General features: G+C 62.3%; 55 protein-coding genes (2 of these 55 running past the window's edge). 32 read left to right on the top strand and 23 right to left on the bottom strand.

Translation table 11 applies throughout. The annotated features are described in order from the left end of the window. Window positions 1–640 carry the 5' end (the start) of a DEAD/DEAH box helicase gene (locus FEU76_RS00555; protein ID WP_144979502.1) on the bottom strand. The gene continues 1,178 nt to the left of window position 1, outside the view, so only the first 640 of its 1,818 coding nucleotides appear in the window; it begins with the start codon at window positions 638–640; its stop codon lies beyond the left edge, outside the window. A gap of 30 nt (window positions 641–670) precedes the next feature. After that, complete coding sequence (gene purL, locus FEU76_RS00550; protein ID WP_144979499.1) at window positions 671–4,597, bottom strand: phosphoribosylformylglycinamidine synthase; 3,927 nt, start codon at window positions 4,595–4,597, stop codon at window positions 671–673. Between the two features lie 175 nt (window positions 4,598–4,772). Between purL and mltF the strand changes: the two genes are divergently transcribed. After that, entirely contained in the window at window positions 4,773–6,239 is a 1,467-nt protein-coding gene (mltF, locus tag FEU76_RS00545) for a membrane-bound lytic murein transglycosylase MltF (RefSeq protein WP_039181633.1), read from the top strand. 14 nt (window positions 6,240–6,253) lie between these two features. Here mltF and tadA read toward each other — a convergent pair whose 3' ends face one another. Next, a complete protein-coding gene (gene tadA, locus FEU76_RS00540; RefSeq protein ID WP_222114775.1) occupies window positions 6,254–6,706 on the bottom strand; it encodes a tRNA adenosine(34) deaminase TadA in 453 nt (150 codons plus the stop codon). A gap of 109 nt (window positions 6,707–6,815) precedes the next feature. On the opposite strand from tadA, the gene FEU76_RS00535 reads away from it, so the two are divergent. Continuing rightward, window positions 6,816–7,637 carry an acyl-CoA thioesterase gene (locus FEU76_RS00535; protein WP_144979496.1) on the top strand — a complete coding sequence of 274 codons (822 nt, stop codon included), beginning with the start codon at window positions 6,816–6,818 and terminating at the stop codon, window positions 7,635–7,637. A gap of 111 nt (window positions 7,638–7,748) precedes the next feature. Here FEU76_RS00535 and FEU76_RS00530 read toward each other — a convergent pair whose 3' ends face one another. Both FEU76_RS00530 and rpmE read right to left on the bottom strand, forming a co-directional pair. Further along, window positions 7,749–9,020, bottom strand: coding sequence for a malic enzyme-like NAD(P)-binding protein (locus FEU76_RS00530; RefSeq protein WP_039181639.1), 1,272 nt, complete (start codon window positions 9,018–9,020; stop codon window positions 7,749–7,751). Between the two features lie 437 nt (window positions 9,021–9,457). Continuing rightward, a complete protein-coding gene (gene rpmE / locus FEU76_RS00525; protein ID WP_016916139.1) occupies window positions 9,458–9,673 on the bottom strand; it encodes a 50S ribosomal protein L31 in 216 nt (71 codons plus the stop codon). Window positions 9,674–9,817: 144 nt separating this feature from the next. On the opposite strand from rpmE, the gene FEU76_RS00520 reads away from it, so the two are divergent. The 13 genes from FEU76_RS00520 to tatC all read left to right on the top strand — a co-directional run bounded on the left by FEU76_RS00520 (window position 9,818) and on the right by tatC (window position 22,357). After that, complete coding sequence (locus tag FEU76_RS00520) at window positions 9,818–12,073, top strand: primosomal protein N' (RefSeq protein ID WP_229800651.1); 2,256 nt, start codon at window positions 9,818–9,820, stop codon at window positions 12,071–12,073. A 144-nt stretch (window positions 12,074–12,217) separates the two neighbouring features. Then, complete coding sequence (argS, locus tag FEU76_RS00515) at window positions 12,218–13,903, top strand: arginine--tRNA ligase (protein WP_039181646.1); 1,686 nt, start codon at window positions 12,218–12,220, stop codon at window positions 13,901–13,903. A gap of 3 nt (window positions 13,904–13,906) precedes the next feature. After that, a complete protein-coding gene (locus FEU76_RS00510; protein WP_039181649.1) occupies window positions 13,907–14,689 on the top strand; it encodes an SPOR domain-containing protein in 783 nt (260 codons plus the stop codon). Between the two features lie 169 nt (window positions 14,690–14,858). Beyond that, entirely contained in the window at window positions 14,859–15,392 is a 534-nt protein-coding gene (gene hslV / locus FEU76_RS00505) for an ATP-dependent protease subunit HslV (RefSeq protein WP_039181652.1), read from the top strand. A 9-nt stretch (window positions 15,393–15,401) separates the two neighbouring features. Continuing rightward, a complete protein-coding gene (gene hslU, locus FEU76_RS00500) occupies window positions 15,402–16,724 on the top strand; it encodes an ATP-dependent protease ATPase subunit HslU (RefSeq protein ID WP_039181655.1) in 1,323 nt (440 codons plus the stop codon). Window positions 16,725–16,810: 86 nt separating this feature from the next. Next, window positions 16,811–17,239: a gamma-butyrobetaine hydroxylase-like domain-containing protein gene (locus tag FEU76_RS00495; RefSeq protein WP_144980267.1), complete on the top strand. Its 429-nt coding sequence runs from the start codon at window positions 16,811–16,813 to the stop codon at window positions 17,237–17,239. Window positions 17,240–17,360: 121 nt separating this feature from the next. Further along, window positions 17,361–18,116: a bifunctional demethylmenaquinone methyltransferase/2-methoxy-6-polyprenyl-1,4-benzoquinol methylase UbiE gene (gene ubiE, locus FEU76_RS00490; protein WP_096921472.1), complete on the top strand. Its 756-nt coding sequence runs from the start codon at window positions 17,361–17,363 to the stop codon at window positions 18,114–18,116. Window positions 18,117–18,153: 37 nt separating this feature from the next. After that, complete coding sequence (locus tag FEU76_RS00485; protein WP_144979494.1) at window positions 18,154–18,816, top strand: ubiquinone biosynthesis accessory factor UbiJ; 663 nt, start codon at window positions 18,154–18,156, stop codon at window positions 18,814–18,816. Continuing rightward, window positions 18,813–20,435 carry a ubiquinone biosynthesis regulatory protein kinase UbiB gene (gene ubiB / locus FEU76_RS00480; protein ID WP_096921474.1) on the top strand — a complete coding sequence of 541 codons (1,623 nt, stop codon included), beginning with the start codon at window positions 18,813–18,815 and terminating at the stop codon, window positions 20,433–20,435. Before FEU76_RS00485 ends, ubiB begins: the two co-directional genes overlap by 4 nt. Window positions 20,436–20,489: 54 nt before the next feature. Continuing rightward, window positions 20,490–20,843: a phosphoribosyl-ATP diphosphatase gene (locus FEU76_RS00475; RefSeq protein WP_016916129.1), complete on the top strand. Its 354-nt coding sequence runs from the start codon at window positions 20,490–20,492 to the stop codon at window positions 20,841–20,843. Between the two features lie 24 nt (window positions 20,844–20,867). Beyond that, a complete protein-coding gene (gene tatA, locus FEU76_RS00470; RefSeq protein WP_039181664.1) occupies window positions 20,868–21,149 on the top strand; it encodes a Sec-independent protein translocase subunit TatA in 282 nt (93 codons plus the stop codon). Between the two features lie 3 nt (window positions 21,150–21,152). Then, window positions 21,153–21,569: a Sec-independent protein translocase protein TatB gene (tatB, locus tag FEU76_RS00465; RefSeq protein WP_039181667.1), complete on the top strand. Its 417-nt coding sequence runs from the start codon at window positions 21,153–21,155 to the stop codon at window positions 21,567–21,569. Further along, window positions 21,566–22,357: a twin-arginine translocase subunit TatC gene (gene tatC, locus FEU76_RS00460; protein WP_144979492.1), complete on the top strand. Its 792-nt coding sequence runs from the start codon at window positions 21,566–21,568 to the stop codon at window positions 22,355–22,357. The genes tatB and tatC overlap by 4 nt, the downstream gene beginning before the upstream one ends. Window positions 22,358–22,445: 88 nt before the next feature. Here the strand turns inward: tatC and elbB are convergent, their stop codons facing one another. Further along, entirely contained in the window at window positions 22,446–23,105 is a 660-nt protein-coding gene (gene elbB / locus FEU76_RS00455) for an isoprenoid biosynthesis glyoxalase ElbB (RefSeq protein WP_144979490.1), read from the bottom strand. A gap of 185 nt (window positions 23,106–23,290) precedes the next feature. On the opposite strand from elbB, the gene hemB reads away from it, so the two are divergent. The 3 genes from hemB to FEU76_RS00440 all read left to right on the top strand — a co-directional run bounded on the left by hemB (window position 23,291) and on the right by FEU76_RS00440 (window position 27,698). Next, a complete protein-coding gene (gene hemB, locus FEU76_RS00450) occupies window positions 23,291–24,298 on the top strand; it encodes a porphobilinogen synthase (RefSeq protein WP_016916124.1) in 1,008 nt (335 codons plus the stop codon). A gap of 115 nt (window positions 24,299–24,413) precedes the next feature. Beyond that, the gene (ppk1, locus tag FEU76_RS00445; RefSeq protein ID WP_096921477.1) at window positions 24,414–26,624 is read left to right on the top strand and encodes a polyphosphate kinase 1; all 2,211 of its coding nucleotides are present in this window, start codon (window positions 24,414–24,416) and stop codon (window positions 26,622–26,624) included. A gap of 144 nt (window positions 26,625–26,768) precedes the next feature. Beyond that, window positions 26,769–27,698, top strand: a complete 930-nt coding sequence (locus FEU76_RS00440) for a LysR family transcriptional regulator (RefSeq protein WP_144979488.1) — start codon at window positions 26,769–26,771, stop codon at window positions 27,696–27,698. Here the strand turns inward: FEU76_RS00440 and FEU76_RS00435 are convergent. Both FEU76_RS00435 and FEU76_RS00430 read right to left on the bottom strand, forming a co-directional pair. Then, the gene (locus FEU76_RS00435) at window positions 27,670–29,292 is read right to left on the bottom strand and encodes an ATP-binding protein (RefSeq protein ID WP_096921479.1); all 1,623 of its coding nucleotides are present in this window, start codon (window positions 29,290–29,292) and stop codon (window positions 27,670–27,672) included. The two genes, FEU76_RS00440 and FEU76_RS00435, sit on opposite strands and share 29 nt — an antisense overlap. 17 nt (window positions 29,293–29,309) lie before the next feature. Next, on the bottom strand, window positions 29,310–30,068 hold the full coding sequence (locus FEU76_RS00430; RefSeq protein WP_016916119.1) for a winged helix-turn-helix domain-containing protein: 759 nt from the start codon (window positions 30,066–30,068) through the stop codon (window positions 29,310–29,312). A 227-nt stretch (window positions 30,069–30,295) separates the two neighbouring features. On the opposite strand from FEU76_RS00430, the gene FEU76_RS18665 reads away from it, so the two are divergent. After that, window positions 30,296–30,427: a hypothetical protein gene (locus FEU76_RS18665; RefSeq protein WP_016916118.1), complete on the top strand. Its 132-nt coding sequence runs from the start codon at window positions 30,296–30,298 to the stop codon at window positions 30,425–30,427. A 95-nt stretch (window positions 30,428–30,522) separates the two neighbouring features. Here the strand turns inward: FEU76_RS18665 and FEU76_RS00425 are convergent, their stop codons facing one another. The 3 genes from FEU76_RS00425 to FEU76_RS00415 all read right to left on the bottom strand — a co-directional run bounded on the left by FEU76_RS00425 (window position 30,523) and on the right by FEU76_RS00415 (window position 32,631). Continuing rightward, on the bottom strand, window positions 30,523–30,702 hold the full coding sequence (locus FEU76_RS00425) for a PLDc N-terminal domain-containing protein (protein ID WP_039181690.1): 180 nt from the start codon (window positions 30,700–30,702) through the stop codon (window positions 30,523–30,525). A 71-nt stretch (window positions 30,703–30,773) separates the two neighbouring features. After that, the gene (locus FEU76_RS00420; protein WP_096921480.1) at window positions 30,774–31,289 is read right to left on the bottom strand and encodes a retropepsin-like aspartic protease family protein; all 516 of its coding nucleotides are present in this window, start codon (window positions 31,287–31,289) and stop codon (window positions 30,774–30,776) included. A 16-nt stretch (window positions 31,290–31,305) separates the two neighbouring features. Further along, the gene (locus tag FEU76_RS00415; protein ID WP_240525246.1) at window positions 31,306–32,631 is read right to left on the bottom strand and encodes an MFS transporter; all 1,326 of its coding nucleotides are present in this window, start codon (window positions 32,629–32,631) and stop codon (window positions 31,306–31,308) included. 162 nt (window positions 32,632–32,793) lie between these two features. Here FEU76_RS00415 and FEU76_RS00410 point away from each other — a divergent pair, with 162 nt between their 5' ends. From FEU76_RS00410 to FEU76_RS00400, 3 genes are read left to right on the top strand one after another with little or no spacing between them, the layout of a single operon-like run. After that, window positions 32,794–33,582, top strand: coding sequence for a substrate-binding periplasmic protein (locus FEU76_RS00410; RefSeq protein WP_260851282.1), 789 nt, complete (start codon window positions 32,794–32,796; stop codon window positions 33,580–33,582). A gap of 34 nt (window positions 33,583–33,616) precedes the next feature. Further along, on the top strand, window positions 33,617–34,312 hold the full coding sequence (locus FEU76_RS00405; protein WP_240525248.1) for a substrate-binding periplasmic protein: 696 nt from the start codon (window positions 33,617–33,619) through the stop codon (window positions 34,310–34,312). Window positions 34,313–34,332: 20 nt separating this feature from the next. After that, a complete protein-coding gene (locus FEU76_RS00400) occupies window positions 34,333–35,574 on the top strand; it encodes a GGDEF domain-containing protein (protein WP_227407593.1) in 1,242 nt (413 codons plus the stop codon). 38 nt (window positions 35,575–35,612) lie between these two features. On the opposite strand, the gene FEU76_RS18520 is transcribed toward FEU76_RS00400, so the two are convergent. Continuing rightward, window positions 35,613–35,759, bottom strand: a complete 147-nt coding sequence (locus FEU76_RS18520; RefSeq protein ID WP_200885479.1) for a hypothetical protein — start codon at window positions 35,757–35,759, stop codon at window positions 35,613–35,615. Window positions 35,760–35,806: 47 nt separating this feature from the next. After that, window positions 35,807–37,429 carry a BCCT family transporter gene (locus tag FEU76_RS00395; RefSeq protein ID WP_144979484.1) on the bottom strand — a complete coding sequence of 541 codons (1,623 nt, stop codon included), beginning with the start codon at window positions 37,427–37,429 and terminating at the stop codon, window positions 35,807–35,809. 205 nt (window positions 37,430–37,634) lie between these two features. On the opposite strand from FEU76_RS00395, the gene FEU76_RS00390 reads away from it, so the two are divergent. Continuing rightward, a complete protein-coding gene (locus FEU76_RS00390; protein WP_096921484.1) occupies window positions 37,635–38,018 on the top strand; it encodes a hypothetical protein in 384 nt (127 codons plus the stop codon). Window positions 38,019–38,055: 37 nt separating this feature from the next. Here FEU76_RS00390 and FEU76_RS00385 read toward each other — a convergent pair whose 3' ends face one another. The 6 genes from FEU76_RS00385 to trmB all read right to left on the bottom strand — a co-directional run bounded on the left by FEU76_RS00385 (window position 38,056) and on the right by trmB (window position 45,035). Next, window positions 38,056–38,949 carry an AEC family transporter gene (locus FEU76_RS00385; RefSeq protein ID WP_096921485.1) on the bottom strand — a complete coding sequence of 298 codons (894 nt, stop codon included), beginning with the start codon at window positions 38,947–38,949 and terminating at the stop codon, window positions 38,056–38,058. A 130-nt stretch (window positions 38,950–39,079) separates the two neighbouring features. Next, a complete protein-coding gene (glnE, locus tag FEU76_RS00380) occupies window positions 39,080–42,046 on the bottom strand; it encodes a bifunctional [glutamate--ammonia ligase]-adenylyl-L-tyrosine phosphorylase/[glutamate--ammonia-ligase] adenylyltransferase (RefSeq protein WP_144980261.1) in 2,967 nt (988 codons plus the stop codon). 110 nt (window positions 42,047–42,156) lie between these two features. Next, window positions 42,157–42,528, bottom strand: coding sequence for a diacylglycerol kinase (locus tag FEU76_RS00375; RefSeq protein WP_016916107.1), 372 nt, complete (start codon window positions 42,526–42,528; stop codon window positions 42,157–42,159). Window positions 42,529–42,553: 25 nt separating this feature from the next. Continuing rightward, complete coding sequence (dacB, locus tag FEU76_RS00370; protein ID WP_144979482.1) at window positions 42,554–44,032, bottom strand: D-alanyl-D-alanine carboxypeptidase/D-alanyl-D-alanine endopeptidase; 1,479 nt, start codon at window positions 44,030–44,032, stop codon at window positions 42,554–42,556. A gap of 11 nt (window positions 44,033–44,043) precedes the next feature. Then, a complete protein-coding gene (locus FEU76_RS00365; protein WP_039182888.1) occupies window positions 44,044–44,373 on the bottom strand; it encodes a DMT family transporter in 330 nt (109 codons plus the stop codon). After that, window positions 44,370–45,035: a tRNA (guanine(46)-N(7))-methyltransferase TrmB gene (trmB, locus tag FEU76_RS00360; RefSeq protein WP_144979480.1), complete on the bottom strand. Its 666-nt coding sequence runs from the start codon at window positions 45,033–45,035 to the stop codon at window positions 44,370–44,372. The genes FEU76_RS00365 and trmB overlap by 4 nt, the downstream gene beginning before the upstream one ends. A gap of 219 nt (window positions 45,036–45,254) precedes the next feature. Between trmB and FEU76_RS00355 the strand changes: the two genes are divergently transcribed. The 7 genes from FEU76_RS00355 (at window position 45,255) to FEU76_RS00325 (ending at window position 52,364) form a co-directional block, all read left to right on the top strand. Next, window positions 45,255–47,138: a beta-ketoacyl synthase gene (locus tag FEU76_RS00355; RefSeq protein WP_144980258.1), complete on the top strand. Its 1,884-nt coding sequence runs from the start codon at window positions 45,255–45,257 to the stop codon at window positions 47,136–47,138. Then, entirely contained in the window at window positions 47,135–47,629 is a 495-nt protein-coding gene (coaD, locus tag FEU76_RS00350) for a pantetheine-phosphate adenylyltransferase (RefSeq protein ID WP_039182878.1), read from the top strand. The genes FEU76_RS00355 and coaD overlap by 4 nt, the downstream gene beginning before the upstream one ends. 72 nt (window positions 47,630–47,701) lie before the next feature. Next, window positions 47,702–47,950 carry a YfhL family 4Fe-4S dicluster ferredoxin gene (locus FEU76_RS00345; protein WP_039182874.1) on the top strand — a complete coding sequence of 83 codons (249 nt, stop codon included), beginning with the start codon at window positions 47,702–47,704 and terminating at the stop codon, window positions 47,948–47,950. Between the two features lie 3 nt (window positions 47,951–47,953). Continuing rightward, window positions 47,954–49,258 (top strand): MATE family efflux transporter, encoded by a 1,305-nt coding sequence (locus FEU76_RS00340; protein WP_096921491.1) that lies wholly within the window; start codon window positions 47,954–47,956, stop codon window positions 49,256–49,258. 152 nt (window positions 49,259–49,410) lie between these two features. Then, window positions 49,411–50,721, top strand: coding sequence for a short-chain fatty acid transporter (locus FEU76_RS00335; RefSeq protein WP_039182868.1), 1,311 nt, complete (start codon window positions 49,411–49,413; stop codon window positions 50,719–50,721). Window positions 50,722–50,807: 86 nt separating this feature from the next. Continuing rightward, window positions 50,808–51,326 carry an acyl-CoA thioesterase gene (locus tag FEU76_RS00330; RefSeq protein WP_039182865.1) on the top strand — a complete coding sequence of 173 codons (519 nt, stop codon included), beginning with the start codon at window positions 50,808–50,810 and terminating at the stop codon, window positions 51,324–51,326. A gap of 33 nt (window positions 51,327–51,359) precedes the next feature. Beyond that, on the top strand, window positions 51,360–52,364 hold the full coding sequence (locus tag FEU76_RS00325) for an ion transporter (protein ID WP_144979478.1): 1,005 nt from the start codon (window positions 51,360–51,362) through the stop codon (window positions 52,362–52,364). Between the two features lie 24 nt (window positions 52,365–52,388). On the opposite strand, the gene FEU76_RS00320 is transcribed toward FEU76_RS00325, so the two are convergent. Then, on the bottom strand, window positions 52,389–53,777 hold the full coding sequence (locus tag FEU76_RS00320; protein ID WP_144979476.1) for an aminotransferase-like domain-containing protein: 1,389 nt from the start codon (window positions 53,775–53,777) through the stop codon (window positions 52,389–52,391). Window positions 53,778–53,872: 95 nt separating this feature from the next. On the opposite strand from FEU76_RS00320, the gene FEU76_RS00315 reads away from it, so the two are divergent. Continuing rightward, window positions 53,873–54,478 (top strand): LysE family translocator, encoded by a 606-nt coding sequence (locus FEU76_RS00315; protein WP_039182856.1) that lies wholly within the window; start codon window positions 53,873–53,875, stop codon window positions 54,476–54,478. Here the strand turns inward: FEU76_RS00315 and FEU76_RS00310 are convergent. Together FEU76_RS00310 and FEU76_RS00305 are read right to left on the bottom strand one after the other, a co-directional pair. Beyond that, entirely contained in the window at window positions 54,475–54,825 is a 351-nt protein-coding gene (locus FEU76_RS00310) for an I78 family peptidase inhibitor (RefSeq protein ID WP_144979474.1), read from the bottom strand. The two genes, FEU76_RS00315 and FEU76_RS00310, sit on opposite strands and share 4 nt — an antisense overlap. A 94-nt stretch (window positions 54,826–54,919) precedes the next feature. Beyond that, window positions 54,920–55,051 carry an entericidin A/B family lipoprotein gene (locus FEU76_RS00305; protein WP_039182850.1) on the bottom strand — a complete coding sequence of 44 codons (132 nt, stop codon included), beginning with the start codon at window positions 55,049–55,051 and terminating at the stop codon, window positions 54,920–54,922. Between the two features lie 153 nt (window positions 55,052–55,204). Between FEU76_RS00305 and FEU76_RS00300 the strand changes: the two genes are divergently transcribed. Then, window positions 55,205–55,624 (top strand): HIT domain-containing protein, encoded by a 420-nt coding sequence (locus FEU76_RS00300; protein ID WP_144979472.1) that lies wholly within the window; start codon window positions 55,205–55,207, stop codon window positions 55,622–55,624. Window positions 55,625–55,630: 6 nt separating this feature from the next. Here FEU76_RS00300 and FEU76_RS00295 read toward each other — a convergent pair whose 3' ends face one another. Next, window positions 55,631–56,353 carry the 3' portion of a nickel/cobalt transporter gene (locus tag FEU76_RS00295; protein WP_144979470.1) on the bottom strand. It continues 309 nt past the right edge of the window, so only the last 723 of its 1,032 coding nucleotides appear in the window; its start codon lies off the right edge, out of view; the stop codon is at window positions 55,631–55,633.

Here is a 56,353-nt window from a genome sequence, read left to right as displayed (position 1 = left end):
CCAGAAAACCCTGCTTGACCATCAGGCGCAGCGGCTGTTCGAACACGCAGTCGGTGAAGAAACTCTCTTCTCCCCCGCGCACCATGCCGTGGTAGTGGCGGTGATAGATAAACCCCTGGCCCAGCCGAAAGGGCGTGGCGGTGAGGCCGAGAATCTTCAGCTGCGGGTTTTGCCGCTGCAGGTGGTCGATCACCTGGCGGTAGCTGGAATCCTCCTCCAACGACACCCGATGGCACTCGTCGATCACCAGCAGCGTGAAGCTGGCGTCGTTGAACTGCGCCAGGTTGCGCACCACCGACTGCACCGAGCCAAACACCACCTGCCGACTGGCCTCCTTGCGCTTCAACCCGGCGCTGAAGATATCCGCTACCAGGCCATAGGCCTGGTACTTGGCGTGGTTCTGCTCCACCAGCTCGCGAACGTGGGCCAGTACCAGCACCCGCCCACGGGCCAGCCTCGCCAGCTCGGCAATCACCAGCGACTTGCCGCTGCCCGTGGGCAGCACGACCACCGCCGGGTCGCTGGTGGCGCGAAAGTGGTGAACTACCCGCTTGACCGCTTCCTGCTGGTAGGCGCGCAGCTGCGGCGGCGCATCAGGCGAGAAAGGCGGCCCGGAGGCCGCCTTTTCAGGGTATGTCATGGCACACCAGCGTCATGATGCGCCTGCCCATCAACCCAGCCATACCCGCGCATTGCGGAACAGCCGCAGCCAGGCGCCGTCCTCGGTCCACTCTGCCGGACGCCAGGAGTTGGTCACTGCCCGCGTCACCCGCTCCGGGTGAGGCATCATGATGGTCACACGACCATCCGGCGTGGTCAGCCCCGTGATCCCCGACGGGGAACCATTGGGGTTGGCCGGATAGCGAGTGGTGACCTGACCGTAATTGTCGATGTAGCGCAGGGCAATTTGGCTGCTCGACTGCATGCTGCGCAGGTGCGCCGTATCGCGGAACTCGGCACGCCCTTCGCCGTGGGCCACGGCGATGGGCAGCGTCGAGCCTTCCATGCCGGCCAGCAGAATCGAGGGGCTTTTCTCTACCCGCACCATGGCCACGCGGGCTTCGAACTGTTCGGATTCGTTGCGCACGAAGCTGGGCCAGTTTTCGGCGCCCGGGATCAGCGTCTTGAGCTGCGACAGCATCTGGCAGCCATTGCACACCCCCAGCGAGAAGCTGTCATCCCGGGTGAAGAACGCCGCAAACTGCTCGCGGGCGCGCTCGTTGAACAGCACCGACTTGGCCCAGCCGCCGCCTGCCCCCAGCACGTCGCCGTAGGAGAAGCCCCCACAAGCCACCAGGCCCTGGAAGGTATCCAGCGAGACACGGCCTTCCAGGATGTCGCTCATGTGCACATCCACCGCATCGAACCCGGCCTTGTGGAAGGCCCAGGCCATTTCCACTTGGCCATTGACCCCCTGCTCACGCAGGACGGCCACCGCTGGCTTGGCAGTGTTGACGTAAGGCGCGGTGATGTCGTCATTGACATCGAAGGTCGGCGCCGCGCTGAGACCGGGGTCACGCACGTCGAGCAGGTTGTCGAATTCGTTCTTGGCGCATTCGGGGTTATCGCGCAGCGCCTGCAACCGGTAGCTGGTCTCGGCCCAGGTGCGCTGGGTCAGCTGACGGGTGGTTTCCAGCAGCGGCTCTTCGAACAGCGTCACGCGTACCTGATCGTCGTAACGCGGGCGGGCAATCACCCCGCAGGTTTCGATACCGGCCTTGGCGAACTGGGTCAGCACTTCTTCGGTGTGCTGGCGATTGACCTGGATCACCGCCCCCAGCTCTTCTGCAAACAGCGCATTGAAGGCTTCCACCGGCTCGTCGATCAGCCAGTCGAGCTTGATTTCGAGACCGGCATGACCTGCAAAGGCCATCTCCAGCAGCGTCACCAGCAGGCCGCCGTCGCTACGATCGTGGTAGGCCAGCAGCTTGCCATCCCGGTTCAGGCCCTGAATGACCTCGAAGAACGCTTTCAGGTCTTCCGGGTCGTCCACGTCGGGGCATTCGTCGCCCACCTGGCCATACACCTGGGCCAGTGCCGAGCCGCCCAGCCGGTTCTGGCCGTTGCCCAGGTCGATCAGGATCAGGTCCGACTCATCCTGCTCCAGGTTGATCTGCGGGGTCAGCGTGGCCAGCGCATCGGTGACCGGCGCAAAGCCAGTGACCACCAGCGACAGCGGCGAGGTGATGCTCTTCTCTTCGGCATTATCGCCCTCCTGCCAGGCGGTACGCATCGACATGGAGTCCTTGCCCACCGGCACGGCAATCCCCAGCGCCGGGCACAGCTCCATACCGACCGCATGCACGGCGTCGTACAGCGCCTGGTTTTCGCCGGGGTGGTCGGCGGCGCTCATCCAGTTGGCGGAGAGCTTGATGTCCGAGAGCTTGGCGATCGGCGCGGCGGCCAGGTTGGTAATCGCCTCTGCCACCGCCAAACGGGCGCTGGCGGCCGGGTCGATCAGCGCCACCGGCGGGCGCTCGCCCATGGCCATGGCTTCACCGGCATGGGTATCGAAGCTAGCGGTGGTCACTGCCACGTCGGCGACCGGCACCTGCCAGGGGCCGACCATCTGATCACGGGCCACCTGGCCTGTGATCGAACGGTCGCCGATGGTGATCAAAAAGCTTTTCGAGGCCACCGTGGGCAGGCGCAGCACCCGGTCCATGGCTTCGCGCAGGTCCAGGTTGTCGAGCATCACGCCGGAAAGCTCGGGCGTCTGGCGCTCGAACGAACGGGTCATCTTCGGCGGCTTGCCGAACAGCACGCTCATGGGCAAATCGACGGGTTTGGTTTCGAAGTGGCCATCGCGCACTTCCAGATGGTGCTCTGCCTGAGCTTCGCCCACCACCGCATAGGGGCAGCGCTCGCGTTTGCACAGCGCATCGAAGGTATCGAGGTCTTCCGGGGCCACGGCCAGCACGTAACGCTCCTGGGCTTCGTTGCACCAGATTTCCAGCGGGCTCATGCCCGGCTCGGCGTTGGGCACGGCGCGCAGGTCGAACAGGCCGCCACGGTTACCGTCCTTGACCAGCTCCGGCAACGCATTGGAGAGGCCACCGGCACCCACGTCGTGGATGAAGCGAATGGGGTTTTTCTCACCCATTGCCCAGCAGCGGTCGATCACTTCCTGGGCACGGCGCTCGATTTCCGGGTTTTCCCGCTGCACCGAGGCGAAATCCAGATCGGCGCTCGATTCCCCCGATGCCATGCTGGACGCGGCACCGCCGCCCAGACCGATCAGCATCGCCGGGCCGCCCATCACGATCAGCTTGCCGCCCACCGGAATCTCGCCCTTCTGGACGTGCTGGGCACGAATGTTGCCGTACCCACCGGCAATCATGATCGGCTTGTGGTAACCGCGACGCTCGATGCCATTGGCACTGAGGGCATCCTGCTCGTAGGTGCGGAAGTAGCCGGTCAGGTTGGGGCGGCCGAACTCGTTATTGAAAGCCGCGCCACCAATCGGGCCTTCCAGCATGATGTTGAGCGCCGACTGCATGCGCTCGGGTTTGCCGTAATCGAAGGCCTCCCAGGGCTGCACGAACTCGGGGATACGCAGGTTTGAAACGGTGAAACCCGCCAGGCCCGCCTTCGGCTTGCCGCCGATACCGGTGGCGCCTTCGTCGCGAATCTCGCCGCCGGAGCCGGTGGCCGCCCCCGGGAAAGGCGCAATCGCCGTGGGGTGGTTGTGGGTTTCCACCTTCATCAGGATATGGATGGGCTCCTGATGAGCATCGTAGTGAGCGCGTTCACCCTCTGCACCGGTCAGCGGTGTGGGGAAGAAGCGACCGCCGTGGCTGCCCTTGATCACCGCCGCGTTGTCACTGTAGGCCGACAGCACGTTGTCCGGTGAGGTCGCAAAGGTGTTCTTGATCATTTTGAACAGCGAATGGCTCTGGGCTTCGCCGTCGATGATCCAGTCCGCATTGAAAATCTTGTGGCGGCAGTGCTCCGAGTTCGCCTGGGCAAACATCATCAGCTCCACGTCGCTGGGGTTGCGCCCCAGCTCGACGAAGGCCGCCACCAGATAGTCGATCTCGTCGTCTGCCAGCGCCAGGCCCAGCTCCCGATTGGCGACTTCCAGCGCGGCACGCCCGCCCTCCAGAATATCCACGCTGCCCAGCGGTGCCGGTGAGTGGTGGGCAAACAGCTGGCTGGCCGCCGCCGTGTCGGCCAGCACGTTTTCGGTCATGCGGTCGTGGAGCAGTGCGCCGATGGCGTCCCACTGCTCTGCCGTGGCCGTGCCACGCAATGCAACACGGTAGTCGACGCCGCGCTCGATGCGATGGATCTGGCTCAGCCCGCAGTTATGGGCGATGTCCGTGGCTTTGGAAGACCAGGGCGACTGGGTGCCCAGGCGCGGCACCACCAGAAAACGCAGGGCTTGTTCGAGGGGTTCCTGGGCGGCTTGGCTGCCGTAATCGAGCAGCTTGGCCAGCCGTTCCTGGGAGGCGGTATCGAGCTCTTCGTGGTGGTCAATGAAGTGGACGTAGTGGGCGGACAGCGCTTCCACCTCTGGAACACATTCACGCAACACCGTTAGCAGCCGTTCATGACGGAAGGCAGAAAGGGCGGGCGCGCCTCGAAGTTCGAGCATATCTGGGAGCCTCTAAAGCAGGAAGAGTCGAGCAGGAAATCACCGGGCCGCTAAGCGACCGACACACGGACTGCGCACTATGATACTGGAAAGCGGCGGCCACACGAAATCAACAAGGTGACACGGCGATAAAGGCTGGGTATCGTGGCAGCTCGTTCCACGCCGACAAGACACCATGCCGACATTGATTTGCCGACATTTTAGCGCCTTTTATCGGGCATATTTCGCGATGATCGCGACTTTGTTGCTGGTTTTGATCCCGCGCCCATCGACCTTTCCCGACGGCGAACACCTCACCCGCGTGCTGGCCAAAGACTTCATCACCGTACATACCCGCAATACGCCCACCACCTACTACGAAGGCCGCCAGGGGCCAACCGGGTTCGAATACGAACTGATGCACCGCTTTGCGGACTCCCTCGGGGTCAGCCTCAATCTGAATGCCAGCCACCATCCGGACGGCGTCTTGCCTGCCGTGCGCGAACAGGGTGACCTGGGGGCAGCCGCGCTGCCGCTGATGGCCGACACCCCAGGCATTCACTACACGCGCCCGATCATCGAGATGCAGCCACTGGTGGTCTATCGGCGCGGCCTGTATGGCATCAACGCACCCGAAGACCTCGTCGGCTTGTCCATCGGCACGCTGAGCGAAGCGGGCACCAGCGATGCTCTGAAAGCCCTGCAAAGCGACTATCCCAGCCTGAGCTGGAAGGAGTCCAACGAACTGGAAGTGGCCGAGCTGATGGCCCGAGTCGAGAACGGCACCCTGGATGCGGCCATCATCTTCGACCACCAGTTCCGCCTGAACCGGCTGTTCTTTCCCAATGTCGAACGCGGTTTCTATCTGGGCGAGCCCCTCTCGCTGGTCTGGGCGCTGCCCAGCGGCCGAGGGCTGGGTCTACTCGACGCGGCCAACCAGTTCCTGCAGGAGCTGCATGAGAACGGCACCCTGGACCGCCTGATCAGCCGCTATTTTGGCCATGACGATTACTTGGAGTACGTGGGCACGCGCACGTTTCTGGACCACCTGGATGAACGCCTGCCCCGCTACACCGAGCTCTTCAAGCAGGCCGCCCGAGACACGGGGTTCGACTGGAAACTGCTGGCCGCCGTGGGCTACCAGGAATCCCACTGGGACCCTAACGCCGTCTCCCCCACGGGGGTGCGGGGCCTGATGATGCTGACCAACCCTACGGCCAGCGAGATGGGCGTTTCGGACCGCACCGATGCCGCCCAGAGCATCGACGGCGGAGCCCGCTATCTGCGCAGCATCAAGGACCGCTTACCGGACAGCATCACCGGCGAAGACCGCCTCTATATGGCCATGGCGGCTTACAACGTGGGGCTTGGCCACCTTTATGATGCCCGCAACATTGCCGAACGACGCGGCGGCGACCCCAACCTGTGGCAGGACGTGCGTGCCGCGCTACCGCTGCTGCAGCAGCGCGAATGGCACAGCCAGACGCGCCACGGGTACGCCCGTGGCGGGGAGCCGGTGATCTACGTGCGCAACATTCGCCGCTACTACGAAATGATCGAATACGTGGAGCGCAGTCGACAGCAGTTTTTCCAACTGGAGCAGACACCGGCCAGTGAAGAGCCGCTGCTGCTGTTCGAGATCGTGCCGCCGCTCACCCCGTGATACCGGGGACGGCGCTAGCGCTTGTCGGCAAAGAACTGCTTGAGCAGCTTGCTGGCTTGCGCCGCCAGCACCCCGCCGGTGACGTCGATATGGTGATTGAACCAAGGCTGGGCGAGCAGATTGGCCTTTGACTCCACCATTCCCGCCCGTGGCTCGGCGGCAGCGTACACCAGCCGCTGAATACGGGCATGCACCATGGTGCCGGTGCACATCATGCAGGGCTCCAGGGTCACGTAGAGCGTACAGCCCTCCAGACGGTAGTTGCCCAGCCGCTGCCCAGCATCGCGCAGCGCACGCACTTCCGCATGGCCACTGGGGTCGCAGCTGGACAGCGGCGCATTGTGGCCCGCCCCGACGATCTCCCCCTCGGCGTCCACTACCACCGCTCCCACCGGCACCTCTCCGGCGGCCATCGCCAGATGCGCCTGGTCCAGCGCACGGTGCATGTAAAATTCATCGCTGCGTATCAAGACAAACTCCGTTAAGGTAGCGAAACGATCGTTTCAATGGCGTGATCGCCAAACGCTGAGGGCGGCCTCCTCAGTGATCAAGCAGACAGCACCAAGGATACCGAGAATGAACGATGCGCTGAAGTCACTGGTTAGCTTGCTGGAGCTGGAACCCCTGGAAGAGACGCTGTTTCGTGGCCAAAGCCAGGACCTCGGGTTTCCCCAGCTGTACGGAGGACAGGTACTTGGCCAGGCGCTGGCCGCCGCCGCCCGCACCGTCCCCGAGGAGCGTCGCCCTCACTCCCAGCACGGCTACTTTCTGCGCCCCGGCGACCCCCATCGCCCGGTGGTTTACCAGGTCGATACCATTCGCGACGGCGGCAGTTTCACCACCCGCCGGGTCACCGCCATTCAAAAGGGACGGCCCATCTTCTTCTGCAGCGCCTCGTTTCAAAGCCCTGAAGAGAGCATCAGCCATCAGCGCACCATGCCTGACGTGCCCACGCCCGAAGCGCTGCTGGAGAGCGGTGACGCCAAACATGCCCGTTTCCCAGGCCACCCCATCGAGTTCCTGCACCTGAAGAACAATCCGGACAGCGCCTCGCCTGCCGGGCAGTGCCTATGGTTCCGGTTCGCGGGCGGCCCGCTGCCCGACGCCCCCGCGCTGCATCGCCATCTGCTCTCCTACGCGTCGGACTTCAACCTGCTGACCACCGGGTTGATCCCTCACGGCATCAAGTACACGGACCCGAAGCTGCGCATCGCCAGCCTCGACCACGCGCTGTGGCTGCACGAAGATACGCGGCTGGACGAGTGGCTGCTGTACGCCATCGACTCTCCCTGGAGCGGCAGTGCCAGAGGACTGGCGCGCGGCCATATCTATCGCCGCGATGGGCAGCTGATTGCCTCGACGGCACAAGAGGGGCTGGTGCGCTACCCGCTCACCTGACGCCCGGCACCTACATGAACACGAACACGAACACCACACACGACAACGCCCGCAGAAAGCGGGCGTTGATGTCATGACGTCTCGAACAGCAAATCTCGTGTCGAGCGGCGCTCAACTGCCGTAGACATCGTTGATGGTCTTGAGCGGATAGTGCGCCGGGTAGGGCTTGCGGGCAACCCCGGAGTCCACCGCCGCCTGGGCCACCGCCGAGGAGACACGCTCCAGCAGGCGAATATCGACCGGTGTGGGGATGATGTACTCACGACCAAAGCTCATCTCGGTACGCTCGTAGGCGTTCAGCACTTCCTGGGGCACCGGCTCGCGGGCCAGATCCTTCAGCGCATGCACGGCGGCCAGCTTCATCGCTTCATTGATGCGCGTGGCGCGTACGTCCAGAGCACCACGGAAGATGAACGGGAAGCCCAGCACGTTGTTGACCTGGTTCGGGAAATCCGAGCGGCCGGTGGCCATGATGACGTCCGGGCGCGCCGCCCGAGCCACATCCGGATGAATTTCCGGGTCCGGGTTGGTGCAGGCAAAAATGACCGGATCCGCCGCCATCTTCTTCACCTGCTCGGCAGACAGCAGCCCGGGGCCAGACAGGCCGATAAACACGTCGGCACCATCGATGGCATCGTCCAGGGTACGCATGTCGGTATCACGGGCAAACTCGGCCTTGTACTCGTTGATGCCATCGCGGTCGGTGTGGATCACACCGCGACGGTCGAGCATGACCAGATGCTCTTTCTTGGCACCACAGGAGATCAGCAGGCGCATGCAGGCAATCGCCGCCGCACCCGCGCCCATGCAGACGATCTTCACGTCTTCGATGCGCTTGCCAGCGATTTCCAGGGCATTCAGCATCCCGGCAGCGGTGACGATGGCCGTACCGTGCTGGTCGTCATGAAACACGGGAATGCTGCAGCGCTCGATCAGCGCCTTTTCGATTTCGAAACACTCGGGGGCCTTGATGTCTTCCAGGTTGATACCGCCCCAGGTATCGGCGATGCGTGCCACGGTATCAATGAACGCCTGCGGATTCTCGGCATCCACTTCGATGTCCACCGAGTTGATGCCCGCGAAGCACTTGAACAGCACGCCCTTGCCTTCCATCACCGGCTTGCTGGCCAGCGGCCCCAGATTACCCAGGCCCAGAATGGCACTGCCGTCTGAAATGACCGCTACCAGATTTCCCTTGCCGGTATAACGGTAGGCATTTTCCGCTTCGCGAGCGATTTCGCGAACCGGTTCAGCCACCCCCGGGCTATACGCCAGGGCCAGATCCCGCGCCGTCGCGGTGGGCTTGGTCAGCTCAACGGAGAGCTTACCGGGGATCGGTTTAGCGTGATAATCCAGAGCTGCCTGCTTGTTTGCATCCGTCATGGTCAAGGTCCAATCAGCCTAAAGTAGAAAAGTCATATCAGAATATAGAAAAAACCCAAGCGTCTCAAGCAGCTAGTCAACCAGCCTATGAAACGTGCGTTTTAGCGGCTTTTCCCATCCATTCGGAACTTTTCAGCTTCATTTGCTGCAACTTATGCATAGCACCCTGACCCATAACGGTTTCGTTATGGATGCACTGCAGCATAAGCTGGAAATAGATTCCAAAACGACGCACGGACTTATCCACACCCGCCTCGCAATAGCGGCTGTGGACAACGTCGCGACAGTAGTCTCAGGACCTTGGCTTCATCACAGAGCGTTCAGATGCCGGTGCCGCCAGGGAGCGGCAAAATAAGGCAGGGACAAAAAACCCACGCCGTAGCGTGGGTTTTGCACAGGGCACATGGCGTGCCTGCGATGGGCTGAATCCGTCGGGATCAGCCGCGCTTGACTGCAGCGCCAAAACGCTTGTTGAAGCGTTCTACGCGGCCACCAGTGCTCGCCTGCTTCTGCTTGCCCGTGTAGAAGGGGTGGCAGTTGGAGCATACGTCCAGAGAGAAGTCCTGACCAGAAGTAGAACCAACCTGGAAGCTGGCACCGCAAGAGCAGTTGGCGGTGACCGTGTTGTAATTCGGGTGGATACCTTGTTTCATCTTGAGCCTCATGAGCTATATGCCGCCACCTGATCCGCTGCCAGGCACCGCATACGGGTGTGAAAAACTGCTAACCGGTTAACCGCTCGATCCGATAGATTGAGAGCGGCCGCGCATTCTAGCAAACTAAACGCCGGAGGCCAATTGTCTGATTCTGTTTCTTCCCCGCCCGTCACGGCAGAGCGTACTCCGGGCGCTTTTCAGGTGCTGAAAGTGGCCCTGCCATCGCCGCTGCGCCGCCTGTTCGACTACCTGCCAGCACCCCGCGCGCCCGCCTGCGGCTGGCTGCCGGGGCTGCGGGTGCGGGTACCGTTTGGCCGCCGCGACGTGGTGGGGGTCGTCGTATCTCTGGCTTCCGGCAGCGAACTGCCCCGCGCCCAGCTGCGCGCGGTCAGTGAAGCGCTGGACGACGCGCCGCTCCCCGAAGACTGGCAGTGGCTGTGCCAGTTCACCGCCCGCTATTACCAGCACAGCCTGGGCGACACCATGCAGCACGCCATGCCCGCACGCCTGCGCCAGGGCCACCCCATGGCGGGCCGCACGCAAACCCTGTGGCATGCGCGTCAGGGCGATGACACGCCGCTACAGCGCGCGCCGCGGCAGGCCGAGCTCTACCGCCTGTTGCGCCAGCACCCCCACGGGCTGGCAGGGCGGGCCATCAGTGCCCACGGGTTCACCCGTGAACAGCTCCAGGCGCTGCAAAAAAAGGGCCTGGCCGAACCCCAGGAGATCACCCTGACGGCGGGGCAGCCCGTCTCCGGCAGCTTGCTGGCAACGCCGTCATTACCCCTCAACCGTGAGCAGGCCACGGCCCTGGCGGCGCTGCACGAAAAGCTGGACGGCTACCACCCATGCCTGCTGGAAGGCGTGACCGGCAGCGGCAAGACCGAAGTCTACCTGCAGTTGATCGAGGCGCTGGCCGCCAAGGGCAAGCAATCGCTGGTGCTGGTACCCGAAATCGGCCTGACGCCGCAAACCCTGGCGCGCTTCAAGAGCCGCTTCCGGGTGCCCGTGGTGGCCCTGCATTCGGGCCTCACCGACCCGGAGCGCCTGGACGTCTGGGAAGCCGCCGCCAGCGGGCGCGCCATGGTCATCATCGGCACCCGCTCGGCCATTTTCACACCGCTGGCCAACCCTGGCGCGATCATCGTCGACGAGGAGCACGACGGCTCTTACAAGCAGCACGACGGGCTTCGTTACCACGCCAGGGATCTCGCCGTGGCCCGGGCACACCATCACCAGATCCCATTGCTGCTGGGCAGCGCCACCCCTTCGCTGGAAAGCCTTCAGCAAGCGCTCTCGGGCGTCTATCGGCACCTGCGCCTGACCCAGCGCCCCAGCCGCCACCCGCCCGCCAAGCTGGAACTCCTGGACATGCGCCATCAGCGTCGCCAGGGAGGCCTGCTGCCCGGCGCGCTGCAAGCCATCCGCCAGACGCTGAAAGCCGGCAAGCAGGCGCTGGTCTTCATCAACCGGCGCGGCTTCGCCCCTAGCCTGGCGTGCCACAGCTGTGGCTGGCTGGCAGAATGCCATCAGTGCGATGCCCGCATGACGCTGCACAGGCAGCCCCCTCTGCTGGCCTGCCACCACTGCGACAGCCGACGCGCCCTGCCCGATGCCTGCCCAGAGTGCGGCAGCGGCGACCTGCGCGCGCTGGGGAGCGGCACCGAACGTACCGAAGAGACCCTGCAGGGGCTCTTTCCTGACACCGTCGTGCACCGCATCGACCGCGACAGCACCCGCAAGAAAGAGAGCTTCGAGCAGGTGCTCAAGGAGATCCATCGCGGTGAACCCTGCCTGCTGGTGGGCACGCAAATGCTGGCCAAGGGACACCACTTGCCCCACGTCACCCTGGTCGTGGTGGTCAATGCCGATGGCGGCCTTTATGCCGCCGACTTCCGCGCGCTGGAGCATAGCGCCCAGCTGCTGGAGCAGGTGGCTGGCCGAGCCGGGCGGGCCGCTCATCCAGGCCGCGTGCTGGTGCAGACCCTGCACCCCGACGACCCCCATCTGGGCCAGCTGGCCGAACATGGCTATGGCGCCCTGGCCCGCAACCTGCTGGAAGAACGAAGGCTGGCACAGCTTCCCCCGTTCTGTTTCATGGCGCTACTGCGCGTCGAAAGCCCCCAGGAGCCTGCTGCCATGGCGCTGGCTCAGCAGGCTGCACAGGCCTTGCGCCAGTGGCTCACGGATGCCAACCTGCCGGTACGCTGCCTGGGGCCAGTGCCTGCCCCCATGGAGCGCCGCCAGAATCGCTACCATCTGCATGTCATGATCACGGCCCAGAAACGCAGCCACCGACACACGGCGGCCCACTGGCTGGTACAGTGGCTGGAAGCTCATCGTGATGCGCGCAAGGTGCGCTGGTCCGTGGACATCGACCCGCAAACACTGGCCTAACCATGACAACGCCCGCGACGCCCAGCCTGCCCCGGCCTGGAATACGGCTTTGAAACTGCGCGCCAATTGCCGATAATGGCCGTTTTGACGCTGCACCATTTGGGCGCTTGCACACGCCGCCACCGAAGACACCCGGATATTGACATGAAAGACACGATTATTGCTTTGCTCGAAGGCGCCGTTGATGCGCTCAAGCACCAAGGCGTGCTGCCCAACGATGTACAGCCGGTCATCAAGGTCGACCCCACCAAGGACAAAGCCCACGGCGACTACGCCACCAACCTGGCCCTGATGCTGGCCAAACCCGCCAGCATGAAGCCCCGAGAGCTGGCCGACGCCCTGGTAGCCGCCCTGCCCGCCAGCGACGCCATCCAGAAAACCGACATCGCAGGCCCCGGCTTCATCAACTTCTTTGCCGCCGCCGATGCCGCCGCCCAGATCGTTGCCCAGGTACTGGATAGCGGCGACGCCTTTGGTCGCAGCCTGATCGGCAAGGGCGAAAAAGTGCAGGTGGAGTTCGTCTCGGCCAACCCCACGGGCCCGCTGCACGTGGGCCACGGTCGCGGCGCCGCGATTGGCGACTGCCTCTGCCGCCTGCTGGAAGCCAGCGGCTATGACGTCACTCGGGAGTTCTACTACAACGACGCGGGCGCGCAAATCAACAACCTAGCGCTCTCCGTCCAGGCCCGTGCCAAGGGGCTGGGCCCCGAGGACGAGAGCTGGCCTGCCGATGGCTATCGCGGTGAATACATCGTCGATGTGGCCAACGATTACATGGCTGGCAAGACGGTCACCGCCGACGACCGCAAGGTGACGGCCAAGGCCGATGCCGACGACCTGGAAGCCATTCAGGCGTTCGCCGTGGCCTGGCTGCGCCGCGAACAGGATCTGGACCTCAAGGCCTTCGGCGTCGAATTCGACGTCTACTTCCTTGAATCATCCCTCTACGAGGACGGCAAGGTCGAGGCCACTGTCGAGTCCCTGGTCGCCAACGGCCACACCTACGAGCAGGATGGCGCGCTGTGGCTGCGCACCACCGACTTCGGCGACGACAAGGACCGCGTCATGCGCAAGCGTGAAGGCGGCTACACCTACTTCCTGCCCGACGTGGCCTACCACCTGAACAAGTGGCAGCGCGGCTTCAAGACCGTGATCAACGAGCAGGGCGCCGACCACCACTCTACCGTTACCCGCGTACGTGCGGGCTTGCAGGCACTCGGCGTGGGCATTCCGCAGGGCTGGCCGGACTACGTGCTGCACCAGATGGTCATGGTGACCCGCTCGGGCGTGGAAGTGAAACTGTCCAAGCGTGCAGGCAGCTACGTCACCATACGCGACCTGATCGACGAAGTCGGCCGCGATGCCACCCGCTTCTTCCTGGCCGCGCGCCGCGCCGACTCGCAGTTGACCTTCGATATCGACCTGGCGCGCTCCCAGTCCAACGACAACCCGGTGTACTACATCCAGTACGCCCATGCTCGGGTATGCAGCATGCTGCGCAAGGCCGAAGAGGCAGGCCAGCCCTTCGACCACGGCGTGGCAATGGCCAACCTGGCGCTGCTGGACAGCGATCAGGAAAAAGCCGTGCTCAACCGCCTGGCCCGCTACCCGGAAGTGGTCGAACATGCGACCCGCAATCGCGAGCCCCAGCAGGTGGCCCAGTATCTACTGGATCTGGCGGGCGACTTCCACACCTGCTACAACGCCGTCAAGGTCATGGTCGAAGACGACACGCTGCGCAACACCCGCCTGGCGCTCGGTCTGGCCACGCGTCAGGTGCTTCGCAACGGGCTGGATCTGATGGGGGTCAGTGCCCCAGAGGAGATGTAATTCATGGCCAGCCCGCGTAACAAGCCGTCCCGTCGAGGCGCCACCTCGCAGCGTAAATCTGCTCGCCGCTCCGGCGACGGGTGGCGTATTCCCGGCTGGCTGTGGGGGGTGGCCGGGGTGGCCGCTGGCTTCTTCCTGGCGCAGCATCAGCACGGCACCGCCCCGTGGCAGGAGCAGAGCAGCACGCCCCAGGCCACGGTGCTGCCCAAGCCCTCCAGCGATGAGCGCGGAGACGCCCAGGGCACTGGGCAGGCAGCCTCGGCAGAGCCTGCCATGCCCACCTTCGAGTTCTACACGCTGCTTCCCGAAACCGAAGTCATCGCTCCGGGCGGCGCCATTCCGGCCAATATCACTCGGCCGGAAATCGCCGAGACTGCCGCAGAGGCCGCCAGCGACGCAGCAGCCTCGGACGACACGTCGCCAGGCGACATCGGCAGCAGCGCCAACGACCCGATTGCTCAGGTCATTGCCGCCAACACGCGGCCCAACGAACAGGCCGCCGTGGCAGCTACCCAGCCGCCTGCCGCCGCCAGCACAAGTTCCAGCACGCCGAACCGCTACGTGCTGCAGGCCGCCTCGTTTCGCGACCTCAGCGACGCCGAGCAGCTGCGCGGCCGGCTGCGCAACCTGAGCTTGCTGGCTCAGATCAGCGAAGTGCAGGCCAATGGCGACACCTGGCACCGTGTACAGGTAGGTCCTTACGAGGATACCCGAGAGCTGAACCGCGCCCAGGACCTGATGAGCACCCAAGGGATCGAACCCCTGCTGATACAGCTGCAGAACTGAGCTATCCCCCTGACCGCGCCTGAAGGCGCGGTTTTATCACCTGGCTTTCTCGAGCGGGCGGTTGATTTTTCATCAGCCGCCCGCATTTTGTTGGGAATCGCTTTTTTTACGGTCACCCGACGTGGCCGATCAGTCATCGGGAGCGCGTCTCCCCCAAGGAGTTATCTCCATGACCACCATTGTCTCCGTTCGCCGCGGTAACCAGGTCGCCCTCGCTGGCGACGGCCAAGTGTCGCTGGGCAACACCGTGATGAAAGGCAACGCCAGCAAAGTTCGCCGCCTCTATCGCGGCAAGGTACTGGCCGGTTTTGCCGGCGGCACTGCGGATGCCTTTACCCTGTTCGAACGTTTCGAAGCCCAGCTGGAGAAGTATCAGGGCCATCTCACCAAGGCGGCCGTGGAGCTTGCCAAGGATTGGCGCACCGACCGCGCCCTGCGCCGCCTGGAAGCACTGCTGGCCGTGGCCGACCACAGTGCCTCGCTGATCATCACCGGCAACGGTGACGTGGTCGAACCCGAACGCGGCATCATCGCCATCGGCTCGGGGGGCAACTTCGCCCAGGCCAGCGCTCGCGCGCTGCTCGAGAACACCGATCTCTCCGCCCGTGAAATCACCGAAAAATCCCTGCAAATCGCGGGTGACATCTGCGTATTCACTAACCATCACGTCACGCTCGAAGAGCTGAACATCGACGACCGTTGAGGCCCCGTTATGACTCAGATGACACCCCGTGAAATCGTCCATGCGCTGGACCAGTACATCATCGGCCAGCAGGATGCCAAACGCGCCGTCGCCATTGCGCTGCGCAACCGCTGGCGGCGCATGCAGCTCGACGATGACCTGCGCCCGGAGGTCACCCCCAAGAACATTCTGATGATCGGCCCCACCGGCGTGGGTAAAACCGAAATCGCTCGCCGCCTGGCCAAACTGGCCCGTGCGCCCTTCATCAAGGTCGAAGCCACCAAGTTCACGGAAGTGGGCTACGTGGGTCGCGACGTGGAGTCGATCATCCGCGACCTGATGGAAGCCGCCATCAAGATGGTGCGCGAGCATGCCAAGGAAGAAGTCGGCCACCGCGCCGAGGATGCCGCCGAAGACCGCGTTCTCGATGCGCTGCTGCCGCCGCCCCGAGGCCAGGAAGAGCAGCCCCGGGACGATAGCAGCACGCGCCAGCTGTTCCGCAAGAAACTGCGCGAAGGCCAGCTGGACGACAAGGAAATCGACATCGAAATCACCGCCCAGAGCCAGGGCATCGACATCATGACGCCGCCGGGCATGGAGGAGATGACCAGCCAGCTGCAGAGCCTGTTCTCCAACATGGGCCAGCACAAACGTGAAAAGCGTCGCGTCACCGTCAAGGAAGCTTTGGTGCTGCTGCGTGACGAGGAAGCGGGCAAGCTGGTCAACGAAGAGGAGATCAAGGCACGCGCCGTCGAGGCCGTCGAACAGCACGGTATCGTCTTCCTGGATGAGATCGACAAGGTGGCCAAGGGCAGCGGCCAGTCCAGCGGTGGAGAAGTGTCACGCGAGGGCGTTCAGCGCGACCTGCTGCCGCTGATCGAAGGCTCCACGGTGTCGACCAAATATGGCATGGTGAAGACCGACCATATCCTGTTCATCGCCTCCGGTGCTTTCCACCTGGCGCGGCCTTCCGACCTGATCCCCGAGCTACAGGGTCGTTTGCCCATTCGCGTGGAGCTGGACGCTCTCACTCCCGGAGACTTCAAGCGCATCCTCACCGAGCCTTCCGCCTCGCTGACCAAGCAGTATCAGGCGCTGCTGGGCACCGAAGGGCTGGACGTGGAGTTCACTCCCGACGGCATCGAGCGCATCGCGGAGATCTCCTGGCAGGTCAACGAAGGCACCGAGAACATCGGCGCGCGCCGCCTGCACACGGTCATGGAGCGGCTGCTGGAAGAAGCCTCGTTCAAAGGCGGCGATATGGATAGCCCGCTGGTGATCGATGCAGATTACGTCAACGCGCAGCTGGGAGAACTGGCGGTAGACGAAGATCTCTCCCGCTATATTCTGTAACGTCTGCCGCACCCCGACACCTGGCCACCCCGGCCAGGTGTCACTCGTGCCTGAGCGACGTAACGCCAACCATGAGTGCCCCGACCATGAACGCCTCCAACCCCCACACGTCTACCCACACTCCCTCTACCACCGACGCCCCGGTCCCCACCCGAGTGCACTACCACAAGCAGGCCCGCGAGCTGGAACTCGGCTACGCCTCGGGCGACACCTACCGGCTGCCCGTGGAGCTGCTGCGCGTCTACTCCCCTTCTGCCGAAGTGCGTGGCCACGGTGGCGACACGGCGGTCCTGCAAGTGGGCAAGAAAGACGTCGGCCTGCAGAACATCACCCAGGCGGGCAACTACGCTCTCAAGCTGCACTTCGACGATGGCCACGACAGCGGCCTCTACAGCTGGAACTACCTGCACGACCTCGCGACGCATCAACACGCCTACTGGAACAACTACCTCGAGCGGCTGGAAGCAGCAGGCGCCTCCCGCGAGCCTGCGGGCATTCAATTCAAGCAGCTGTGACGCCGCGCCCCAGGTGAAGCGCAGACAAAGCAGGCTCGAGAAGGCTACAATGTTGCCAATCAATGATTGCGATGACCTTATGGTCGACTACTACCGCCTCGAACTCGGGAGCTGAAGCCCCATGAGCCCCACGGAAAAACGCACCACCCATTTTGGCTACCAGGAAGTCCCGGTCGACGAAAAAGCCTCACGCGTCGCCGACGTCTTCCACTCGGTCGCCGCTCGCTACGACGTCATGAACGACCTGATGTCCATGGGCATCCACCGTGTGTGGAAGCGCCTCACCATCGAGCGTGCTGGCGTTCGCCCCGGCCATCATGTGCTGGACATCGCTGGCGGCACGGGGGACCTGACCCTCAAGTTCTCGCGTCTGGTCGGCCCCCGCGGCAAGGTCGTTCTGGCCGACATCAACGCCTCCATGCTCAAGGTAGGCCGCGACAAGCTGATGGACAACGGCGTCGGTGGCAACGTCGAGTACGTCCAGGCCAATGCCGAGTGCCTGCCCTTCCCGGACAACAGTTTCGACTGCATCACCATCGCCTTTGGCCTGCGCAACGTGACCGACAAGGACGCCGCGCTGCGCTCCATGGCAAGGGTACTCAAGCCCGGCGGCCGCCTGCTGGTGCTGGAGTTTTCCAAGCCCAACAACCCGCTGCTCTCCAAAGCCTACGATGAGTACTCGTTCCGGCTGTTGCCCAAAATGGGCGAACTGGTCGCCGGCGACGGCGAAAGCTACCGCTACCTGGCCGAATCGATCCGCATGCACCCCGACCAGGAAACCCTGAAGGGCATGATGGAAACCGCCGGGCTCGATCGAGTGGAGTACACCAACCTGACCGGCGGCATCGTCGCCCTGCACCGCGGCATCAAGCTATGACGCCTCGCACGCTGACCCACCGGACGACGAGGCCCGCATGCTAGTCACCCCGACCCTGCTGCTGGCCGGTTGTGAACGAACGCTGAACGCACTGCTTGCCCGTGACCCTGCTGCCCCTGGGCGGCTGGCCGCACTGGCGGGCAGCCGTCTGCTGGTGCGTCTGGAAAAGCCACAGCTGGCGCTGCTGCTTTGCTATCACAATGCCGGACTGGACCTGCAGCACGGCGACGACGTCGATGAAAGCGACGTGGATGCGGTGGTCGAACTGACCCCGGAAACCCTCTCGGAGTGGCTCAGCGGCGCCTCCGTGGAGCGGCTGATGTTCGAGGGCAAGCTGGCCATTCGGGGGCATGTCCACTTATTGGAAGCTACCCGAGAGCTGCTGCTGGACCTGGAGGTCGACTGGGAAGGTGAGCTGGCACACTGGCTGGGCGACATGCCTGCCCATTCGCTGGCCGAAGGGCTGCGCCGCGCGGCACGCTGGGGGCTACGCGCCAAGGACGAGCTACTGCAGGATGTGTCGGAGTATGTCTTCGAAGAGGCACGCCTGCTGCCAGGCCGCCAGCAGCGCGACGTGCTGCGCGACCACCTCACCGAGCTGGAAATTGCCACCGACCGCCTGGATGCCAGACTGCAGCGCCTGAATCGGCGTCTCACGCAGTTGGCCAAGGCCAATGCGTCCGAGGAGCCGAGCGAATGAGCCTGCGGCTGTTCAAGATCGTCTGGGTAGTGACTCGGCATCGCCTGGATACCCTCGTACCTGCCGAGCGCATGCCGCTCTGGCTGCGGCTACTGACTCGCTTTTCGCCCCTCCAACTGGTGCCGGTGGGCAGCCGCAGTCGCGGCGAGCGCCTGCGACTGGCGCTGGAGGCACTGGGCCCGATCTTCATCAAATTCGGCCAAATGCTCTCGACCCGCCGCGACCTGCTGCCGGAAGACATTGCCGACGAGCTGAAACGCCTGCAGGATCAGGTGCCGCCCTTTGCTGGCGAGCTGGCAGCGGCCCGGGTGGAGAAAGAGCTGGGCATGACCCTGGTGGAGGCCTTTGCGGCCTTCGACCGCGTGCCCCTCGCCTCGGCCTCCATTGCCCAGGTGCATGCCGCCACCCTGCACGGTGGCGAAGAGGTAGTGGTCAAGATCATTCGCCCCGGCATCGACCGAATCATGCGTCAGGACATGGGGCTGATGTACCAGGTGGCGAAGCTGCTGGCCAAAGTGCCCGAAGCCAGACGCCTGCGCCCGGTAGAAGTCATTCGCGACTATGAAGCCACCCTGTTCGACGAGCTGGACCTCTACAAGGAGGCGGCCAACACCTCCCAGCTCAAGCGTAACTTCAAGGACTCGCCGCTCCTCTTCGTGCCCACCATCTACTGGCCCTACACGCGGCGACACGTGATGGTGCAGGAGCGCATTCGCGGCGTACCGGTGGCCGACCTGGAGACCTTGCGGGCCCGCGGCACCAATCTGAAAAAGCTCGCCGAGCGCGGCGTGGAGCTGTTCTTCACCCAGGTATTCCGGGACAACTTCTTCCACGCGGACATGCATCCCGGCAATATCTTCGTCAACTGTGACGACCCGGACGACCCCCAGTACATCGCCATCGACTGCGGTATCGTGGGCAGCCTCACCCGGGAAGACCAGGATTACCTGGCGCGCAACCTGCTGGCCTTTTTCCATCAGGACTATTACGAGGTGGCCTCCCTGCACATCGAGTCGGGATGGGTGGGCGAGAACACCCGTGCCAACGAATTTGCCGCGGCCATTCGTACCGTGTGCGAACCGATTCTGGAAAAGCCTCTGAAGGATATTTCCTTTGGGCAGGTGCTGCTGGGGCTGTTTCAAACGGCGCGACGCTTCAACATGGAAGTTCAGCCGCAGCTGGTGCTGCTGCAGAAAACCCTGCTCAACATCGAAGGGCTGGGGCGTCAGCTCTACCCGGAGCTGGACCTGTGGAGCACCGCCAAGCCCTACCTGGAGAAGTGGATGAGAGAGCGCGCGGGTATCGGCGGGCTCTGGGCATCGCTCAAGCGCCAGGCGCCGGAGCTTTCGCATCAGCTGCCAGAGCTGCCGGTGCTGGCACATCAGGCGCTCAGCCGCATGGAACATGAACACCGCCAGCGGCATCAGCAGGTCACCGCGCTCAGCCAGATGCGCCACCAGTTGAAACAACAGGGCAAACGCCAGCATCGGCTGCGTATCGGCCTGGCACTAGTGGCCATCGCGCTTGCCTGGCAGCCGCTGAGCAGTTGGGCCGCCACCCAGGATTGGCCGATTCTGGCAGCTGCCGGGGTCGGGTTGCTGCTGCTGATCTGGCAGTGAGCCTTTCCAGCGCGTGCCGGATGACACTCTATTGCGATGAATAACGAGAACACCATGACAGATGCCAACCAAGCTCCCGTACTGGACGCTCTGGCCGACGTTTTGAAACAGCGTCGCCATGCGCAACCAGAAGAATCTTATGTTGCCTCCTTGCATCATAAGGGTTTGAACAAGATACTCGAGAAAGTGGGCGAAGAGGCCACCGAAACGCTGCTGGCCGCCAAGGATGCCGAGCACGGCGATGAGCAGGCCCGTCAAGCGTTGATCGCCGAAACGGCCGACCTGTGGTTTCATAGCCTGGTCATGCTGTCGCATCTGGACCTGGACCATCAGCCCGTGCTGGACGAGCTTGCGCGACGGTTTGGAATCTCTGGTCACGACGAAAAAGCGTCCCGATCACAACGTTAACCCTGCATCCATGAGGAAACGCATATGTTAGGTGGTATCAGTATTTGGCAGCTGCTGATTGTTCTGGGCATCATCATCCTGATTTTCGGCACCAAGAAACTGCGTAACGTGGGCACCGACCTGGGCGGCGCGGTCAAGGGCTTCAAGAAAGCCATGCACGAGGAAGAGAAGGACGGCGACAAGCCCTCTGACCAGCCTCAGGCCAAGGTCGCCCATGAAGAGAACGGCAACACCTATGACGTTCAAGCTGAGCAGAAGCCAGCGGCAGACGTTCACTCTGGCGACCGCAACGAAGAGCGCAAATAACCCATGCTGGATATCGGCTTTCTTGAACTCATGCTCATCGGCGTCGTGGCACTGCTGGTGCTGGGCCCGGAACGCCTGCCCAAGGCGGCGCGCACGGCGGGTCTATGGATCGGCAAGATCAAGCGCACGGTATCCGGTATGCAGCGTGAAATCAGTGCCCAACTGGAAGCCGAAGAGCTGCGGCAAAAGCTGAATGAGCAGCAGAAAAAGCTCGATGACAGCCTGAAAAAAGCCAAGCAGGATGTCGAGAGCATTGCTGACGCCCCTTCAGCCTCGTCTGCCCAGCCTTCCGCCCAGGCAGACACCGAACAGCGGGTGGCCAGGGCCAGCGCACGACTGGATGACGCTTTGCAGACCGTGCGTGAAGACCTGCCGAGCGACACCGATACGGCCGATCAAAAGGATAGACCCCACTCATGAGCATGTCTGGCAACTCCCAGCCACCGCAAAACGACCAGGGCCAGGCGCCTCTCATCGAGCATCTGATCGAGCTGCGTTCGCGCTTGATGAAGGCGGTTGTGGTGATCCTGGTGATTTTCCTGGGGCTCTATGCCTTTGCCAACGATATCTACACCTTCGTGGCCGAGCCGCTGATGGCACTGCTGCCCGAAGGCTCCCAGATGATTGCCACCGAGGTCGCCTCGCCCTTCCTGGCCCCCTTCAAGCTGACGCTGGTGGTGGCGGTCTTCATTGCCATTCCTTTCGTGCTGCACCAGGCCTGGGCCTTCGTGGCGCCGGGGCTTTACGATAACGAGAAAGCGCTGGCCATTCCGATTCTCGTTTCCAGCGTGGCGCTGTTTTATGCCGGGGCAGCGTTTGCCTATTACGTGGTGTTTCCGCTGCTGTTCGAGTTTTTTACCCAAACGGGGCCGGAAAATGTCGCGGTGATGACCGACATCAACCAGTATCTGAATTTCGTGCTCAAGCTGTTCTTTGCGTTTGGCGTGGCCTTTGAAATACCCATCGCCACGTTCCTGCTGATTCTCTCCGGCGCGACGACCGTGGAAAGCCTGTCGAAAAAGCGCCCGTATATCATTCTGGGGTGCTTTGTCGTCGGTATGCTGCTGACGCCACCCGATGTGATTTCTCAGAGCCTGCTGGCGATTCCCATGTACTTGTTGTACGAAGTGGGGTTGCTGTTTGGCCGTCTGGTGCGCAAGCCCAGAAACGCCAAGCAAGCGCAGGCCGAGGAAGAGCAGACCGACTAGCCGTAGTGAATGCTGACGGCCATTAAAAAGCCTCTGTCATCCCACGATGACAGAGGCTTTTTCCCTACGGGCGGGCTTGCCAGCCAGCCTAGCCCATCATTTCATCGATACGGTCCACCAGCTTGAAGATGCCCGTGGCGGCTTCACTGATATGCGTTGCCAGCATATAGGCAGGCGTGGTGACCACGCGATGTTCGAGATCCACGACGATCTCTTCTACGCCGCAGCTACGGTGCAGCCCCCCCATGGCGCTGATCGCACCCGCCACACCGGGGTCATGCCCTACCGTCACGGCAATGCCATCCCCCAGCAGCCGTGGCACCATGACCGGGGCAATGCACATCAAGCCAATCGGTTTGGCGTCTTCCTTGAACCCTGCCAGCGCCTCCTTGACGCTTTCCAGCACCTGCATCTCGTCGCCTTGCATGGCAAAGTCGGACAGGTTCTTGGCAACGCCAAAGCCGCCAGGCACGATCACCGCATCGAAGTCATCGGACACCAGCTCGGTGATCGGACTGATCTCGCCACGCGCCAGACGGGCCGACTCCTGCAGCACATTGCGTCGCTCACCCTCCACCGGCGTCTGATCCAGGTGGTTGATGACATGGTGCTGCTCTACATCGGGTGCAAAGCAGCGATACCCGATGCCCAACTGATCTAGACGCAGCAGTGTCAGGGTCGTTTCGTAGATTTCCGAACCGTCGAACACGCCACAGCCGGCTAATACCACCGCTACCTGCTTGGTCATACCTCTCTCCTTGTCGAAGCCATGCGAATGGCTGAGTGACTCACTTTAGTCAGTCTGCCCTGCGGCCACAAGGCGGCTTTCGCTGCATGGCATGACTGATATACTCAACCCACGCCCAGAGAGTTGACCGCGCTGTTGGCCAATGCTCGTGGGGCACCCTTTTCGAGACTGCCTGGAGAGAGCCGTTGAACACCTCAAGCCCGCGCCACTTCCCCGCCACCCGAATGCGCCGCATGCGCCGGGACGACTTCTCACGCCGCTTGATGCAGGAGTCGACCCTGACGCCCAACGACCTGATTCTGCCGGTGTTCGTGCTGGAAGGCGAAAATCAGCGTGAAGCGGTGGCCTCCATGCCCGGCGTGGAGCGTCTGTCCATCGACCTGCTGATCGAGCAAGCCAAGGAGGCCCATGCCCTGGGCATACCGGCCCTGGCACTGTTTCCGGTGATCGGCGCCGAGCAAAAAAGCGAGCTGGCCGAAGAGGCCTACAACGCCAGTGGCCTGGTACAGCGCACCGTGCGTGCCCTCAAGGAAGCCGTGCCAGAGCTTGGCATCATCACCGATGTGGCCCTGGACCCCTACACCAGCCACGGTCAGGACGGCATTCTCGATGCTCAAGGCTACGTGCAAAACGACCGTACGGTGGACACGCTGCTCAAGCAGGCTCTTTCTCATGCGGAAGCCGGCGCCGACGTCGTGGCCCCCTCCGACATGATGGATGGCCGGATTGGTGCGATTCGCCAGGTACTGGAGCAGGAGCAGCTGCACAACGTGCGCATCATGGCGTACAGCGCCAAGTACGCGTCGAACTACTACGGCCCCTTCCGGGATGCCGTCGGCTCCGCCGCCAACCTGGGCAAGGCCGACAAACGCACCTATCAGATGGACCCCGCCAACAGCGACGAAGCACTGCACGAAGTGGCGCTGGACATCGCCGAAGGCGCCGACATGGTGATGGTCAAGCCAGGCATGCCTTACCTTGACGTGGTGCGGCGTGTCAAAAGCGAGCTGCAGGTGCCGACCTTCGCCTATCAGGTGAGCGGTGAGTACGCCATGCACCGCGCGGCTTTCGACAACGGCTGGCTGGCCGCAGAGCCGGTGATTCTCGAATCGCTGATGTGTTTCAAACGGGCAGGTGCCGACGGCATATTGACCTACTTCGCGTTGGAAGCGGCGCGTCTTTTGCAGCGCTGACGCCATCAAGATGACAAATCGGTGACACCTGTTTGTCATCTTCCCCCTGCATACTTGACGCAATTCGCGTTATAACAAGCAGCATGGGCAAGCGCCATTACCGCAGGGGGCCAGCATGGAAGACAATTCAGCCGATTCCAACACCGATGTCAGCAGTGCAGTGCCCGGTAACGAGACTTTCGTTAGCGACAGTACCGAGGTACTGCCTTTACGGGTCAACCGTACACCGACAGGAGTACAGGCCCGTGAAGTACTCCCGGAAGCCAACCTGGATGACCCACAGCTCTACTTCAATCGAGAGCTTTCGCACCTGCAGTTCAATATTCGCGTGCTGGAGCAGGCGCTGGACGATGCGCACCCGCTGCTGAACCGCCTTATGTTCCTGCTGATCTTCTCGTCCAACATGGACGAATTCTTCGAAATCAGGGTCGCAGGGCTCAAACATCAAATGGCGCTGGGCGATGACACCACCGCGGCAGATGGCCGTTTGCCCAAAGCCGTGCTGGCAGAAATCTCAACCATTGCCCATCAGCAAATCGCCCGCCAGTACACGATTCTCAACGACACCCTGCTGCCCGCCTTGGAGGCTCAGGGGCTGCGCTTTCGTCGTCGCGACCAGTGGAACGAGGCGCAAAAGGCCTGGGCGCGTGAGTTTTTCGATAACGAGATCATGCCGGTCATCAGTCCCATCGGCCTGGACCCCTCGCATCCGTTCCCGCGACTTGTCAATAAAAGCCTCAACTTCATCGTCGAGCTGGAGGGCAAAGATGCCTTTGGCCGGGCTGGCGGCATGGCGATTCTGCCCGCACCGCGCTCGCTGCCTCGCTTGATGGCCTTGCCCAAGGAGCTGTGTGCAGAGGGCTACACCGAATACGTCTTTTTGTCTTCGCTCATCCATGCCCATGCCGAGGAGCTGTTCCCTGGCATGCGCGTGCGCGGCTGCTACCAGTTCCGCCTGACCCGCAATGCGGACATGAGCGTCGACCCCGAAGAGGTCTCCGACCTGGCATCGGCGTTACGCGGAGAGCTGCTGGCACGCCGCTATGGCAGCGGCGTACGCCTGGAGGTCGCCGATAACTGCCCGGACGACCTCATCAACTTCCTGCTGCGCCAGTTCGAGCTGGACAACGACGACCTGTATCGTGTGCAGGGCCCGGTGAACCTGACCCGCATGCTGGCCGTGCTGGGCGACGTGGACCGACCCGAGCTGCTCTATCGCCCGTTTACCCCCAGCGTGCCCAAGGGCTTGAAGGGCGGCAGCCTGTTCAGCGCCATTGCCAAAAGCGACATTCTGCTGCACCACCCCTTCCAGGCCTTCTCCCCCATCGAAGACCTGCTGCGCGAAGCCGCACGCGACCCGGACGTACTGGCGATCAAGCAGACGCTCTACCGCACCGGGGCCGACTCCTCCATCGTCAGCGCGCTGGTAGAAGCCGCCAGCCAGGGCAAAGAGGTCACCGTGGTCATCGAGCTACGGGCACGCTTCGACGAAGCAGACAACCTGCAGCTCGCCTCGCGCCTGCAGGAAGCCGGGGCCATCGTCATCTACGGCATCATGGCCTACAAGACCCACGCCAAAATGCTGCATATCGTCCGCCGTGAGCGCGGCGAGCTGCGTCACTATGCGCACCTGGGCACGGGCAACTACCACGCCAAGACCGCCAAGCTGTATACCGACTACAGCCTGCTGACCGCCAACAAGGCGCTGTGTGCCGACGTGCACAAGGTCTTCCAGCAGCTCTCGGGCATGGGCCGCGCGCGCAAGATCGATACGCTGCTGCACGCACCGTTCACGCTGCACGAGCGGCTGGTGGAAATGATCGACCGGGAAGCCCAGGTCGCCCGCAAGGGCAAACGTGGCCATATCATCATCAAGTGCAACTCGCTGACCGAGCCCAAGCTGATCAAGGCGCTTTACCGAGCCTCTCAGGCGGGCGTGGAGTGCGACCTGATCATTCGCGGCATGTGCTGCCTGAAACCCGGCGTGCCGGGCGTGTCGGACAACATTCGCGTGCGCTCGATCATTGGCCGCTTTCTGGAACATACCCGAGTCTTTCACTTCCATAACGACGGCAAACCGGAAATCTGGTGCTCCAGCGCCGACTTCATGTCGCGCAACATGTTCCACCGCGTGGAAACCTGCTTCCCGTTGCTGGACAAGAAGCTCGCCACCCGGGTGCGCAAGGACCTGGAGACCTACCTAGTCGATAACTGCCAGAGCTGGCTACTGCAGAGCGATGGCAGCTACCAGCTCCAGGACCCTGGCCACGGCGATGCCATCAGCGCCCAGGAAACGCTGCTCTACGCTTACGCCACGAAGAGCTGACGACGCCCAAGCACCCTGAGTGGCCGCCACCGTTGGAAACTCAGGGGGCGTCTGGATAGGGGAATGTTCGAGGGTATGCGACACTGTCATATGTGACGCTGAATAACAGCCAAGCTGTTTCATTACCTATGACAGATACTCACCATGATTGAGCTACGCCATTTGCGCACGCTGCTGGCACTGAGGGAAACGGGGTCGCTGGTGGAAGCCGCCGAGCGCGTGCACCTCACCCAGTCGGCGCTTTCCCACCAGTTGAAAGACCTGGAAGGCCGTATCGATAGCGCGCTGTTCGTGCGCAAGACGCGCCCCGTGGAATTTACCCGCGCCGGTTTGCGCCTGTTGGCGCTGGCCGATGACATTTTGCCCGAAGTACGCAAGGCCGAGCGAGACCTGGCGCGCTTGGCAGGCACCGAGCAGGGACGCCTGCACATGGCCATCGAATGCCACAGCTGCTTTCAGTGGCTGATGCCCACCGTAGACTATTTTCGTGATCACTGGCCGGAGGTGGAAATCGACATTCCCAGCGGCCACCATTTCGACCCGCTACCTGCCCTGGCCCGCGAACAGCTGGACCTGGTCATCACCGCCGATCCTCAGCCGCTGGAAGGGGTGCACTACGAGCCATTGTTTCGTTACGAGGGGTTGTTGGCCGTAGCCCGACAGCATCGCCTGGCGGGCAGTGCCTATGTTCTGCCCGCCGCTCTGGCCGAAGAGACGTTGATCACCTACCCGGTGGAGCAGTCACGACTGGACGTCTTCACCCAATTTCTGACGCCCGCCAATGTGCGCCCCAAGGAGATTCGTACGGCCGAATTGACCATCATGATGATGCAGCTGGTGGCCAGCGGCCGTGGGGTTTGCGCGCTGCCCAACTGGGCCTTGACCGAGTATCTGGAGCGCCACTACGTCAGTGCCATCAAGCTGGGCGAACAGGGTATCTGGAGCACGCTGTACGCGGCCATTCGTGAAGAGACCATGGAGGCGCCGTGGATGCAGGACTTTTTACGCACGGCTCAGGAGACTTCCTTTGCGGTACTCTCCGGGATCAGGCCGGCGAATCGCGACGAGGAATGAGCAGGGTAAAGCGGGCGCCGCCCAGCGCTGGGCTGCTGTCCACGGTGACGCTGCCGCCATGGCCACTCATGATTTTCTGCACGATGGACAACCCCAGGCCATACCCGCCCGAGCTGCGGGCTCGGCTATCGTCCAGCCGGGCAAACGGCTTGAAGATATCGGCACGAGCTTCCGGCGGTATGCCCGGCCCATCGTCTTCCACGTCGATGCGCACGAGGTGGGGTTCATCCCAGAGCCGAATGATCACCTGTGATTTGCTGTAACGACAGGCATTGCCGACCAGATTCTGTAGCGCCCGTTGAAGATAGCGAGGCTCGGCCAGCAGTTCGATGTCTGGGCCAGGGTCGAGCTCAAGCGTGAGGCCTGCGTGCAGCGGGGCCAGGGTATCGATGACCCGGTTGGCCATGGCACGGCAGTCGACCAGACTCATTTCAAGCTCGGCACCGTGCAGGGTGTCTCCCCCCAACCGGGCATAGGTCAGAATCTCATCGACCAGTTCGTCCAGCTCGGCGATATCGGCATCGATACCCTGCAGCTGCCTCTGAATGGCTGGCTGGTCGGTCATGTCTTCCACCATCTGCACAGCAAAGCGGATACGCGCCACCGGGGTACGCAGCTCATGGGAGACCGCGCGGATCATCTCCTGCTGGCCACGGAGCAAGCTCTGCACCTGATTGGCCATACCGTTGAAAGCCATGCCGACACGGCCGAGAAAATCACCGCTTTCCACTTTTACACGGGTTTCCAGGCGGCCACTGGCGATGCGGGTTGCCGCCAGCTCCAGTCGCGCCATGCGTGATTCGATACTGCGCATGATCAGATAAACGATCAGGCTGAGCACGGCCATCAGGCCGACCAGCAAGGGGAGGTGCAAGTTGAGCGGCAGCGTATCGCCCCGCGTGACGGGGCCTGCCTGTAGCCACTGGGGCGTGTCACCCGGCGGGACGGGGAGCTGGTAGACCAGCGTGATGGCGAGCTTGTCGGACATCAGCCGAGTGATGACACCCCCCAGTGTCATCTGAAAGCGCTGTTCGGCGGTCAGGTCTTCTGGTGGTGCGCTCAGCAGCGTCAATGGCCAGCTACCAGAACGCAAGTGCCCCAGCGCCTGGGTACGCTCTGAGGGTGGCATATCTGCCAGCCACTCGCCCAGCGCTACCAAGGTCCCCTGCCACTGGCGCTCGCCCCAAGCGGCAAAATTCGCCTCCAGCACCCATGCCTCGTGCTGGCGTGACGAACCTGGCAGGCGCTGGCGCAGCTGCCAGGGGGGCTCCTCCACCAGCACGTTGCCTCGCTCGATACGTGTGCGCTCGAAGTAGCCCAGCGGCGTATCCGCCATGCGACGCAGCGCCAACTGCATGCCAAGCCGTTCGGCAAGCTCACCCAATAGCGCTTCCCGCTCGTCCTCTGCCACGCTGGCCAGGCGCTGAGTCATCATCGACATGGGCAACGCAGCCAGCTGTTCTCGGTAATCTTCCCGACGCACTTGCTCGATGAACGAGCGTCCCCCCAGTGCAATCAGGAACACCACGCACAGCGCCAGCCCGAGCAGCAGATAAAAACGTAAGAACGAGCCGTGACTCAGCACTCGCCGCATTGGGCGACCTCTCCTGGTTAGCTGTCCTTGACGAACAGATAGCCCTTGCTACGCACCGTCTTGATCCGGTGAGGCTGATTGGGGTCATCGCCAATCTTGGGTCGGATACGGGAGACCCGCACGTCGATCGAGCGATCCTGACCATCGTACTTGATGCCGCGCAGGTCGCTGAAAATCTCTTCACGCGTCAGTACCCGCCCAGCATTACGTGCCAACAACCACAAGAGGTCGAACTCGGCGCTGGTCAGATCGATCCGATCACCTGCCAGCCAGGCCTCGCGGGTGGCATTGTCGATTTCCAGGTTCTCGAACTTCAGGCGCATTTCACCATCGGGAGCAGGGCCGTCGGCACGTCGCAACAGGGCACGCATACGGGCCAGCAGCACCCTCGGCTGTACCGGCTTCGGTACGTAGTCATCGGCGCCCATTTCCAGCCCCAGCACCTGATCCAGGTCGTCGGTGCGCGCGGTGAGCATCATGATCGGCCCGGCGAAATTGGGCCGCACGCGGCGGCAGATGGCCAGGCCATCCTCACCGGGCAGCATGAGATCCAGAATCACCAGATCCGGCTGCAGCGTCAGGATACGATCTACCCCCTTGGCACCATCCGCCTCGATCGTCACTTGAAAGCCGTTGGCTTCCAGGTAGTCACGGGTGAGCTCCGCCAAGCGCTGATCATCTTCAATAATCAGCACATGATCCTGGTCGGGGTAGTCGGGCGTTACCGCCTCCTGCGACCCAAGTGCTTGAAATTGCTGTTCCAAGTGATCCACCATCCTTTTCCTTCACTCCGCTTAGGCAGTTTGTGTTGTCACCCGCACACCCCCTCTGCAACCGCAGGTTGTGACCGCTTTCAGGATACCCTAAAACCGAGGTAACGCCTGCCCTTTGATCAACGTTCAGTACCCATCTCCCTGACGTTTCCGTGGGTGGCTTGATTCTTCCACCATCAAGCGCTAATGTGAAGGCGCAACTGTCGACAATGTGGCAGGAGGATATCGCCATGGAAAATGGCAAGGCAAAAAGTGTGATCAAGCGTGTTTATGTACCCACCCAAGTGCGCGATCTGCCCAACGGTGAGAAGTTGAAAATCCCGGGGCATTACAAGGCCCCACCCAGCGATAGTAACAGCTGACTCGAGCGCGTCCATCGCATTGATCGCAAAAAGGCAGGCCCATTGGGCCTGCCTTTTTCAATACTTGCCTTCAGTCGTACTAGCCGTCGAGCACGCTACCCTTTGGGCCCCAGCAGGAACCAGGCTATCAGGCCCACCAGCGGGAACATCAGCAGCACGATAATCCATAGCAACTTGGCAAGACCGCCTGCCGAACTCTTGGCGACCTTGACGATGGCCCACACGACAATGACGAGCCAAATCAAACCTAACAAACCGCCGACTTCAATACCCATGATCTCTCCTTGGTGGGTTGCATCCGTGAGCATTTAGCTAAGCACATGTTAGGCAAGCGCACAAGTTTGGTTCAAGGTTCTGGCACACGCAGAATCATTTCCCCACCACGAATCTCGATGGCCAGATGATTCAGAAAACTCATGCCCAACAGGACGGTATCTCGCTCCATGCCTGGGCTGATGGAGCCCTGCACGTTACTCATGCGAATGCCGCCCAGCACCACTTCATCCAACTGGGTCAGGCTGCCTTCGACCCGGCCATTGGCGGTATTGAACCAGGCGCGCCGCCCCGGCTCCAGGCCCAACTGCGATGCCAGCTCCCCAGGCACGGCCACATAGGTCGCGCCGGTATCCAGCAAGAACGTGACGCTTTCGCCGTTGATCTCACCAGGCGCTTCGAAATGTCCGGCACGGTTGCGCTTGAGCGTGACAGGGCCATTCTCCGGCGACGTATTCATGATCTGGGCATTGGGGTAAAGCATCTGCTCGAGCCCCCCCTGTATCCACCAGGTGCCCACGGCGATCAGCAGCACCCAGAACAGCAGCATCATGACGATACCGCCTCGCTGCGACTTGGCTGTCGTCATGCTTTACCTCGCGACATCAGGAGCTTTTCCAGGCCGTCGCAGCATCGCGACCCCGGCGCTCATTCACGAACATACAAATCAGCATAGCCGTTATGAACAGCACCACACACAGGAGAATGGAAGCCTGCAGGCCTATCAAAGCCTGCAACACACCCAGCATGACGATCCCCATGACGCCTGCCAGCTTGTTGGCCAGGCCCCAGAAGCCAAAGAACTCGGCGGATTTGGGCAACGGGGAAAAGACCCCCACCAGGGCGCGGCTGGCGGACTGACTGGAGCCCAGGCTCAAGCCCGCCAGGCAGCCTACCCACAGGAAGAGATGCTGCGCCTGCCACTCCAGCCCGAAACGGCCATTCAACCAGGCCGTGAGTTCCGGCGTGGCCCATATGGCGACGATGGCGGCTACCCATAGCCCAAGGGTCATCTGATAAGTGCGTTTGGCACCCAGGCGATCCTGCAAAAAGCCAAAACCGATGGCCCCGGTGGCCGCAGTCACCTGGACGATGATGAACATGATGTTGCGTATGCTCTCATCCCAGCCAATGACCTGTGCACCGTAAATGAAGGCAAAGGCGATGATGATGTAAACACCGGCCATGGAGAACAGCAGCGACACCAGAAAAATGCTCAAATCCTTGAAGTAACGCAGCTCATGAAAGGTGCCCATGATCCGCTGCCGAGCAATCTGACGGTAAGGGACGCCAGCGGGCTGCGGTATGCCACGCTCTTTCAGCCACAGGAACGTAGGGATTGCCGCCAACAGGAAGAACCCGGCTGCGAAGGGTCCCACCCAGCGGATTCGCTCGAAATTATCCGCCGTCGCCTCCCCCAGCACCATCAGCGTGAAACCTGCAGCCACCAGTCCTCCCACATAGCCTAACGCCCAGCCAAACCCGGAAATTCTCCCCAATGCATCCGGTGGGCCCAGCTCGGGAAGAAAGGCAGCAATGAACGACTCCCCCATGGAGTAGGCATAGTTCGACAGCACGATCAGCAATAACCCCAGCACCACGTAGCCCGGCGCCACGAAATAGAGCATGGCGGTGGTCAGCACCGTGGCCAGATAGCTGAAGAACAGAAAGCGTTTTTTCTCGGCACGGTAATCCATGATCGCGCCACACAAGGGAGCACTAACCACTACCATCAGATAACTGATCGCCAGCGCAAGGCTCCAAAGAAAGTTGGCCAGCCGATAGCCATCATTGCGGTCACCCACAATGACGGTGGTAAACAGCTCGCCAAAAACCACGGTAATAATTAATAACGTGTAGGCTTGATTGGCAAAATCGAACATTGCCCAGCCGAAAATTTCCCGGCGGGAAGCGTAAGGCGTTTTAGCCATTGGAGCAGCACTGGGCAGCATAAAAGTACTCGCGTGGAAAGAAGCTCAAGATTAGCAGCACCAAATGCAATACCGCCATAAAAGCGTTAACAGAATAGAGGTGACAGCGCTATCAAGTTACTCTAACTTTGCTGGATTATATAATGACAGGGACACACCAGGATGGGACTCGGCAAGTTGATCAACAAGCGAGGGGGAGCTGTACTCTCAGTGTGGCTGGGCAGTTGCCTTGCTTCATTGTCTGCGTTTGCCGATGCGCCACCTGCCTCGCTTGCCGGGTTGACGTTCATTACCGAAGAGTACCCCCCCTATAACTATCTCCAGGCAGGCGAGATAAAGGGCACTTCGGTGGACCTGCTCGAGGCCATGCTGGCGCACACCTGCACCCCTCTCAAGCGTGACACCATCCGTTATTTTCCTTGGGTAAGAGGCTACGAAATTGCCTTGAACCGCCCCAATACCGTGCTCTTCTCCACCACTCGCACCCCTTCCCGAGAGCCACGTTTTCACTGGGTTGGCCCCATTGCCCGAGACCGAGTGGTGCTGCTGGCGGCAGAAGGCGCCCTGCACCCTGTCACTTCCCTGGAAGACGCCATACAGCAGGGCCTGAGCGTGGCCGTCATCCGTGAAGACATTGGCGCCCAGGCGTTGATCGAGGCGGGTTACCCGGAACGATTGATTCGCCCCGCCATCGACAATCGCAGCGCACTGCACATGTTGCTGCACCAACGGGTCGACCTATGGGCGTACAGCGAGGATGTGGCTCGCTGGATCGCCGAACAGGAAGGCTATCGTGCCGAGGTAGTGACTTCTTTATATACACTCAGCGAATCTTATCTATACTTTGCCCTGAACACTGACACCGACCCGCAGTTGGTAACGCAGTTGCAGCAGGCGCTGGAGCGGGTGAACGCTTACTCGGCAGTCACACAGGCATACCATGATGGCTAGACAGCGTTGGCGACGACTCCTCTGGAGAAGCAGCATGGTGATGCTGGGGCTGTGCGGTTGGCTGAGCTCCCCTGCGTTTGCCCACTTGCCACCACTGACCATCAATACGGAAGAGTACCCTCCGTTCAATTATCACAACGATCAGGGCGTCGTGGTCGGCTCGGCGACTCAGCAACTCCGTAATGCGCTCATGCACGCCGGTATCGATGCCGAGTTCCGCCTGCTGCCCTGGGCACGCGCCTATACCGAAGCCCAGTTGCGTGACCATCACTGCGTGTATTCCACCACGCGCACCGCCGCACGCGAGCAGCAGTTCCTCTGGGTGGGGCCATTGGTCATCAACGAGTGGTCGGCTTTCAGTCTGGCCACGCCGCCGGTACCGCTGGACGCCACTCAGTTGGCGGACCTGCAAGGCAAACGGGTGGGCAGCTTCCGGGAAGACGCTGTCGGCGATTACGTGGAGAGCCTGGGTGTGCCCGTGCTACGAGCCCCGAGTGAACGTGAAAACATGGCGCGCCTGGGCGCAGGACTGCTGGACGTGATCGTCACCGGGCGTGCCACGGCCGAGTACCTGGCCAACGCTCAGAATCTGGCAGTACAGCACCTGTTTACCTTTTATTATGCCCCGCTGTACCTGGCTTGCCACCCTAGCGTGGGTGTTGAAACCACCCGCCTGCTGCAACGCCATCTGGACACGCCCCCAGCGCCGACACAGGAGCCAGCGCCGTGAGCGTTGACAAGAGACCCTTCATGAGTGGCCGACTCACTCTCAAGCAGGCGCTGCTGACCCTGATGATTGCGCTGGTGATCAGCCTCATTGCAGGCAGCCTGGAGCTGGTGGGCCATGCCAGCACGATGCGTGAAGAGGTCAAACAGCGTACCTCGCAACAGCTGGCCATCGTCAACGGAGCAGCTGCCGAGGCCGCGTTTCAGCTCAACCCGGACTTGGCACACCAGATTGCCTATGGGCTCTTCAATGGCAACGACATTGCCCAGGTGGCCGTGCGTGACGACTTCGGCCGCGCGCTGGCAGCCTTTGACATGCAAGACCCCCGGCCCGACAGCTGGCTGGGCAAGCGGCTGTTCGGCGATATCATTCATCATGCGATGCCGCTGAGTTACTACATGGGCAGCGGAGCGCCGGAAGCCATCGTCGGTGAAATCGTCCTCTCGCTGGATGACAGCTATCTGGCCAGCCAGTTTCTGGAACGCGGCTACTCCGTCGTGGGAAGAAGCATGATCGAAGCGTTTCTATTGAGCAGCCTGGTCATTGTCTTCTTTCACTTCTTCATCACGCGCCCGCTGCTCAAGGTACATGCGGCCATCATCCATACCGACCCCACTCGCCCCGGCCAGTGGCCAAAACCCACCCTGGCCTGGCACCGCAACGATGAGCTGGGGCACCTGGTAGAGAGCCTCGACCATTTGCTGCGTGAATTCCAGTCAGGGCTGGAGCAGCGCGACCATCTTCACCAGTTGTCACAGTACGATGGCCTCACCGGCGTCGCCAACCGCCGCCATTTCGACATGTTTCTGGCCAAGCAGTGGCAGCGCTGTGCGCGCCAGCACCAGCCCTTGTCTGTCATATTCATCGATATCGACAACTTCAAGGAGTTCAACGACCACTACGGTCATGCCATGGGCGACGATACCTTGCGCGCCGTGGCCGAAGCGCTCAACGGCTGCATAAACCCGCACCGGGACCTGTTGGCCCGTTACGGCGGGGAAGAGTTCGTCTGTGTACTACCAGGCCTGGGGGCCGAAGAGGCCATGCAGATCGCCGGCTGTCTGCGTCAAGCAATCCTGGACTTGGCGATCCCCCATGCCTACTCCACCACGCATTCGCACTTGACCGCCAGCATGGGCATCGCCACGACCACCCCCGACCACCCCTTGGGTCATGACGACCTGCTGAGCAGCGCCGACCAGCAGCTCTATCATGCCAAGCGTCGCGGACGAAACCGCATCGAAACGCAAAAACGCCCGGCTTAGCCGGGCGTTTTTGCAATGGCACCACACCGCTGGGCTCGTCACAGCAGCCAGTGCGCCAGTACGGCGGAAAGCCCCACCAACATCGCAGTCACCACTGCCACCGTCACGATGCGATCCAGCCAGCGGTCGAAGGCCATCCCCTTGGGCTGCCTTCGCGTGGCTCCGTGACGTCCCTGTCTGGCCATCAGCACGCCTGCTCCATTGATGCTTCCTCTATGATTGACGCTGTTGACTAGCTGTTGATACGCCGATTCACCACATTGGGCGCACGACGCAGCCGCTCCTCTTCACCCAGCAGTTCGGCCTCGAAGGCATCTGCCCCCACCGGGGTTTCCCCGTGACGCCGATACAGCTGAGTCAGCATGGCTTTGCGGTCGGCACGCAGCTCGCGCACCAGGACGACTACCATCATATACAAAATGAACGTAAACGGTAGCGCCGACAGCACCGCTGCCGACTGCAGCCCGGAGAGCCCGCCGGCCACGATCAGCGTCAGACAAATCGCCGCGATCAGCACGCCCCAGATAATCCGCTTGTACAACGGCGGATTGATGGAACCATTATCGGTCATTTGCGCCACGATATACGACGCCGAGTCTGCCGAGGTCACCAGAAAAATGAAGATCAGCATCATGGCAATGACCGACAGCACACCGGAAAACGGCATCAGGGCAAACATCTCGAACAGCGCCACCGTGATATTCGCTTCCGTGGCCGCCGCCAGGCCCACATCCCCGTTGAGTTCCATGTTCAACGCAGCGCCGCCAAATACGCCGATCCACAGGCAAGCCAGCAAAGGCGGGACGAACAGCACGCCAAACACGTACTCCTTGATCGTACGCCCACGGGAAACCCGAGCCACGAAGGTGCCGACGAAAGGAGACCAGGCAATCACCCAGGCCCAGTAGAAGATCGTCCAGTTGCTGGCCCATTCGTTGTCGCTGTAGGGAGAGATACGCAGGCTCATGCCAATGAAATTCTGCAGATAATCCCCGATCCCCAGCGTGATGGTTTCCAGAATGGCGACCGTCGGCCCGGTAACCAGCACATAGACCATCAAGCCGATGCACAGCACCATGTTGAGATTGGATAGCCGCTTGATGCCTTTATCCAGCCCTGACCAGGTAGAAGCCATGTAGGCACAGAACATCACCAGCAGGATCACGAACTGCCACCAGCCGTTCTCAGGCAAGCCAAAAACGGCGTTCAAGCCACCGTTCATCTGCAGTACGCCCAACCCCAGCGAGGTCGCGACCCCCATGACCGTGGCGACGACCGCAAACACATCCAGCCAGGACGCGTAGGGGCGCACTCGTGGATGTTTTGCGGTAACCGAAGAGAGAACCGACGACACCAACCCCGCCTGGCCTTTGCGAAACTGAAAGTAGGCAATGATCAGTCCCACGACCGAAAATGCCGCCCACTGGTGGATGCCCCAATTGAAATAGCTGTACTGAATGGCGTAACGGGCAGCGGCTTCGCTTTCTGCAGGAACGTCGCCGTAAGGGGGTTCGATGTAATGCGACATGGGTTCGGCCATTCCGTAGAACACCAGGCCTACCCCAAAACCGGCCGCCAGCAGCATGCTGATCCATGAAAAAAAGCTATAGCTGGGTGTACTGTCCTGCGGGCCAAGACGTACTTTGCCGTATTTGCTCAAGGCAAGTCCGACCAGAAAAACCACAAAGCCAAACACCGAAAACAGATAAAACCAGCCAAACAGTTCCGTAATGGTTGTCAGTGCCGTTTCGGCGGCATTGCCAAAGGCCTCTGGAAAGGCTGCACCAATAATGACCAAGCCGAAAATAATGATCGCTGATGCGACAAATACCGACTTACCTCCATGGTTCGTCATATCACCACCCTGGTTAATGAACTTGGTAAACACTTTTGTGCGCTCGCATAAATCCTAACACTCAATGTGGGAAGTCGCATGTCAGGCGCTTCACACCGCACAATTAGCGTTTACTCATTTACGAATCAGCCAAATGCAGATTGCAAGAGTGAACTTGCCTACCGGGGTATGTTCCAATAAAGGCAAACGAACGATGGAGGCATATATGCCACAGATGAATCGCGATCAACGTAATGCTGCCTGGCAAGCTGCGCACCAGTGGCGCGCCCGAGCTGCTCAGTCACGCCCCACTGGCGTCATGGGCAGCGTCAAGCTGCTGCTGACCTGGCTTGCCTTCGGGGCGCTGATGATCGTCGGCATGGTACTGGGCCTGATATTTTTGCTGATCGGCTGGGCCATGATGCCCTTCGTGCGCCACAAGATGAAAAAGCGCATGGAACAGATGCGTGCCGAGCAGGCTCAGGATATCGGTGGTGGCTATGCCTCTCAACGTCATGCCTCTTCCCAAAACCAGACATCTCATGGCCATCGCCCACACCAGGACGTTCTGGAAGGCAGCTATGAAGTGAAGGACGAGCCGCGCCACTGAGTCGGCACGCCATCTGGTAAGCACTTCATTCTCTTCATTAGGGTGGTGCTTGTATCCAGGCAAAGGCCGCTGCCAGCGCCAGCGGCATGACCACCAGACTGCCCAGATTACCGATCAGTACCAGCGAAGCCACCTTATGTGGTTCCAGCTTGTACTGTTCCGCGACCAGATAGTTGAGCACTGCCGGGGGCAGCACTGCAAATACCAGCAGCACGGCGGTCTGCAGCGAGTTCAACGGCAGTAGCCACATCAAGGGCAAGGCAACCACCAGCCCCGACAGCGGGCACAGCACGGCACCCAGCAACCCTGTGCGCCAGTCGCTGAAATCGATCTCCAGCAGCCGTACCCCCAAGGCAAACAGCATCAACGGGATACAGATACCTCCCAACATGTGCATGGCTTCCAACAGCCAACTGGGCAGTGCCACTCCCCCCACATTGACCAGCAGCCCTGCCACACTGGCAGCCACGATGGGCATGCGCAGCATCCGCCACAGGGACGTGCGCGGGTCCAGCATGTAGAGCCCTACCGAAAAATGCAGCAGCATTTCGATGATGAACACCACCACGGCAGCGGGCAGCGCCTCGGGCCCAAAGGCAAGCACCAGTAGCGGCACTCCCATATTGCCGGAGTTGTTGAACATCATGGGCGGCAGGAAGACCTTGATGTCCAGCGAGAGCCACTTGGCCACCGGCCACAGCACCAGGCCGGAACCCAGCACCACCACCGCTGCCGCCGTTGCCAGCCAGGCATAGTCGGCCAGCGGCGCTTGGCGGTCTGCCAGTACGGCAAATACCAGCAGCGGCACGAACAGCTCCATGTTCAGGGTATTCAGGCTGCCGATGTCGGGGCTGCGGTAGCGCCCGTAGGCAGCGCCGCAGCCAGCAATGAGGAACACCGGCAGCAGCGTGGCGAGTATGTGGCCGGTCATGGGCGGTCCTGCCGAACCGGCGAGCCCGCTGGGGTTGTGGCATGCATGTCCTGTCGTCCTTGTTGTTATCAGGCTACTGCTTTTCAGCCTATCTTTTCTGCATGGCGGCTGCCCATTAGCCCTTGGTGGATCAGGCGCCCAGAAAACGCTGCCACAGGTCCGCCACCACGTGACGATGGCTCGCCAGCTCGCGGGCATCGCCTTCGGCCTTTTCGCCGGTCAGCGCGGCCCGGTGTGTACGGCTGCGGTAAGCCAGGTAAGCCTCTTTCAACTGTTCGGCTTCGCTGGGGGTGATATGCCCGCTGTCGGCCAGGGTTTCCAGAATGCGGATATTGTCGCTGTAGGTCAGCAGCGCGGGCGTCTGGTGGGCAAAGGCCAGCACGGCATACTGGCACAGGAATTCGATGTCCACCATGCCACCCGCATCGTGTTTCAAGTCGAAGGTGCCCTCGGTGCTCACGGTATTGGCCACCCCCTTGCTGCCCAAATGGTCACGCATCTTGTGGCGCATGTTGACCACATCGCTGCGCAAGGTGTCCTGGGCACGTTCGACGCCCAGAATCGCACCTCGCAGCGTCTCGAAGCGAGCGGCCAGTGCGTCACTGCCCGCCACTACGCGGGCCCGCACCAGCGCCTGGTGCTCCCAGGTCCAGGCATTCTGACGCTGATAGTCGGCGAAAGCCTCCAGCGAGGTCACCAGCAGGCCAGCGTTGCCCGAAGGCCTCAGCCGCATATCCACCTCGTAAAGGCTGCCCGCAGGCGTGATGGCCGTCAGCAGGTGAATGATGCGCTGCCCCAGGCGAGTAAAGAAGACCGGGGTGTCCAGCGAACGCGGACCATCGGTGGCGCCCTTGCCGTCGCTGTCGTGCAGGAACACCAGATCGAGATCAGAGCCGTAGCCCAGCTCGATGCCGCCCAGCTTGCCATAGCCAATGATCAGAAACGCCGGCTCACGGTTATTACAGCCAGGGGGCACGCCATGCTTGCGGGCCAAGTGCTTCCAGGCCATGGCCAGCACCGCTTCCAGAATCACTTCCGCAATGAAGGTCAGGTAATCGCTCACTTTCATCAGATGCCGCGTACCGACCACATCCGATGCCGCCACGTGCAGCATCTGGGCGTGCTTGAATACCCGCAGTGCTTCCAGCTGCGCCTCTTCGTCATCCTCGGGCAGGCGATTGAGCGTCTGACGTAGCTCGTCGGCAAGACGCGCCTTGTCGGCAGGTGTGTAGAGCGTGTCCGGAGTGAGCAGCTCATCGAGCAGGATGGGGTATCTGGCCAGCTGCTCGGCAATCCAGGGGCTGGCGCAGCAGAGCCGCATCAGATGCTCCAGCGCATGGGGGTTTTCACGCAGCAGCGCCAGATAGGCCGTCCGCCGCAGCACGGCCTCGATCAAAGGCTGCACCCGCGCCAAGGCGGTGTCCGGCGCGTCGCTGCTGGCCAACGCCTCCAGCAGGAGCGGCATCAGGGCGTCCAGCCGCTCGAAGCCTATGCGCTGCATGCTCTGCACTGCCCGTGAGTGGTAGAGGCTGACCAGCCGCTTGTGGGCTCGCTCCGGCTCATGGAACCCTGCCCCGGCCAGCAAGGCCTGCGCCTCGTCGGGTTCCAGCTCTTCGCGCCACAGCAAGCGCCACTGCGCCAGAGCGTTTTCGCTCTGCGGCTCGTCGGCTTCTTCTTCGGGGTCGGCAATCACGGCATCGAAGTGTCGACGCACCCGCTCACGCACGCGGTTCAACTGCTCCTGCAGGGATGACCAGCCGTCGTAGCCCAGCGCGAAGGCAACCCGCTCGCGATCATCGTTATCGGTGGGCAGTTGCTGGGTCTGGCGATCTTCCAGGGCTTGAATGGCATGTTCCAGATCACGCAAGAAGGCGTAATCCGGCAGCAGCTCGTCCACCACGGCAGTGGGCAGTAAGCCCAGTTCAGGCAGACGATTGAGGGCCGTGTACAGCGATGTCACTTGCAGCTCGGTATCTCGCCCACCGCGAATCAATTGAAACGCCTGCACGATGAACTCGACTTCACGAATGCCCCCGGGCCCCAGCTTGATATTGCTCTCCATGCCCTTGCGTTTGACTTCCCGGTTGATCATCGCCTTGAGTTCGCGCAACGACTCGATGGCGCCGAAGTCCAGATAGCGGCGATAGACAAACGGGCGCAGGCTCGCCAGCAGCGTCTGCCCGGCATCGATATCCCCTGCCACGGGGCGCGCCTTGAGCATGGCGTAACGCTCCCACTCACGCCCCTGATCCTGATAGTAGCTGTCCAGCATCGAGAAGCTGCCCACCAGCGGTCCACCGTCGCCCAACGGGCGCAGACGCATGTCCACGCGAAACACGAAGCCGTCGGCCGTCATGGCATCCAGGGCAGCAATCAAGCGCTGGCCGAGCTTGGTAAAATACTCCTGATGCTCGAGGGGTTTGCGCCCTCCCTGGGTTTCGCCTTTTTCGGGGAAAGCAAAGATCAGGTCGATATCGGAGGAGAGGTTCAGCTCGCCCGCGCCCAGCTTGCCCATGCCCAGCACCACCAGCCGCTGGGGTGAGCCATCACTTCGCACGTCAGGCAGCCCCCACCGGGAGGCGTAAAAGTTTTCCAGCCAACCCAGTGCCGCCTCGATGCACACTTCTGCCAGCCAGGAAACCGACTGCGCCGTCTGCCACATGGTGGCGCCTGCAGGCCGATTCAGGTCACGCCAGACGATGCCCAGCATACGGGCACGGCGAAAGCGGCGCAGGGTACGCTGCAGGTTCTCTTCCTCCTCGCAGCCTGCCAGGGCGTCGTGCAGCCACTGCACGAGCGTCGCCTTGTCGGGAGCGCGGTCCAGCTCTCCAGAAGCCTCCAGCTCGGCCAGCCAGTGGGGAAAGCGCGCCAGGGTTTCCAATGCGAACGTCGAGACCGTCACCACGCGGGCCAGCGCTTCACGACGCGCCTCTGGCAGGTCATGCCATGGCCCGGAAGGCAGTGCCTTGCCGGTCATCGAGGCCAGGTTGTCGGCCTGTGTCAGGGCATCCACGAGGCGCTGCCGAGCGTCGGCGGCCGGGCCTGACAGTGCGTCAGGCAGCGTGGTGGTGGAAAAGAGAGCCTGCGGTGTCTGCATATCTACCTCTGCGCCTAACGCACGTCGAAGTGACACGACTCATTGCTTGTCGGTCATTGCTGGTCTGTCATTGCTGGCCTTTCATTGCTTGTCGGGGCCATGGGAGCGGGTCAGCCCAGCCACTTCTCCCAGCCTAACAGGCCCCAGGTGAGCCCCGCCATGATGAGTGACAGCATGACCGCCGCCGAGCCGATATCCTTGGCACGGCCAGAGAGTTCGTGGTGTTCGGTGCCGATACGGTCCACCACGTTCTCGATGGCGCTGTTCAACAGCTCCACGATCAGTACCAGCAGCAGGCTGCCCACCAGCAGCAGCCAGCTGACCGGGCCCTCGCCGATCCACCAGGCAAACGGCAGCAGTACGGCGGCAATGGCCAACTCTTGACGGAAGGCGGCTTCGTTACGAAACGCGGCCTTCAGGCCTTTCCATGAGTAGCGCGTGGAGTGAACCAGATGGGTTAACCCGGTGTGTTGTGGCTTCATGCCCGTTGTCTCGTCTGCACGTTGATTAATGAGCCAGGATCATGGCGTCCAGATCCAGGGAGAGCGGGTCGAGCACTTCCGGCCAGCTCAGATAAGGGGTACTGCCGCTGCCGTTGACCAGTACGCTGAAGACTCCCCAGCGCCCTTGCGCCGTGCGGAAATAGCCCGCCACTGCGCGCACGGCAAAGGGTTGATTCAGCGTACCGGTCTTGAGCATGACGTTATTCTGGAACGTGGGCGAACCGCGGCGAATGAAGCGCATCACTCCGTTGGCAGGCGACTGAAACGATGCCACGAAGCTCGGAAACAGCGCGCTCTGACGATACATGTCTTCCAGCATCACGTTGGTACCATGGGCAGACGTGCGGTTGTCCGTGGTCAAGCCGCTACCGCTGGAAAGCGTGATCGGGCCGTGGCCAGACAGCCCCTGGGCATAGGCCTCGATGGCCTGCCCCGCCTGACGCAGCTGTGCCTGGGGCGTTTCCACCAGGTTCAGCGCCAGCACATCGGCCATGTAGTTGTTGGAATAGTTCATCGTCCGCAGCAGCAGTTCCTGCAACGGCTGACCGTCGACGGCGGCCAGACGCCGCGCTTCGCTGGGCGGACGCGTCGAGCCCACTCGCCAAGGGTCACGTACCGTCACCCCCGCCTGATTCAGCATGGCCAGCAGAAGCTGTGCCGTTTGCTCAGCCGCATCGCCAGCCCCACGATAGACATCCCGGGCCGCTGCGTTGGTGGAAATCTGTCCCGTCAGACGCATGACGTCGCCACGCTCATCGGTGATCCGCTCTGCGCTGATTTCCGTACCGCTATTGGCCGGACGTGTGACGACCTGATTGTCGATCACGATCAGCGGCGCGGTGCTGTCGCACAAGCCCGTGCGCGCAGGCTGACCGGCAGTGGTGGCGGGCGCCACGTTGACGCACCAGGTGCCAAAGTTGACCCCCGCCGAAGTCAGCGGCGCACTGTAGGCATTGGCGACCCGCGTGCGTGCGTTGCAGCGGTCGGTGGTGATGCACTCCACCGGGCCAAAGCGCCACTGGCTGACCACCAGCGCGCCGTCCACATGCTCGACGCCGGCCAGCTGCAGGCGCTGCACCAGCCGCCAGAGGTCTTCGCTGGTCAGTCCGGGGTCACCGCCGCCCTCGAACACCAGGTCACCACGGAGCACGCCATTCTCCACGGGCGCGGTGCTCACCAGCTGGCTGGTAAAGCGGTGTTGGGGGCCAAAGCGGCTGAGCAGTGCGGCCGCCATATAGGCTTTGGTCACCGACGCAGGCGACAGCTGACGCTCGGGATTCAGGCTTCCCAACAGCAGGTCACCGGGGCTGCCACCCTCCAGCAGGCGCGCCTCGGCACTCACCGAAAACCCCTTGGCTTCCAGCTGGCTCAACCGAGTGAAATCCGCCCACAGGGAGGTACTGGCGCAGAGCGCGGCACTGGCGATACCCGCCACGACACTGCCACGCAGCCAGCGCGCAGGTAAGTTAAAAAAACACGTCACGTTTGGCTACCTCAATGCACATTCATGTTGGAAAACACCTGCAGGGTGACCACGCCAGCCACGATCAGGGTAATACCCAGTACGGCAGGCACGTCGGGCTTCTCACCGAAGACGACGATACCGACCAGCGTTACCAGTACGATACCCAGCCCCGCCCAGATGGCGTAGGCAATACCCACCGGCAGCGTGCGCAGCACCAGGCTCAAAAGGTAGAAGGCCACTCCGTAACCCACCACCACCAGCAGGCTCGGCACAGGACGCGTAAAGCCCTCCGACGCTTTCAGGGCGCTGGTCGCCACGACTTCTGCCACAATCGCAAGCACAAGATACACAAAGGTCATGGCTGCTCCAGATCGATGGTCAAGCGCCATAGCGCCTGGCCACTTTGATCATACTTGGCTTCGAACGGCGTCAGATAATCGCCGCTGGGCGTTACCCGAGCCACCGCCGCCTCGCGACCGGTGACCACCTGTACGGCCTGGGCAAACTCCTGCACGTAGAGGTCCCAGTTCGAGCGCAGCTCCAGCCGCCCACCCAGCGCCAACAGTGTGGGGAAAACCGGGTGACCATGCCAGCGCATTTTCAAGTGGGACGACTTGGGATAAGGGTTGGGATAGAGCAGATAGTGGCGCACGGGCGCCCACTGGGCTTCCCGCGCCAAACGCCAGAAATCCACCAGGTCAGCGCGCACCAGCAGCGCATTGCCCGGCAGCTCGCCGTGATCTCGCCCAAGCCGATCTGCGCTGCGGTCAACGCCGATCACACAGTGATCAGGGAACCTCTGCGCCAAACGGCGGGTCGATAGCCCGACCCCGCATCCTGCATCGATGATCAACGGTGCGGGATGCTGTCGCCGCCAGGCCTCCGCCTGCTCGAAAGCCAGGCGAGTATGGTCGGCGATGGGTTTGCGCAGCGGATGCGCCAAGGCACGCTCAACGCGCCGCACCACATCCTGGTGTGGGCCCGGTTGATTGGAGGTCACCGATCGTGAGGTGTGCTGCATGACATCCCCTGCATGAAAAAAACGTGATTCTACCAGTCTCCCGGCTGCGCGGCATGACGCCGTTGCTCGCCCGGTGCTATGATCACGCCAGAGTCGATGTTCAAGCTCACTATTAAGTTCAGGTAAGGCGCCATGAAAGGGCCCCCTGACGATAACTGTCATTAAACACCACCGCACCACGAGGAACCCGGCTTGTCACACTTACCGGTGATTGTCGGCATGGGCGGCATCAATCCCGCCGGCAGAACCTCGGGCCATCAGGCCTTCCGCCGCACCGTGCTTGATGCTTTACCAGCCGATCAGCAGCGCCAGACACTGGAAGGCTTGGCCGCGCTCATGCGTCTTGCCGAGCACTCCGACCATGGATGGCAAGACAGCACAGGCCAGCCTATTGACTCGCCTGCCAGCCTGCTGCGTGAGCAGGTGCTCGACCACACCTTGATCCGTCGGAACGAGGACCCCCGCTTCCAGGCGCCGGGCCTACCTGCCAACCGCCGTGCAGAACTGGCGTTGGCAGAGCCCGTGCGCGTCACCCTGCGCCGTCGGCAACTGCCCGAGCAACTGCCGGAAGGCTGGGAAGTACGCGAGCTGGATGCACGAGAGGTAGAAGTGACCCTGCCGGCAGGCATGCTGGAGGTCCTGCTACCCGATGCCCAGGAACCCAAGGTTCAGGCCGCCGCACAGCTGCCCTCCGGGTTCGACCCGGCCAGCCTGTACCGCAGCGTGCATCATCCGCGCGGGTTGGCCATGGCCATTTTCGGGGCCAGCGACTGCCTCGGCGCCAGTGGCCTTGACTGGGAGACCCTGCGCCAGCAGCTCAACCCTGACCATATCGCCGTCTATGCGGGCAATTCGATTGGCCAATTGGATGACGAAGGCTGGGGCGGGCTGCTGAAAAGCCTGGTCAGCGGGCAGCGCGCAACGTCCAAGCAGATGCCCTTGGGGTATGGGCAGATGCCGGCCGATTTCCTCAATGCCTATGTACTGGGCAGCGTGGGCGGCACCGGCGCGGCCCTGGGCGCCTGCGCCAGCTTCCTCTACAACCTGCGCCTGGGCATCGACGACATTCGCGCCGGACGCCGCCGAGTGGTCATGGTTGGCACCGCCGATGCGCCGATCACCCCCGAGATCATCGAAGGCTTTCGGGCCATGGGCGCGCTGGCAGACGACGCCAGCTTGAAAGCCCTGGACGCCCTGACCCTGCTCACCGATGCCGACTACCAGCGCGCCTGCCGCCCGTTTGCCCGCAACTGCGGCTTCACCATGGCCGAAGCCAGCCAGTTCGTGCTGTTGATGGACGATGCGCTGGCCCTGGAGCTGGGGGCCGACATTCTGGGAGCCGTCCCTGACGTGTTCGTCAACGCCGACGGTTTCAAGCGCTCCATTTCGGCACCCGGGATCGGCAACTACATCACGCTGGGCAAGGCTGCGGCGCTGGTCAGGAACATGCTGGGAGAGACCGCGCTCAAGGAGCGTACCTATCTGCATGCCCATGGCACCAGTACGCCGAAGAACCGCACCACGGAATCCCATGTATTCGATGAGATTGCCCGCGCGAACGGAATCGAGCAGTGGCCGGTGGTAGCCATCAAGGCATTCATTGGCCACTCCCAGGGCTCTGCGGCGGGCGATCAACTGGCCAGCGCACTGGGCAGCTTCGCCCACGGCCTGCTGCCGGGCATTCCCACCCTGGATGCAGTAGCCGATGACGTCTATGCCGAGCGGCTGCGCTTTTCCACGACGCCCCAGGCGTTCAGCGCCGATGCGGCCTTCATCAACGCCAAAGGGTTTGGTGGCAATAACGCCACCGGCGTGGTGCTGTCCCCCCAGGTCACCGAGCGGCTGCTCCTCCAGCGCCATGGCAGCGCTGCCGTGGAGGCCTGGAAAGCCAAGCGGGAAACCGTGCGTGCCCAGGCCGCCGCGTATCTCAGCCAGGCGGACAAGGGCCACTACGCCCCGCGCTACCAGTTTGGCGAAGCCGTGCTGGAAGGCCCGGAGCTGGATATCCGGGCAGACCGCATTCATATCCCCGGCTACCACCAGGCGGTATCGCTGAACGTCGACAACCCGTTTGGCTCACTGAACGGCGAGGGGCAGTCATGAGCGCCCCACGCCGCAATATCGCGGTCTACCCCGGCACCTTCGACCCCATCACCAATGGCCACTTCGATCTCATCGAGCGGGGTGCGCGCATGTTCGATCAGGTGGTCATCGCCGTGGCGGCCAGCCCCGGCAAACGCCCCGCCCTGGAGCTGCCGACCCGCATCGCGCTAGCTCAGCAGGTGTGCGCCTCGCTGGAGAACGTGTCGGTGATCGGTTTCTCGTCGCTGCTCACCACCATGATGCACGAACAGGGCGCGACGATCATTCTGCGCGGCCTGCGCGCCGTCTCGGATTTCGAGTACGAGCTACAGCTGGCCAACATGAATCGCGCCCAGAACCCCGAGCTGGAAAGTGTCTTTCTGACGCCTGCGGTGGAAAACTCCTACATCTCTTCGACCATCGTGCGTGAAATCGCCAAGCTGGGAGGCGATATTTCAGCGCTGGTGCATCCGCAGGTCGCAGAGGCGCTGCGTAAGCACTACACTGGTTAACCATCGCTATTGTTGAGTAAAACACTCGGGTATATCACCGCCCGAGTGTTCCGCCATTCGTGAGGTATGCCCATGGCCCTGATGATTACTGACGAATGCATTAACTGCGACGTCTGTGAACCCGAATGCCCCAACGATGCCATTTCTCCCGGCGAGGAGATCTATGTCATCAACCCCAACCTGTGCACCGAGTGCGTTGGCCACTTCGACGAGCCTCAGTGCCAGCAGGTTTGCCCGGTCGACTGTATTCCTCTGGACCCGGAACGTCCCGAGACTCAGGAACAGCTGATGGAGAAGTATCGCATCATCACCGCAGCCTGACCCGTGCGTATCTGGGCGTTAGCCTGGCCCATCATCCTCTCCAACATCACCGTCCCGCTGCTGGGACTGGTGGATACCGCCGTGGTGGGCCACCTGCCCGACCCTCGCTATCTGGCAGGCGTCACGCTGGGGGCCACCCTGTTCAGCTTTCTCTATTGGGGCTTCGGGTTCCTGCGCATGGGCACCACTGGCCTGGTGGCGCAAGCCATGGGGCGCGATGCACCAAGCGATGTACGCAACCTGCTGGGCCAGTCGCTGATCATCGCCGCCGGGATTGGCGTGCTGCTGATCCTGCTGGGCTCCCCCTTGATCTCGCTGGGGCTGTGGCTGCTGGACGGCAGCGCCGAGGCCACCCCGCTGGCCCGGGAATACGCTGAAATCCGACTCTGGTCGGCCCCTGCCGTGCTGGCCAACTATGCCATCCTGGGCTGGTTTCTGGGGCAGCAGAATTCCCGAGTGACGCTGATGATCCTGCTGCTGACCAACGGTGTGAACATCCTTCTGGACGTTTGGTTCGTGGTGGGGCTGGGCATGACCAGTAACGGCGTTGCGCTGGCCAGCGTGCTGGCCGACTACAGCGCGCTGGCGTTTGGCGGTTATCTGGTGATGCGCCAACTGGGGCTTCTCGAGGGCCACTTTCAGCGCCAGCGGCTGCTGGCATGGAACGCCTATGCGGCGCTGTTCAATGTCAACGCCAACCTGTTCGTGCGCACACTGGGGCTGCTGTTCGCCATGGCATTCTTCACCGCTCAGGGGGCTCGCCAGGGGGATACCGTGCTGGCCGCCAACGCCGTGCTGCTGCAGTTCATCATGCTGACCAGCTACGCTCTGGATGGCTTTGCCCACGCCGCAGAATCGCTGGTGGGCAGAGCCTACGGGCGCCGTGATTGGCCAGCATTCGCCGCCACCGTCCGGGCCACGGCACGCTTCTCCTTCTGGACCGCCGGGGCCGCCGCCCTGCTGTTTGCCCTGTTCGGCAACCAGCTGATTGCCCTGCTCACCGGGCTGGAAGAAGTGCGCGCGGTGGCCGCCGTCTATCTGCCCTGGATGGTGCTGATGCCGTTGATCGCCGTGTGGAGCTACCTGCTGGACGGCGTTTTCATTGGCACCACCGCCGTCAGCCAAATGCGTAACAGCATCTTTGCCGGGCTGGCCGTCTACCTGCCCTGCTGGTGGTGGCTGCAGGATGCTGGCAATCATGGCCTGTGGCTGGCACTCACCCTGTTCACCGTGACACGTTCGCTGGTGCTGATTCTCTATTACCGCCACTACCGGCGCACCCGGTGGTGCGACCATCCAGCTCGCTAAGCTAGCGTTGAAGCCCACAACGGGCGGCTTTGGCCAATTACGCTAACGTGAGCTTGAGGGGGCCGCTCCGTGAGTCGTCGAGGGGTGAAAATTATGCCGCACCGCCGTATATTAGCCGCGCACTTCCTAATAACGAATAAAGAGAGCACTCCATGCTAAAACTCATCTCGAAACCGGCGGTCAAGCTGGTCGAACGCTATTTACCCGACCCGTATATATTTGTGCTGCTGCTGACACTGGTAGCGGCGGTAGCGGCCATCGCCGTCGAGCGACAAACGCCCCTGGCCGTACTGCGCATGTGGGGAGATGGCTTCTGGGGCCTGCTGACCTTCTCCATGCAGATGCTGCTGGTGCTGGTCACCGGCTTCATGCTGGCCAGCTCGCCGCCGGTCAAGCGCATCCTGCAGAAAATTGCCGGTACCGCCAAAACGCCGGGCGGGGCCATCATTCTGGTCACGCTGGTCTCGCTGGCCGCCAGCTGGATCAACTGGGGCTTCGGCCTGGTCGTCGGGGCCCTGTTCGCCAAGGAACTGGCCCGCCTGATCAAGGTGGACTATCGCCTGCTGGTGGCCAGCGCCTACTCCGGCTTCGTGGTCTGGCACGGCGGGCTCGCAGGCTCGGTGCCGCTCACCATCGCCACCGAGGGGCATTTCTCTGCCGATCAGATCGGCGTCATCAGTACCAGCTCGACGATTTTTGCCTTCTTCAACCTGGCCATCGTGGTGTGTCTGTTCATTGCCGTACCGCTGGTCAATCGTCTGATGCTGCCGGATGAAAAGGACAGCGTGTATGTAGACCCCAGGCTGCTGGATGACGAGCCCGAGCCCGTCGGTCGCATTACCCGCCCCGCCGAAAAGCTCGAAAACAGCATGCCGCTGGCCTTGCTGGTAGGTGTACCTGGCCTGCTGTTCTTGCTGGACCACTTCCTGCTGCGCGGCGGCAGCCTGAACCTGAACGTGGTGAATTTCATGTTCCTGTTCCTGGCGATCGTGCTGCACCGCACGCCGCGCAACCTGCTTACCAGCCTGAACGAAGCCATCAAGGGCGGCGCGGGCATCGTCATCCAGTTCCCTTTCTATGCGGGGATCATGGCCATCATGGTGCAGTCGGGCCTGGCGCAGAGCATGTCGGAGTGGCTGGTCTCGTTTGCCACGGCTAACTCGCTGCCGTTCTGGTCGTTCATCAGCGCCGGTATCGTCAACCTGTTCGTGCCCTCCGGCGGCGGCCAGTGGGCCGTTCAAGCACCGGTCATGCTACCGGCAGCCGAAGCACTCGGAGCGGATATCGCTCGGGTCGCCATGGCGGTTGCCTGGGGCGACGCCTGGACCAACCTGCTGCAACCCTTCTGGGCGCTGCCGGTACTGGCCATTGCCGGGCTCAAGGCCAAGGACATCATGGGCTTCTGTCTGATCCAGCTGTTCATTACCGGCGCGATCATCTCGGTAGGGCTGGTCTGGTTCTAAGCCACCCGCTACGCTGTTGACCACCCGCCCCACTCGGCCAGCGCGCCAGGGGGCGGGTATTTTTTGGCTTTCACAAGGTGATCTCCATGACCGACACGACGCTTGAACACAGCCCACTGCCTGGCCAGCACGAACTGTCCATGACGGTCCTGATGACCCCCGACATGGCCAATTTCAGTGGCAAAGTGCATGGCGGTGCTATCCTGAAGAAGCTGGACGAGGTGGCTTATGCCTGTGCCAGCCGCTACTCGGGCCACTACGTGGTGACGCTCTCGGTGGATCAGGTCCTGTTCAAGCAGCCCATCCATGTGGGTGAGCTGGTCACCTTTTTGGCCAGCGTCAATCACGTTGGCCGCTCCTCCATGGAAATCGGCATCAAAGTGGTGGCGGAAGACATTCGCGCCAAGCTGATACGCCACACCAACAGCTGCTACCTGACCATGGTGGCCGTGGACGAGCAGGGCAAACCGGCTCGCGTGCCGCCGCTGGCACTGGAGACGCCGCTACAGAAGCTGCGCTTCGAAAAAGCCGCCCTGCGCAAGAAGCTGCGCAAGCAGGCCGAACAGGAAGAGGAGCGGGCCCAGCAGCATCACCGGCAGCGCTAGTCGCTGCCCTATTCGTCATGACAAGGAGTCACCATGCCCATCAGGCGGCGCTACCCCCATCTGCCCAAGGGGGGCGAATACGCACATATCGGCTGGGATTTGCTGATCCTGACGGCAGTGGCCGTCAATTTGGGCCTGCTGCTGTTCGACTCGCTGTTTCTGATCGAGCCGCTCAATCAAGCCTTCGCCGCCATGGCCCCGAGCGCCCATGCGGCCTACGACACGACGATCCATAGCCGCTTCACCACCATCGACCTGATGTTTGTCGGCCTGTTCGTGGCCGATGTCCTGCTGGGCTGGACGGTGGCCATCGCCGAACGGCGCTATCACCGCTGGTTTTTCTACCCGTTCGTCCACTGGTACGACGTACTGGGCTGTATTCCGGTGGGCGGTTTCCGGCTGCTGCGCATCCTGCGTGTGGTGTCGCTGCTGCACCGCTTGCATCGGCTTGGTCTCATCACGGTCACCCAGTGGCCGCTCTACCGCTTCTTTGCCAAGTATTACGACATTCTGCTGGAAGAACTCTCGGACCGTATCGCTCTGCGCCTGCTGGGCAACGTTCAACAGCAGATCACGTCCAACGACTCCCTCTCGGAGCGGGTCATCGAGCGGGTCATCATGCCGCGCAAACGCCAGCTGATCCATGAGATCACCCAGCGCCTGGAAGCCACCGCAGGGCAGGCCTATCAGCAGAACCGCAGCGCCATCCAGACCGCCATCAGCGAGCTGGTCAGCCGTACGCTGCGCGAAAGCCCGGAGATCCGTCGCCTGCAGCGCCTGCCCATGGGGCACGCGGCATCCAGCGCCCTGGAAGCGTCGCTGAGCGGCGTTGCCCAGCGGCTGGTGGACGAGATTGCCCAACAGCTGCACTCCCCGGCCTTTCGCCGACTGTTGGAGCAGACCGCCGACAGCGGCTTCGATAGCTGGCTGCAGGTCGACCAGGGTAGCCAGCAGGTAACCGAGCAGGTGCTGCTGGATATCCTGGAGATGCTCAAGGAGCAGGTAGCGCGACAGCGCTGGAAAGATCGTTACGAGTGAGGCGGCTGGCCACGGGCCCTGGCATCAAACGGTGGTGGTGGCCAGCGGCGGCTGCGCCAGGCTGGCACGTACGGTGTTCAGCGCCGACACCAGGGCGGTCTGGTCCGGTGCTGCACCGATACAGATGCGTATGGCCTGAGGTGCCGGGGCACTGCCCACGCAGAAAGGCTCGGCGCTCTCCACCTTGACTCCCTCCTGCTGAAGCCGCGTACACAGTTCCAGGGCACGCACGCCCTCGGGCAGCGCCAGCCACACATTGCTTCCCGATGGCCGACGGCCCAGGGCATAGCCTGCCAGGAGCTGTTCGGCAAGCGTCTGGCGGGCCGTCAGCTCACCGGTTTGCCAAGCCAACAGTTCGCTGGCGGCTGGCTGATGAATCCAGTGGCAGACAACATCCACCATCAGCGGCGGCACCATCCAGCTTTGCGCCCGCACCCCCGCCGCAAGCCGCTCCAGTAGCGCTGGCGGTGCACGCAGCACGCCGATACGCAGCCCGCCCGCCAGCACCTTGGCCGTGCTGAACACGAACAGCGTGCGCTCCGGGGCCAGCTGGTAGAGCGGCGTACCGCGCTGCTCTACCGGCAGGTACTGAACGCCATCTTCCAGTAGCCATATATCGTATCGCCGGGCTAGCGCCACCAGCTGGGTGCGGCGCTCTTCGCTGAGGCAGGTGCCCGTCGGGTTGTTCTGATCGGGGGTCAGATAGATCAGCCGTGGCGGCTGGCGCGCGCACTGGGCCTCCAGCGCTGCCATGCTCATGCCCTCCTGGTCGAAGGGGATACCGACCATTTTCAGATGAGCCTGCTGCGCAGCGCTGATGGCGCCGGGATAAGTCAGGGCGTCGGCGGCGACCAGCTCGCCGGGGCGCAGCAGGGTGCTCAGCACCAGGCTGATGGCATGCTGCCCACCCTGGGTCACCAGCAGTTCGTCGGCCGCCAGGGCCATGCCAAGCCGGCCCAGCCAGCGTGCCAGCAGCTGGCGATGGTGCTCGCTCCCTTGCGCCCCGGAGTAGGTAATTCCGCGTTTCAGCACGTCCGGTTCGCTGCTCAGGGCCTGCAGCGCCGTACTCAGCGCCTGGGCTCTCAATGGATGGGGCGGCGGCAGGCTCAAGCTGAGGTCGGTCAGACCGCTCTCCCGCTCATGGAGCGTATCGAAGACGTGGCGAGCTTGTAGCGGCTTGACATAGGTGCCACTGCCCACCCGGGCCGTGACCCAGCCGCGGTGCTCTGCTTCGGCATAGCCGCGGGTGACCGTACCTACCGTGACGCCCAGCGCATCGGCCAGATGCCGCTGAGGTGGCAAGCGCGTACCGGGCGCCAGCTCACCCCGCTGGATGGCCTCTCCGATGGCCAGCGCAATGGCGCGATAGCGAGGACCGCTATGCGAATCGATATGTGGCACCCAAATTGTCATGGTGACAATAAAAACCTTTGACGGTGATCAAGGGGCAATTATGCTGGAAATCAGGCAGGCAAAACAACTCACACCAAAAATTGTATGGGTACAAAATGAACAGTGAATGGCTAGTATTGGGCCCGGCAGCGCTTTACATGATGTCCATGACACTCACCCCAGGGCCTAACAACCTCATGCTGACCGCCTCCGGGGCCAACTTTGGCTTTCGGCGCACGCTGCCTCACATGTGGGGCATTCTGGGCGGCTGCTTTTTGCTGTTCTCGGCCATAGCGCTGGGGCTTGGCGTACTGTTCGAACGCTTTCCCGTGGTGCAGAACCTGCTGCGCTGGGCAGGCAGCGGCTACTTGCTGTACCTGGCCTGGAAGATCGCCACGGCACCGCCGCCCAACCTGAACCGCCAGCAGCGCAGTGTGCCGCTCACCTTCTGGCAGGCTGCCATGTTTCAGTTCGCCAATCCGAAAGCGTGGGTGATGGGACTGGCCCTCATGGCCAGCTTTTTGCCGCAGAGCGGGCAGCCCGTGGTGAACGCCCTGGTATTGGCAAGCTTTGCCGAACTGGTCGCGCTACCCTGCATTGCCCTCTGGGCCGCGTTTGGCAGCGCCATCGGGCAATGGATCAAGAGCGACCGGGCATGGCGGGCCTTCAACATCACCATGGGAGTGCTCACCGCTGCCTGCGTATGGCTGATACTGCGTTAGCCGCAGCGCACGGCCTCGATCAGTTCGTCACTGCCCAACACAATGTTCAAACGATCTTCCCGGTAATCCATGGTCGCCGCGCTGTCAGGCCGCAATACCCGCACATGCCGGGAACCGCTCTCATCGCGCAGCGGTTCGACAAGGGCTTCGTCGAAAGGCGAGCCAATGGCATGGGCCACGGCATCGGCATCACAGACCGCCTCGGCGTCCACCGGCGCGCTGCCGACCACGGGAGGTTCGGGAGCTGGTTCACTGGGAGCCTGGGACGTACAAGCGGCCAGCAGCAAGGCAGCCAGCAGCGCCGTCAGGGCACGTGTATGTCGGAAGGTGAAACGGGGAAGTGGCATGCGTGTTCCTCAAGAAAAGCGCTTAATGGTCGTCCTCTAAAAGCAAGGGTCAGGCATGACTGCCTGACCCTTGCTTGCTCAAAGCCCGCCTTGATCAGCTAGCGGCATCCTGAACGGCACGACCACCTTCCTGAACATCCTGGCCTGCGCCTGCCACGGTATTACAGCCCGCCAGCGCACCGGCAGTGATCAGCAGGATAAAACTTGTCGCCAGTAATTTTTTCATCATGTTCTCCTTAACAAGTGATGTCGCCTTCGAGCCTCTCTTCGTCGAGAACGAAGCGGCTCCCGTCTTAGCGTAACAGATTTTCGGTATTTCGCCTGCTATGCTGCAGCCTTGAACCCACGCTTGCCATCAAGCCCCACCTGGAGACGTCACTTGGCCGACCTGATTCTCGACCCTCGCCTGGAAGCAGACACTTTCCCACTGGCCGACCTGCCCCTGTGTCGTGTGCTACTCATGAACGATGCCCGTTACCCTTGGGTGGTGCTGGTGCCCCGCGTCAACGATGTCAGCGAAGTCTTCGAGCTAAGCGACGCAGACCAGGCCCAGCTGTGGCGAGAAGCTTCGGCCCTGGGAGCGGCCATGAAAGAGACCTATCACGGCGACAAACTCAATATCGCCACCCTGGGCAATGTGGTGAGCCAACTGCACCTTCACGTAGTGATCCGCTACCGCGACGATGCCAGCTGGCCAGCCCCGGTATGGGGCAACGGCACGCCTGAGCCGTATGAGCTTCCCGACCAGGGCAAGCAGCGTGAACAGCTGCTCGCCCTGATCAATGGCTTGAGCGTCTAGGCTGCCTCAGCCGCCGGGCAGTACACTGCGACTCGGCGGCTCGCTCAGCAGCGGGCCGCTGGCAGGCTGCGCTGCTCCCGCCAACGACAAGGAGACGCCCAGCGCCACGATCAGCGCGCCCCCCGTGAGGGCGACCCATCCCGCGACTTTCTCCACCACTTGCTGGCTCTGCTGTCGTTCCAGCCGCCGTGTCGCCCAGCCCCGCGCCACGATACTGGCCATGGCCAGCGCCGACACGGTGATGCCGGTACCGAGCGACATGACCAGCACCGAGGCCACCCCCACATGGAACTGCCCCAGCAGGCTGGCAGCCCCCAGCATCAACACGGCCCCGGTACAGGGGCGCATGCCAATGGCCCCCACCGTCATCAACGCAGTACGCCACTCCAGCGCCTGCTGTGGCTCGATATGGTGGGCTCCGCCGCAGCAGTGGGCATGATCGTGGCTGTGGCTGTGGCTGTGGCTGTGGCTGTGGCTGTGGCTGTGGCTGTGCTCATGATGGTGGGGCTCGGCCACCGGCGCCTGCGCACGATGGGCGTGGCGCAGTTGCCTGATGGCACGCCAGCATAGCCAGACGCCCAGCAGCGCCACCAGCAGAAAGCTCGCCTGCTCCACCCAGACCACGCTCCCCATGGCCTGCCGAGTGACCCACCCCAGCCCGTGCACCAGCACCACGACCATGACGATGGCCGTCACACCCTGCAGCAAGGAAGCCGCAAACGACAGCCC

Source organism: Halomonas sp. C22 (genome assembly GCF_007655045.1).
In the GTDB taxonomy this organism is placed as follows: Bacteria; Pseudomonadota; Gammaproteobacteria; order Pseudomonadales; family Halomonadaceae; genus Vreelandella; species Vreelandella hamiltonii.
This window is presented reverse-complemented; position numbering and strand designations above follow the sequence as displayed.

Coding starts and splice junctions, on each gene's coding strand:
- purL (WP_144979499.1), bottom strand. CDS start 4,597: ATGCTCGAACTTCGAGGCGCGCCCGCCCTTTCTGCCTTCCGTCATGAA.
- mltF (WP_039181633.1), top strand. CDS start 4,773: ATGCCGACATTGATTTGCCGACATTTTAGCGCCTTTTATCGGGCATAT.
- FEU76_RS00535 (WP_144979496.1), top strand. CDS start 6,816: ATGAACGATGCGCTGAAGTCACTGGTTAGCTTGCTGGAGCTGGAACCC.
- FEU76_RS00530 (WP_039181639.1), bottom strand. CDS start 9,020: ATGACGGATGCAAACAAGCAGGCAGCTCTGGATTATCACGCTAAACCG.
- rpmE (WP_016916139.1), bottom strand. CDS start 9,673: ATGAAACAAGGTATCCACCCGAATTACAACACGGTCACCGCCAACTGC.
- argS (WP_039181646.1), top strand. CDS start 12,218: ATGAAAGACACGATTATTGCTTTGCTCGAAGGCGCCGTTGATGCGCTC.
- FEU76_RS00510 (WP_039181649.1), top strand. CDS start 13,907: ATGGCCAGCCCGCGTAACAAGCCGTCCCGTCGAGGCGCCACCTCGCAG.
- hslV (WP_039181652.1), top strand. CDS start 14,859: ATGACCACCATTGTCTCCGTTCGCCGCGGTAACCAGGTCGCCCTCGCT.
- hslU (WP_039181655.1), top strand. CDS start 15,402: ATGACTCAGATGACACCCCGTGAAATCGTCCATGCGCTGGACCAGTAC.
- FEU76_RS00495 (WP_144980267.1), top strand. CDS start 16,811: ATGAACGCCTCCAACCCCCACACGTCTACCCACACTCCCTCTACCACC.
- ubiE (WP_096921472.1), top strand. CDS start 17,361: ATGAGCCCCACGGAAAAACGCACCACCCATTTTGGCTACCAGGAAGTC.
- FEU76_RS00485 (WP_144979494.1), top strand. CDS start 18,154: ATGCTAGTCACCCCGACCCTGCTGCTGGCCGGTTGTGAACGAACGCTG.
- ubiB (WP_096921474.1), top strand. CDS start 18,813: ATGAGCCTGCGGCTGTTCAAGATCGTCTGGGTAGTGACTCGGCATCGC.
- FEU76_RS00475 (WP_016916129.1), top strand. CDS start 20,490: ATGACAGATGCCAACCAAGCTCCCGTACTGGACGCTCTGGCCGACGTT.
- tatA (WP_039181664.1), top strand. CDS start 20,868: ATGTTAGGTGGTATCAGTATTTGGCAGCTGCTGATTGTTCTGGGCATC.
- tatB (WP_039181667.1), top strand. CDS start 21,153: ATGCTGGATATCGGCTTTCTTGAACTCATGCTCATCGGCGTCGTGGCA.
- tatC (WP_144979492.1), top strand. CDS start 21,566: ATGAGCATGTCTGGCAACTCCCAGCCACCGCAAAACGACCAGGGCCAG.
- elbB (WP_144979490.1), bottom strand. CDS start 23,105: ATGACCAAGCAGGTAGCGGTGGTATTAGCCGGCTGTGGCGTGTTCGAC.
- ppk1 (WP_096921477.1), top strand. CDS start 24,414: ATGGAAGACAATTCAGCCGATTCCAACACCGATGTCAGCAGTGCAGTG.
- FEU76_RS00440 (WP_144979488.1), top strand. CDS start 26,769: ATGATTGAGCTACGCCATTTGCGCACGCTGCTGGCACTGAGGGAAACG.
- FEU76_RS00435 (WP_096921479.1), bottom strand. CDS start 29,292: ATGCGGCGAGTGCTGAGTCACGGCTCGTTCTTACGTTTTTATCTGCTG.
- FEU76_RS00430 (WP_016916119.1), bottom strand. CDS start 30,068: ATGGTGGATCACTTGGAACAGCAATTTCAAGCACTTGGGTCGCAGGAG.
- FEU76_RS18665 (WP_016916118.1), top strand. CDS start 30,296: ATGGAAAATGGCAAGGCAAAAAGTGTGATCAAGCGTGTTTATGTACCC.
- FEU76_RS00425 (WP_039181690.1), bottom strand. CDS start 30,702: ATGGGTATTGAAGTCGGCGGTTTGTTAGGTTTGATTTGGCTCGTCATT.
- FEU76_RS00420 (WP_096921480.1), bottom strand. CDS start 31,289: ATGACGACAGCCAAGTCGCAGCGAGGCGGTATCGTCATGATGCTGCTG.
- FEU76_RS00415 (WP_240525246.1), bottom strand. CDS start 32,631: ATGGCTAAAACGCCTTACGCTTCCCGCCGGGAAATTTTCGGCTGGGCA.
- FEU76_RS00410 (WP_260851282.1), top strand. CDS start 32,794: ATGGGACTCGGCAAGTTGATCAACAAGCGAGGGGGAGCTGTACTCTCA.
- FEU76_RS00405 (WP_240525248.1), top strand. CDS start 33,617: ATGGTGATGCTGGGGCTGTGCGGTTGGCTGAGCTCCCCTGCGTTTGCC.
- FEU76_RS00400 (WP_227407593.1), top strand. CDS start 34,333: ATGAGTGGCCGACTCACTCTCAAGCAGGCGCTGCTGACCCTGATGATT.
- FEU76_RS18520 (WP_200885479.1), bottom strand. CDS start 35,759: ATGGCCAGACAGGGACGTCACGGAGCCACGCGAAGGCAGCCCAAGGGG.
- FEU76_RS00395 (WP_144979484.1), bottom strand. CDS start 37,429: ATGACGAACCATGGAGGTAAGTCGGTATTTGTCGCATCAGCGATCATT.
- FEU76_RS00390 (WP_096921484.1), top strand. CDS start 37,635: ATGCCACAGATGAATCGCGATCAACGTAATGCTGCCTGGCAAGCTGCG.
- FEU76_RS00385 (WP_096921485.1), bottom strand. CDS start 38,949: ATGACCGGCCACATACTCGCCACGCTGCTGCCGGTGTTCCTCATTGCT.
- glnE (WP_144980261.1), bottom strand. CDS start 42,046: ATGCAGACACCGCAGGCTCTCTTTTCCACCACCACGCTGCCTGACGCA.
- FEU76_RS00375 (WP_016916107.1), bottom strand. CDS start 42,528: ATGAAGCCACAACACACCGGGTTAACCCATCTGGTTCACTCCACGCGC.
- FEU76_RS00365 (WP_039182888.1), bottom strand. CDS start 44,373: ATGACCTTTGTGTATCTTGTGCTTGCGATTGTGGCAGAAGTCGTGGCG.
- trmB (WP_144979480.1), bottom strand. CDS start 45,035: ATGCAGCACACCTCACGATCGGTGACCTCCAATCAACCGGGCCCACAC.
- FEU76_RS00355 (WP_144980258.1), top strand. CDS start 45,255: ATGGGCGGCATCAATCCCGCCGGCAGAACCTCGGGCCATCAGGCCTTC.
- coaD (WP_039182878.1), top strand. CDS start 47,135: ATGAGCGCCCCACGCCGCAATATCGCGGTCTACCCCGGCACCTTCGAC.
- FEU76_RS00345 (WP_039182874.1), top strand. CDS start 47,702: ATGGCCCTGATGATTACTGACGAATGCATTAACTGCGACGTCTGTGAA.
- FEU76_RS00335 (WP_039182868.1), top strand. CDS start 49,411: ATGCTAAAACTCATCTCGAAACCGGCGGTCAAGCTGGTCGAACGCTAT.
- FEU76_RS00330 (WP_039182865.1), top strand. CDS start 50,808: ATGACCGACACGACGCTTGAACACAGCCCACTGCCTGGCCAGCACGAA.
- FEU76_RS00325 (WP_144979478.1), top strand. CDS start 51,360: ATGCCCATCAGGCGGCGCTACCCCCATCTGCCCAAGGGGGGCGAATAC.
- FEU76_RS00320 (WP_144979476.1), bottom strand. CDS start 53,777: ATGACAATTTGGGTGCCACATATCGATTCGCATAGCGGTCCTCGCTAT.
- FEU76_RS00315 (WP_039182856.1), top strand. CDS start 53,873: ATGAACAGTGAATGGCTAGTATTGGGCCCGGCAGCGCTTTACATGATG.
- FEU76_RS00310 (WP_144979474.1), bottom strand. CDS start 54,825: ATGCCACTTCCCCGTTTCACCTTCCGACATACACGTGCCCTGACGGCG.
- FEU76_RS00305 (WP_039182850.1), bottom strand. CDS start 55,051: ATGAAAAAATTACTGGCGACAAGTTTTATCCTGCTGATCACTGCCGGT.